Origin of the sequence: Streptomyces sp. NPDC059989 (genome assembly GCF_042736975.1) — a bacterium.
Taxonomy (GTDB): domain Bacteria; phylum Actinomycetota; class Actinomycetes; order Streptomycetales; family Streptomycetaceae; genus Streptomyces.
Genome location: NZ_JBHWUO010000025.1, coordinates 1 through 56,631, shown reverse-complemented (window position 1 = coordinate 56,631; position 56,631 = coordinate 1). Strand labels below are relative to the sequence as shown.

The 56,631-nt window shown below is 74.3% G+C and carries 47 protein-coding genes and 2 pseudogenes (1 of these 49 only partly in view); 30 read left to right on the top strand and 19 right to left on the bottom strand.

Annotated elements, in window-relative coordinates:
• From ACFWBN_RS22920 to ACFWBN_RS22905, 4 genes and pseudogenes are all read left to right on the top strand, one after another.
• Window positions 1-1,153 (top strand): annotated as a pseudogene (locus tag ACFWBN_RS22920) (MMPL family transporter) (its annotated part extends 326 nt beyond the left edge of the window); the annotation flags it as partial.
• Window positions 1,154-1,367: 214 nt separating this feature from the next.
• Complete coding sequence (dhaK, locus tag ACFWBN_RS22915; protein ID WP_385178750.1) at window positions 1,368-2,372, top strand: dihydroxyacetone kinase subunit DhaK; 1,005 nt, start codon at window positions 1,368-1,370, stop codon at window positions 2,370-2,372.
• A 62-nt stretch (window positions 2,373-2,434) separates the two neighbouring features.
• The gene (dhaL, locus tag ACFWBN_RS22910) at window positions 2,435-3,040 is read left to right on the top strand and encodes a dihydroxyacetone kinase subunit DhaL (RefSeq protein WP_385178749.1); all 606 of its coding nucleotides are present in this window, start codon (window positions 2,435-2,437) and stop codon (window positions 3,038-3,040) included.
• Window positions 3,037-3,456, top strand: coding sequence for a PTS-dependent dihydroxyacetone kinase phosphotransferase subunit DhaM (locus tag ACFWBN_RS22905; RefSeq protein ID WP_385178748.1), 420 nt, complete (start codon window positions 3,037-3,039; stop codon window positions 3,454-3,456). Before dhaL ends, ACFWBN_RS22905 begins: the two co-directional genes overlap by 4 nt.
• A gap of 34 nt (window positions 3,457-3,490) precedes the next feature.
• On the opposite strand, the gene ACFWBN_RS22900 is transcribed toward ACFWBN_RS22905, so the two are convergent.
• The gene (locus ACFWBN_RS22900; protein WP_385178747.1) at window positions 3,491-3,880 is read right to left on the bottom strand and encodes an RNA-binding S4 domain-containing protein; all 390 of its coding nucleotides are present in this window, start codon (window positions 3,878-3,880) and stop codon (window positions 3,491-3,493) included.
• 134 nt (window positions 3,881-4,014) lie between these two features.
• Between ACFWBN_RS22900 and ACFWBN_RS22895 the strand changes: the two genes are divergently transcribed.
• The 4 genes from ACFWBN_RS22895 (at window position 4,015) to ACFWBN_RS22880 (ending at window position 8,262) form a co-directional block, all read left to right on the top strand.
• Window positions 4,015-4,410 (top strand): molybdopterin-binding protein, encoded by a 396-nt coding sequence (locus tag ACFWBN_RS22895; protein ID WP_385178746.1) that lies wholly within the window; start codon window positions 4,015-4,017, stop codon window positions 4,408-4,410.
• A gap of 94 nt (window positions 4,411-4,504) precedes the next feature.
• Window positions 4,505-5,326 carry a molybdate ABC transporter substrate-binding protein gene (gene modA / locus ACFWBN_RS22890; protein WP_385178745.1) on the top strand — a complete coding sequence of 274 codons (822 nt, stop codon included), beginning with the start codon at window positions 4,505-4,507 and terminating at the stop codon, window positions 5,324-5,326.
• 276 nt (window positions 5,327-5,602) lie between these two features.
• The gene (locus ACFWBN_RS22885) at window positions 5,603-7,525 is read left to right on the top strand and encodes an ABC transporter permease (protein WP_385178744.1); all 1,923 of its coding nucleotides are present in this window, start codon (window positions 5,603-5,605) and stop codon (window positions 7,523-7,525) included.
• 38 nt (window positions 7,526-7,563) lie between these two features.
• Window positions 7,564-8,262, top strand: coding sequence for an alpha/beta fold hydrolase (locus ACFWBN_RS22880; RefSeq protein WP_385178743.1), 699 nt, complete (start codon window positions 7,564-7,566; stop codon window positions 8,260-8,262).
• A 28-nt stretch (window positions 8,263-8,290) separates the two neighbouring features.
• On the opposite strand, the gene ACFWBN_RS22875 is transcribed toward ACFWBN_RS22880, so the two are convergent.
• On the bottom strand, window positions 8,291-10,381 hold the full coding sequence (locus ACFWBN_RS22875; RefSeq protein WP_385178742.1) for a SpoIIE family protein phosphatase: 2,091 nt from the start codon (window positions 10,379-10,381) through the stop codon (window positions 8,291-8,293).
• Window positions 10,382-10,691: 310 nt separating this feature from the next.
• On the opposite strand from ACFWBN_RS22875, the gene ACFWBN_RS22870 reads away from it, so the two are divergent.
• Window positions 10,692-11,843, top strand: coding sequence for an SPFH domain-containing protein (locus ACFWBN_RS22870; RefSeq protein WP_385178741.1), 1,152 nt, complete (start codon window positions 10,692-10,694; stop codon window positions 11,841-11,843).
• A gap of 42 nt (window positions 11,844-11,885) precedes the next feature.
• Window positions 11,886-12,860, top strand: coding sequence for a C40 family peptidase (locus ACFWBN_RS22865; RefSeq protein ID WP_385178740.1), 975 nt, complete (start codon window positions 11,886-11,888; stop codon window positions 12,858-12,860).
• A gap of 15 nt (window positions 12,861-12,875) precedes the next feature.
• Here the strand turns inward: ACFWBN_RS22865 and ACFWBN_RS22860 are convergent, their stop codons facing one another.
• Window positions 12,876-13,538: a response regulator gene (locus ACFWBN_RS22860; RefSeq protein ID WP_385178739.1), complete on the bottom strand. Its 663-nt coding sequence runs from the start codon at window positions 13,536-13,538 to the stop codon at window positions 12,876-12,878.
• A 14-nt stretch (window positions 13,539-13,552) separates the two neighbouring features.
• Window positions 13,553-14,761, bottom strand: coding sequence for a sensor histidine kinase (locus tag ACFWBN_RS22855; RefSeq protein WP_385178738.1), 1,209 nt, complete (start codon window positions 14,759-14,761; stop codon window positions 13,553-13,555).
• Window positions 14,762-14,887: 126 nt separating this feature from the next.
• Between ACFWBN_RS22855 and ACFWBN_RS22850 the strand changes: the two genes are divergently transcribed.
• Window positions 14,888-15,127 (top strand): hypothetical protein, encoded by a 240-nt coding sequence (locus tag ACFWBN_RS22850; RefSeq protein ID WP_385178737.1) that lies wholly within the window; start codon window positions 14,888-14,890, stop codon window positions 15,125-15,127.
• Window positions 15,128-15,540: 413 nt separating this feature from the next.
• On the opposite strand, the pseudogene ACFWBN_RS22845 reads toward ACFWBN_RS22850, so the two are convergent.
• Window positions 15,541-16,836 (bottom strand): annotated as a pseudogene (locus ACFWBN_RS22845) (DUF6777 domain-containing protein); the annotation flags it as partial.
• Window positions 16,837-16,932: 96 nt separating this feature from the next.
• Between ACFWBN_RS22845 and ACFWBN_RS22840 the strand changes: the two are divergent.
• The gene (locus ACFWBN_RS22840) at window positions 16,933-18,183 is read left to right on the top strand and encodes a streptophobe family protein (RefSeq protein WP_385178736.1); all 1,251 of its coding nucleotides are present in this window, start codon (window positions 16,933-16,935) and stop codon (window positions 18,181-18,183) included.
• 42 nt (window positions 18,184-18,225) lie between these two features.
• Here the strand turns inward: ACFWBN_RS22840 and ACFWBN_RS22835 are convergent, their stop codons facing one another.
• Both ACFWBN_RS22835 and ACFWBN_RS22830 read right to left on the bottom strand, forming a co-directional pair.
• The gene (locus tag ACFWBN_RS22835) at window positions 18,226-18,927 is read right to left on the bottom strand and encodes a hypothetical protein (protein ID WP_385178735.1); all 702 of its coding nucleotides are present in this window, start codon (window positions 18,925-18,927) and stop codon (window positions 18,226-18,228) included.
• The gene (locus tag ACFWBN_RS22830; RefSeq protein WP_385178734.1) at window positions 18,924-21,299 is read right to left on the bottom strand and encodes an FHA domain-containing protein; all 2,376 of its coding nucleotides are present in this window, start codon (window positions 21,297-21,299) and stop codon (window positions 18,924-18,926) included. The genes ACFWBN_RS22835 and ACFWBN_RS22830 overlap by 4 nt, the downstream gene beginning before the upstream one ends.
• Before the next feature lie 151 nt (window positions 21,300-21,450).
• On the opposite strand from ACFWBN_RS22830, the gene ACFWBN_RS22825 reads away from it, so the two are divergent.
• From ACFWBN_RS22825 to ACFWBN_RS22805, 5 genes are all read left to right on the top strand, one after another.
• Window positions 21,451-22,509: a cation diffusion facilitator family transporter gene (locus ACFWBN_RS22825; RefSeq protein ID WP_385178733.1), complete on the top strand. Its 1,059-nt coding sequence runs from the start codon at window positions 21,451-21,453 to the stop codon at window positions 22,507-22,509.
• A 46-nt stretch (window positions 22,510-22,555) separates the two neighbouring features.
• Entirely contained in the window at window positions 22,556-23,035 is a 480-nt protein-coding gene (locus tag ACFWBN_RS22820; RefSeq protein ID WP_385178732.1) for an NUDIX domain-containing protein, read from the top strand.
• A 48-nt stretch (window positions 23,036-23,083) separates the two neighbouring features.
• A complete protein-coding gene (locus ACFWBN_RS22815; RefSeq protein ID WP_385178805.1) occupies window positions 23,084-24,340 on the top strand; it encodes a Tm-1-like ATP-binding domain-containing protein in 1,257 nt (418 codons plus the stop codon).
• Window positions 24,341-24,439: 99 nt separating this feature from the next.
• Entirely contained in the window at window positions 24,440-26,047 is a 1,608-nt protein-coding gene (locus ACFWBN_RS22810) for a protein kinase (RefSeq protein ID WP_385178731.1), read from the top strand.
• On the top strand, window positions 26,044-26,640 hold the full coding sequence (locus ACFWBN_RS22805; protein ID WP_385178730.1) for a hypothetical protein: 597 nt from the start codon (window positions 26,044-26,046) through the stop codon (window positions 26,638-26,640). The genes ACFWBN_RS22810 and ACFWBN_RS22805 overlap by 4 nt, the downstream gene beginning before the upstream one ends.
• A gap of 350 nt (window positions 26,641-26,990) precedes the next feature.
• On the opposite strand, the gene ACFWBN_RS22800 is transcribed toward ACFWBN_RS22805, so the two are convergent.
• Complete coding sequence (locus ACFWBN_RS22800; protein WP_385178729.1) at window positions 26,991-28,280, bottom strand: ATP-binding protein; 1,290 nt, start codon at window positions 28,278-28,280, stop codon at window positions 26,991-26,993.
• 160 nt (window positions 28,281-28,440) lie between these two features.
• On the opposite strand from ACFWBN_RS22800, the gene ACFWBN_RS22795 reads away from it, so the two are divergent.
• Both ACFWBN_RS22795 and ACFWBN_RS22790 read left to right on the top strand, forming a co-directional pair.
• A complete protein-coding gene (locus ACFWBN_RS22795) occupies window positions 28,441-29,904 on the top strand; it encodes a hypothetical protein (protein WP_385178804.1) in 1,464 nt (487 codons plus the stop codon).
• A gap of 115 nt (window positions 29,905-30,019) precedes the next feature.
• Window positions 30,020-30,802, top strand: a complete 783-nt coding sequence (locus ACFWBN_RS22790) for a trypsin-like serine peptidase (protein ID WP_385178728.1) — start codon at window positions 30,020-30,022, stop codon at window positions 30,800-30,802.
• Here the strand turns inward: ACFWBN_RS22790 and ACFWBN_RS22785 are convergent.
• The 6 genes from ACFWBN_RS22785 to ACFWBN_RS22760 form a co-directional block, all read right to left on the bottom strand.
• Entirely contained in the window at window positions 30,792-32,000 is a 1,209-nt protein-coding gene (locus tag ACFWBN_RS22785; RefSeq protein WP_385178727.1) for an acyltransferase family protein, read from the bottom strand. The two genes, ACFWBN_RS22790 and ACFWBN_RS22785, sit on opposite strands and share 11 nt — an antisense overlap.
• Before the next feature lie 93 nt (window positions 32,001-32,093).
• On the bottom strand, window positions 32,094-32,579 hold the full coding sequence (locus tag ACFWBN_RS22780; RefSeq protein WP_385178726.1) for an NUDIX domain-containing protein: 486 nt from the start codon (window positions 32,577-32,579) through the stop codon (window positions 32,094-32,096).
• Between the two features lie 36 nt (window positions 32,580-32,615).
• Complete coding sequence (gene lnt, locus ACFWBN_RS22775; protein ID WP_385178725.1) at window positions 32,616-34,232, bottom strand: apolipoprotein N-acyltransferase; 1,617 nt, start codon at window positions 34,230-34,232, stop codon at window positions 32,616-32,618.
• A 43-nt stretch (window positions 34,233-34,275) separates the two neighbouring features.
• Window positions 34,276-34,791, bottom strand: a complete 516-nt coding sequence (locus ACFWBN_RS22770; protein ID WP_385178724.1) for a hypothetical protein — start codon at window positions 34,789-34,791, stop codon at window positions 34,276-34,278.
• A 104-nt stretch (window positions 34,792-34,895) separates the two neighbouring features.
• Window positions 34,896-35,765: a hypothetical protein gene (locus tag ACFWBN_RS22765; protein WP_385178723.1), complete on the bottom strand. Its 870-nt coding sequence runs from the start codon at window positions 35,763-35,765 to the stop codon at window positions 34,896-34,898.
• Between the two features lie 17 nt (window positions 35,766-35,782).
• Entirely contained in the window at window positions 35,783-36,127 is a 345-nt protein-coding gene (locus ACFWBN_RS22760; protein WP_385178722.1) for a hypothetical protein, read from the bottom strand.
• A gap of 35 nt (window positions 36,128-36,162) precedes the next feature.
• Here ACFWBN_RS22760 and ACFWBN_RS22755 point away from each other — a divergent pair, with 35 nt between their 5' ends.
• Both ACFWBN_RS22755 and ACFWBN_RS22750 read left to right on the top strand, forming a co-directional pair.
• Window positions 36,163-37,173: a tetratricopeptide repeat protein gene (locus tag ACFWBN_RS22755; protein WP_385178721.1), complete on the top strand. Its 1,011-nt coding sequence runs from the start codon at window positions 36,163-36,165 to the stop codon at window positions 37,171-37,173.
• Window positions 37,174-37,180: 7 nt separating this feature from the next.
• A complete protein-coding gene (locus ACFWBN_RS22750) occupies window positions 37,181-39,196 on the top strand; it encodes a CHAT domain-containing protein (RefSeq protein ID WP_385178720.1) in 2,016 nt (671 codons plus the stop codon).
• Window positions 39,197-39,239: 43 nt separating this feature from the next.
• On the opposite strand, the gene ACFWBN_RS22745 is transcribed toward ACFWBN_RS22750, so the two are convergent.
• Complete coding sequence (locus ACFWBN_RS22745) at window positions 39,240-40,319, bottom strand: FAD-dependent oxidoreductase (RefSeq protein ID WP_385178719.1); 1,080 nt, start codon at window positions 40,317-40,319, stop codon at window positions 39,240-39,242.
• Between the two features lie 104 nt (window positions 40,320-40,423).
• Between ACFWBN_RS22745 and ACFWBN_RS22740 the strand changes: the two genes are divergently transcribed.
• Window positions 40,424-41,014, top strand: coding sequence for a TetR/AcrR family transcriptional regulator (locus ACFWBN_RS22740; protein ID WP_385178718.1), 591 nt, complete (start codon window positions 40,424-40,426; stop codon window positions 41,012-41,014).
• Entirely contained in the window at window positions 41,011-41,937 is a 927-nt protein-coding gene (locus tag ACFWBN_RS22735) for an ADP-ribosylglycohydrolase family protein (RefSeq protein WP_385178717.1), read from the top strand. Before ACFWBN_RS22740 ends, ACFWBN_RS22735 begins: the two co-directional genes overlap by 4 nt.
• On the opposite strand, the gene ACFWBN_RS22730 is transcribed toward ACFWBN_RS22735, so the two are convergent.
• Both ACFWBN_RS22730 and ACFWBN_RS22725 read right to left on the bottom strand, forming a co-directional pair.
• Complete coding sequence (locus ACFWBN_RS22730) at window positions 41,907-43,547, bottom strand: ABC-F family ATP-binding cassette domain-containing protein (protein WP_385178716.1); 1,641 nt, start codon at window positions 43,545-43,547, stop codon at window positions 41,907-41,909. The two genes, ACFWBN_RS22735 and ACFWBN_RS22730, sit on opposite strands and share 31 nt — an antisense overlap.
• Window positions 43,548-43,680: 133 nt before the next feature.
• Window positions 43,681-44,472 (bottom strand): glutamate racemase, encoded by a 792-nt coding sequence (locus ACFWBN_RS22725; protein WP_385178715.1) that lies wholly within the window; start codon window positions 44,470-44,472, stop codon window positions 43,681-43,683.
• Window positions 44,473-45,118: 646 nt separating this feature from the next.
• On the opposite strand from ACFWBN_RS22725, the gene ACFWBN_RS22720 reads away from it, so the two are divergent.
• The 5 genes from ACFWBN_RS22720 (at window position 45,119) to ACFWBN_RS22700 (ending at window position 51,320) form a co-directional block, all read left to right on the top strand.
• Window positions 45,119-46,297, top strand: coding sequence for a glycosyltransferase (locus ACFWBN_RS22720; protein WP_385178714.1), 1,179 nt, complete (start codon window positions 45,119-45,121; stop codon window positions 46,295-46,297).
• Between the two features lie 246 nt (window positions 46,298-46,543).
• Entirely contained in the window at window positions 46,544-47,053 is a 510-nt protein-coding gene (locus tag ACFWBN_RS22715) for a DUF6643 family protein (protein WP_385178713.1), read from the top strand.
• A 55-nt stretch (window positions 47,054-47,108) separates the two neighbouring features.
• Complete coding sequence (locus ACFWBN_RS22710; protein ID WP_385178712.1) at window positions 47,109-47,933, top strand: MOSC domain-containing protein; 825 nt, start codon at window positions 47,109-47,111, stop codon at window positions 47,931-47,933.
• A gap of 242 nt (window positions 47,934-48,175) precedes the next feature.
• The gene (locus ACFWBN_RS22705; RefSeq protein WP_385178711.1) at window positions 48,176-48,787 is read left to right on the top strand and encodes a hypothetical protein; all 612 of its coding nucleotides are present in this window, start codon (window positions 48,176-48,178) and stop codon (window positions 48,785-48,787) included.
• A gap of 79 nt (window positions 48,788-48,866) precedes the next feature.
• A complete protein-coding gene (locus ACFWBN_RS22700; RefSeq protein WP_385178710.1) occupies window positions 48,867-51,320 on the top strand; it encodes a right-handed parallel beta-helix repeat-containing protein in 2,454 nt (817 codons plus the stop codon).
• On the opposite strand, the gene ACFWBN_RS22695 is transcribed toward ACFWBN_RS22700, so the two are convergent.
• The gene (locus ACFWBN_RS22695) at window positions 51,271-53,616 is read right to left on the bottom strand and encodes a hypothetical protein (RefSeq protein ID WP_385178709.1); all 2,346 of its coding nucleotides are present in this window, start codon (window positions 53,614-53,616) and stop codon (window positions 51,271-51,273) included. The genes ACFWBN_RS22700 and ACFWBN_RS22695 overlap by 50 nt on opposite strands.
• A 237-nt stretch (window positions 53,617-53,853) precedes the next feature.
• On the opposite strand from ACFWBN_RS22695, the gene ACFWBN_RS22690 reads away from it, so the two are divergent.
• Entirely contained in the window at window positions 53,854-54,342 is a 489-nt protein-coding gene (locus ACFWBN_RS22690; RefSeq protein ID WP_385178708.1) for an SRPBCC family protein, read from the top strand.
• Window positions 54,343-54,588: 246 nt separating this feature from the next.
• Here ACFWBN_RS22690 and ACFWBN_RS22685 read toward each other — a convergent pair whose 3' ends face one another.
• The gene (locus ACFWBN_RS22685) at window positions 54,589-55,725 is read right to left on the bottom strand and encodes a PLP-dependent cysteine synthase family protein (protein ID WP_385178707.1); all 1,137 of its coding nucleotides are present in this window, start codon (window positions 55,723-55,725) and stop codon (window positions 54,589-54,591) included.
• Window positions 55,726-55,923: 198 nt separating this feature from the next.
• On the opposite strand from ACFWBN_RS22685, the gene ACFWBN_RS22680 reads away from it, so the two are divergent.
• Complete coding sequence (locus ACFWBN_RS22680; protein ID WP_385178706.1) at window positions 55,924-56,472, top strand: ATP-binding protein; 549 nt, start codon at window positions 55,924-55,926, stop codon at window positions 56,470-56,472.
• Window positions 56,473-56,631 lie beyond the last annotated feature (159 nt).

Sequence of the window (56,631 nt, the reverse complement as noted above, 5' to 3'; positions counted from 1 at the left end):
GCCCAACCTCGGGACGCGCTGGGCCCGTTACGTGCCGCGCCACCCGGTGGCCGTCCTGCTCGTCGGGGTGCTCGGACTGGGCGCGATGGCACTGCCCGCCGCGAGCCTGGAACTGGGGCTGCCCGGCGAGGGCACGATGGCCGCCGAAACCACCCAGCGCAAGGCGTACGACATGCTGTCGGAGTCCTTCGGCCCCGGCTTCAACGGACCCCTCACCATCACCGTGAGCGCCGGGGACGCCTCGACCGCGGCCGGCGCCGTCGGCAAGGCGCTGGCCGGGCTGGACGGGGTCGCCTCCGTCTCGCCGGCCGTGCCCAACGCGGGCAACGACACCGCGATCCTGAACCTCGTACCGAGCACCGGACCGGCCGACCACGCCACCGAGGAACTGGTGCGCGTCCTGCGCGACGGCGTGGGCGGGATCGAGACCTCCACGGGTGCGGGCGAGATCCTCGTGACCGGCCAGACGGCGATGTTCATCGACTTCTCCAAGACCCTCGACGCCGCCCTGGTGCCGTACCTCGCCCTCGTGGTGGGCCTCGCCTTCCTCCTCCTGGTCCTCGTCGTCCGCTCGATCCTCGTCCCGCTCAAGGCCGCCCTCGGCTTCCTGCTGTCGGTCGGCGCGGCCCTCGGAGCCGTGGTGGCGGTCTTCCAATGGGGCTGGCTCGCCGACGTCTTCGGCGTCAAGGAGGCCGGCCCCGTCATGAGCACGATGCCGATCTTCATGATCGGCGTGGTGTTCGGCCTCGCGATGGACTACGAGGTGTTCCTGGTCAGCCGGATGCGGGAGGCCTACGTCCACGGGGCGCGGCCCGGCGAGGCCGTCGTCACCGGCTTCCGCTACGGCGGACGCGTGGTCGGCGCGGCCGCGATCATCATGGTCAGCGTGTTCTCCGGCTTCATCACCGAACAGAACGACCTCATCAAGATGATCGGCTTCGCCCTGGCCACGGCCGTCCTCTTCGACGCGTTCGTCGTCCGCATGGCCATCGTCCCGGCCCTGTTCGCCCTGCTCGGCCGGTCGGCCTGGTGGCTGCCGGGGTGGCTGGACCGGATCCTGCCCAACGTCGACGTGGCAGGCGCGGAGCTGGACGCCGCGGCACCTGCCGTCCACCGGGAGCGGAAGCCGCACCTCGCGGACTCCTCCCGCTGACGACGCCACCGCCCGACGGGCCGCCCCGGCCGTGACACCGGCCGGGGCGGCCCGTCCGCGCGCCGTGCCACGCCCGGGACCCCGTCTGCCTGTCCCTGCGGGGCGGGCTCCCCTACCGTCGCAGTGGGCGATGTGCGGCAGGCCGGCACGCCGCCGGACGGTTCGCCCGTTGAAGTCGGCAAGAGATCAGCATCAACCTCACCAGGAGACACCCATGAGGATGCTCATCAACAGTCCCGAAACCGTGGTCGCGGACGCCCTGCGGGGGATGGCGGCCGCCCATCCCGAACTGGACGTCGACGTGGAGCGACGGGTGGTCGTACGGCGGGACGCGCGGGAGGGCGGGCGCGTCGGGGTGGTGTCCGGGGGCGGCTCCGGGCACGAGCCGCTGCACGCCGGGTTCGTGGGGTACGGGATGCTGTCGGCCGCGTGCCCCGGGGAGGTGTTCACCTCCCCCGTACCCGACCAGATGCTGCGGGCCGCCTCGGCCGTGGACGCCGGGCAGGGGGTGCTGTTCGTCGTCAAGAACTACACCGGTGACGTGCTGAACTTCGAGATGGCCGCCGAACTCGCCGAGGAGGACGGCCTGCGGATCGAGCGGGTGCTGGTCAACGACGACGTGGCGGTGACCGACAGCCTGTACACCGCCGGGCGGCGCGGCACCGGGGCCACCCTGTTCGTCGAGAAGATCGCCGGGGCGGCGGCCGAGGAGGGCGCGCCGCTGGAGCGGGTCGCGGCGCTCGCCCGGCGGGTCAACGAGTGCTCGCGCAGCTTCGGGGTGGCGCTGAGCGCCTGCACGACGCCCGCGAAGGGCAGCCCGACCTTCGATCTGCCGGACGGGGAGCTGGAGCTGGGGATCGGGATCCACGGCGAGCCGGGCCGGGAGCGGCGCGCGATGATGCCGGCGCGGGAGATCGCGGAGGTCGCGGTGGGCGCCGTACTGGAGGAGCTGGCGCAGGTGGCTCCGGCCGACGGGCCCGTGCTGGCGCTGGTCAACGGGATGGGGGCGACACCGCTGCTGGAGCTGTACGGGTTCCACGCGGAGGTGGCGCGGCTGCTGGGTGCGCGCGGCATGACGGTGGCGCGGACGCTCGTCGGCAACTACGTCACCTCGCTGGACATGGCGGGGTGTTCGGTGACGCTGTGCCGCGTCGACGAGGAGCTGCTGCGGTTGTGGGACGCGCCCGTCCGGACGGCGGCGCTGCGCTGGGGGCGCTGACCGCCGGACACCCCTAAGGTGGCGACGGGACCGGCAAGACGGGCGCGAGGCGAGGAGATCCGGTGCGAGACGCAGACTTCTTCCGGCGGTGGATGGCGGCCGCCGCGGCCGCGGTGGAGCGCGAGGCGGACCGGCTGACGGAGCTCGACTCCCCGATCGGGGACGCCGACCACGGGAGCAACCTGCTGCGGGGCTTCACCGCCGTACGGGCGGCCCTGGACGCGGAGGCCCCGGCGGCGCCGGGGGCTGTGCTCCAGCTCGCCGGGCGGACGCTGATCTCGACGGTCGGCGGCGCCTCGGGGCCGCTGTACGGGACGCTGCTGCGGCGCACGGGCAAGGCGCTCGGGGAGGCCGCCGAGGTGTCCGACGACGAGCTGCGCGAGGCCCTGTACGCGGGGGTCGGCGCGGTGGCGGTGCTGGGCGGGGCGGCGCCGGGCGACAAGACGATGCTGGACGCCCTGGTGCCGGGGGTCGCCGCGCTGAGCACCTCGTACCGGGCGGCCGGGGACGCGGCGGAGAACGGGGCCCTGGCGACGGTGCCGATGCAGGCGCGCAAGGGCCGGGCGAGCTACCTCGGCGAGCGGAGCATCGGCCACCAGGATCCTGGCGCCACCTCGTCGGCGCTCCTGCTGGGGGCCCTGGCGGACGTTGCGGACGGCGTGCTGTGACGGGCGGCCGGGAGGACGACGGCCTGGTCGGCATCGTGCTGGTGTCGCACAGCGCGTCGGTCGCCGCGTCGGTGGCGGAGCTGGCGCGGGGCCTGGCGGCGGGCGGACCGATGGCCCCGGTGGCCGCGGCGGGCGGCACGGCCGAGGGCGGCCTCGGCACGAGCGCGGAGTTGATCGTCGCGGCCGCGCGGGAGGTGGACCGCGGCGCCGGGGTCGCCCTGCTGGCGGACCTGGGCAGCTCGGTGCTCACGGTGAAGGCGCTGCTGCTGGAGGACGAACTGCCGCCGGGCTCCCGGCTGGTGGACGCGCCGTTCGTGGAGGGCGCGGTGGCGGCGGTGGTGGCCGCCTCCGCGGGAGTCGCGCTGCCGGCGGTCGAATCGGCCGCCGGCGAGGCGTACGCGTACCGCAAGGCCTGAGCCCGCGCCGCGACCCGCGGCGCGGGGACCGGGTTCAGCGGCCGCGCAGGGATTCGATCTCGCGGCGTTCGCGCTTGGTCGGGCGGCCCGCTCCGCGGTCGCGGATGCCCACCACCGCGGCCTCGACGGGGGTGGGCGGCGGGGGGCTCTTGTCGATGAGGCATTCGGCGGCGACCGGAGCGCCCACCCGCTTGGACACCGGCCGGCGGACCACGACGATCCGCTCGCGCCCCGCGTGGAAGAGCCGCACCTCGTCGCCCGCGCGGACCGGCTGCGCCGGCTTGGCGCGCTCCCCGTTGACCTTCACGTGACCCGCCCGGCAGGCGGTCGCCGCCGTCGAGCGGGTCTTCGTCAGGCGCACGGACCAGATCCACGCGTCCACCCGCACGGTTCCCGTTTCCGTTCCCGTCACCTCATCAGCCATGACCCGACTCTAGCGAGACGGGCAAGAAGGAGCGGAACTGTATTTGGGGGATGCACCAACGGGCATGGCATCTGCCATGTACCTCACCCCAAGGGAATTGCAAATGCGCCACGCGTGCCCCTACCTTGTCGCACATGCAGTCCTACACCATCGGACAGGCGGCACGCCTGCTGGGCGTCAGCCCGGACACCGCGCGCCGCTGGGCCGACGCCGGCCGGGTCGCGACCCATCGCGACGAGGGCGGCCGTCGCCTGATCAACGGCCGTGACCTGGCCGCTTTCTCCGTCGAGGTCGGCCAGGGCGCCCACCTCGAGGACGGAGAGCCGTACACCTCGGCGCGCAACGCCTTCCCCGGCATCGTCACGGCCGTCCGGCTCGGCGATGTGGCCGCTCAGGTCGAGATCCAGGCAGGTCCCCACCGCCTCGTCTCCCTGCTCACCCGTGAGGCCGTCGAGGAACTCGGGCTGGAGGTCGGCATGCAGGCCATCGCCCGCGTGAAGTCCACCAGCGTGCACATCGACCGCACCTGACGTCCCCACCCGCTCCGCCCGTCACCGGCGCGGGTCACCCACCACGCGGAACCGGCACCCGGCCGGCCGCAGACCCGACCGAGGAGCTCCGCTCATGTCCCCGACCCTGACCCGCCGCCGCGCCGCCGCCGCCGCGCTGACCGCCGCCCTCCTCGTCCCGCTGGCCGCCTGCGGCAACAGCAGCGCCGACGGCGCGAAGAAGAGCGGGGCCGAAGCCTCGGCCTCGGCCTCCGCCTCCGCCGAGCCCAAGGCCGTGAACCTCACCGTCCTGGCCGCCTCCTCCCTCACCGACGTGTTCAAGACGGCGGGCGCCGCGTACGAGAAGGCCCACCCGGGCACGAAGATCACCTTCTCCTTCGCCGGTTCCCAGGAGCTCGCGGCGCAGGTCAAGCAGGGTGCGCCCGCCGACGCCCTGGCCACGGCCGACACGAAGACCATGGACGGCCTGAAGGCCGAGACCGGCGAGGCCAAGGTCATCGCCAAGAACCGCCTGGTCATCGCCGCGGGCAAGGGCAACCCCTTCAAGATCGACGAACTCAAGGACCTGGCCGACAGCAAGCTCAAGGTCGTGCTCGCCGCGCCCGAGGTCCCCGTCGGCCGGTACAGCAAGGAGATCCTGGAGAAGCAGGGCGTCACGGTGAAGCCCGTGTCCCAGGAGCCGAACGTCCGCGCCGTGCTGAGCAAGGTGGAGCTGGGCGAGGCGGACGCGGGGCTCGTCTACAAGACCGACTCCGCCAAGTCCGGTGACAAGGTCGTCTCCGTGGAGATCCCGGACGACCAGAACGCGGTGGCCTCCTACCCGGCCGCCACGATCAAGCAGTCCAAGAACCCCGAGGCCGCGGCCGCGTTCGTGGCCTGGCTGAGCACGCCGGAGGCGCAGAAGATCCTCCAGGACGCGGGCTTCCAGCGGCCGTAGTCCTCGGCCGTGCCCGAACGCCGCGAGGGACTGCCTGTTCCGGGGGGATAGGCAGCCCCTCGCGGCGTTTGCGCGCGGGCCGACCGTCGTACGGGCCGACCCGACCGTCGTACGGGCCGGACGGCGATGCCCCGGCCCCGCACCGCGGCCTGATCCGGCCTGATCCGGCCCGACCTGCGACCGGCAGCCCGTGAGTCAGCGGCCCCAGGGGGCGCCCGCGTACGCTTCCCCCGCAGCCGCCCGCCCCGCCCCTCCCCGCCCTCAGCCAGGAACCCGATGAGCAGACTCCGCACCCGCACCCGGCCCCCCGTGACCCTGGCGCTCCCCGCGCTGCTCGCCGTCGCGTTCCTGCTGCTGCCGCTGATCGGCATCCTCACCCGCACCCAGTGGGGCGAGCTCGGCGCGCACCTCACCAGCCCCGGTGTGGTCCAGGCCCTGAAGCTCTCGCTCGTCGTGTCGCTGTGGGCCCTCGGCTTCTCGCTCCTCCTCGGCGTGCCGCTCGCCTGGCTGCTGGCCCGCGTGGAGTTCAAGGGCAAGGCCCTGGTCCGCTCGCTGGTGCTGCTCCCCATGGTGCTGCCGCCGACCGTCGGCGGTGTGGCCCTGCTGCTCGGCTTCGGGCGGCGCGGGCTGCTCGGGCCCTGGCTGGAGGACAGCTTCGGGATCACCCTGCCCTTCCACACCTCGGGCGCGGTCGTCGCGGCCACCTTCGTGGCCATGCCGTTCCTCGTCATCAGCCTGGAGGGCGCCCTCGGCGGGCTCAAGCGGAGCTACGAGGAGACCGCCGCCTCCCTCGGCGCCTCGCCGGTCCGCGTGTTCTTCACGGTGACGCTGCCCATGGTGGCCCCCGGCCTGGTCGCCGGCGCCGCGCTGACCTGGGCCCGCGCGCTCGGCGAGTTCGGCGCCACCATCACCTTCGCCGGCAACCTGCCCGGTACCACCCAGACCCTGCCGCTCCAGGTGTACCTGCTGCTCCAAGACCAGCCCGAGGCCGCCACCTCCGTCTCGCTGCTGCTCCTCGCCATCGCCATGGCCGTCCTCATCGCCCTGCGCGGCCGCTGGACGGCAACCCCGGTCGCCCGCACGACCGCCGAGGCGCCGCCGGTGGCCGAGGAGAACCACGTAGAGGCGGTTGCCACGCAGGCGGCCGCACCCGGCGAAGCCGGCCACTGGCCCCTGCACGCCACCGTCACCGGCTTCAACCGGCTCACCCTCGACGCCGAGCCCGGCACCACCATCGCCGTCGTCGGCGAGAACGGCGCCGGCAAGACCACCCTGCTGCGCGCCCTGCTCGGCCTGACCCCGCGGGCCCATGCCGAGCTCAGGCTCGGCGACACCGACGTCACCGCGCTGCCCCCGCACAAGCGGCAGGTCGCCTGGGTCCCGCAGGACGGTGCGCTGTTCCCGCACCTGAGCGCCCTGGCCAACACGGCGTACGGGCTGCGCGCCCGCCGGGTGCCGCGCGCCGAGGCCCGCCGCGAGGCGCGGGCCTGGCTGGATCGGCTCGGCGTCGGGCACCTCGCCCAGCGCCGGCCCGCCCAGCTGTCCGGCGGGCAGGCCCAGCGCGTGGCCCTGGCCCGCGCCCTGGCCGCACGCCCCCGGCTGCTGCTGCTCGACGAGCCGCTCGCCGCCCTCGACCAGACGACGAGGGCCCACGTCCGGCACACCCTGCGCACGCATCTGGCGGGCTTCGGCGGGGTCTGCCTGATCGTCACGCACGATCCCGTCGAGGCGGTGTCGCTGGCCGACCGGGTCCTCGTACTGGCCGACGGGCAGACCCTCCAGGACGCGCCGCCCGCCGAGGTGACCCGGCATCCGCGCTCCCCGTGGGTGGCCCGGATGCTGGGGCGCAACGCCTGGCCGGGCACCGCGTCGGCCGACGGGCTGGCCCTCGCCGCCGGGGGCCGGCTGGTGGTCGCCGAGGCGCTGCCCGAGGGGGCGCAGGCGCTGGCGATCATCGCCCCGGAGGCGGTGTCGGTGCACCGGAAGCAGCCGAGCGGCAGCCCCCGCAACGTCTGGCAGGGCACCGTACGGGAGATCACCGCGGTCGGCAGCCGGCTGCGCGTGCTGATCGCCCCGGCCGGGGCCCCCGACCTGGTCGCGGAGATCACCCCGGAGGCGGCGGCCGAACTGGGCATCGTCGACGGCGCCGAGGTGTGGACCAGCGTGAAGGCCACCGAGGTCACGCTCGTACGCCTCTGACGGCCGGATTGTCAGACCCCTCCGCTACTTTGTCGATCATGACGAACTTCGTACTGGTGGCAGGTGCTTGGCTCGGATCGTGGGCGTGGGACGAGGTGACGCCGCAGCTGCGTGCGGCGGGCCACGGCGCCCACGCCCTGACGCTGTCCGGCCTCGCCGAGAGACGGGCCGAACCGGCCGGGCAGCAGACGCACGTGCGGAACGTCGTCGAGGAGGTCGAGCGCCTCGACCTGCGCGATGTCGTCCTGGTCGGGCACAGCTACGCGGGCATCCCGGTCGGCCAGGCCGCCGAGCGGATCGGCGACCGGCTGGCCCGGGTGGTCTTCGTCGACTCCAACGTCCCGGCCGACGGGGAGTCCTTCGTCTCCACGTGGTGGGAGGGCCCGGCGAAGCTGGAGGCCGCGATATCCGGAAACGGCGGCTTCTGGGCGCCGTTGACCGCGTCCGACTGCGAGGGCCAGGGCCTCGGCGCCGATCAGATCGCGCGGATCGTGGACGGCGCCACCCCGCACCCGGGAGCCACACTGTCCGAACCGGCCGTACTGGCCCGCCCGCTCGGCGAGCTGCCGACGACGTACGTCAAGTGCCTGCTGGACGGCCCCGAGCCGAACGAGGACGTGGCCCGGCTGCTGACCGGCGACAACTGGCGGCTGGTCCGGATGGACACCGGCCACTGGCCGATGTTCTCCCGCCCGCGCGAACTGGCGGAGATACTCCTGGCCGCGGCCGCCTCCTGACGCGGGAGACCGTACGCCGCGGTCCGGGTCAGCCGGGCACCGGCGCCGGGGCGGCCGCCACGGCGAATTCGCACCATACGCATTTGCCGCCGCCCCGGGGTTCCACGCCCCAGGCGTCCGAGAGGCGGTCCACCAAGAGGAGGCCACGGCCCGACACCGCCCAGTCCCCGGCTTCGCGCGGCCTCGGCAGGGCGCTGCTGGAATCCTCGACCTCGATGCGGATGCGCCCCTCCGCCGTCAGCCGCATGCCGACCTCGCCGCCGCCCTCCGTGTGGACCAGGGCGTTGGTCATGAGCTCGTCCGCCGCCAGTTCGATCTCGTCGGCCCTGTCCGGCGCCCCCCAGGCGGCCACCGCCGCCCGGATCAGATGGCGGGCCATCGCCGGGGCCTCCGGGTCGCCGGGTTCCAGCCGGTGGCGCAGCGGACCGCCGCCGCGGGCGGCGGGGGTGCCGCGGCGGCGCAGGACCAGCAGGGCCATGTCGTCCCCGCCGCCCGAGTCGCCGACCAGGTCGCACAACACGTCGGCGAGTTCCTGCACGTCGACCGGGCCTCCCTGGACGGCGGTGATCAGCTCCCGCATGCCGGTGTCGGGATCCTGCCCGGGCCGTTCGATCAGACCGTCCGTGCACAGCAGCAGGGTGTCGCCCGGGTGCAGTTCGAGGCTGGTGACCGGGTAGCCGGTGCCCGTCCCCGTACCGGGAGGGTCTCGGGGCGGCAGCCCGAGCGGGAGGCCGCCGGCCACCTGGATCCGGTGGACGCTGCCGTCGCCGCGCCGCACGATCGGGTCCAGGTGGCCGGCGCGGACCATGCGGAGCATGCCGGTGTTGAGGTCCACCTCGGCGTAGGTGCAGGTGGCGAACCGTTCCGTTTCCAGATCGCGCAGGAAGGCCGAGGCCCGCGCCATCGCCGTCCCCGGGGTGTGCCCCTCGGCCGCGTACGCGCGCAGCGCGATGCGCAGCTGCCCCATGACGGCGGCCGCGTCCGTGTCGTGCCCCTCCACGTCGCCGATCATCACCCCGACCCGACCCTCGCCGAGCGGGATCACGTCGTACCAGTCGCCGCCGACGTCCCGCCCCATCCGGGCCGAGCGGTACCGTACGGCGATCCGCACCCCCGGCACCTCCGGGATCCGGCGGGGCAGCATGGCCCGCTGGAGCCCCTCCGCCAGGTCGTGCTCCTGCTCGAAGAGGATGGCGCGCTGCAGGCTCTGCGCGATGCCGCTGCCGAGCGCCATCAGTACGTTCCGCTCCTCGGCGGTGAAGTCCCCGTCGCGGGTGTAGAGCAGCCCGAGCGCGCCGATGGGCCGTCCCTGGGCGATCAGCGGCAGGTAGACCCCGCTGCGGACGGACAGCGGCTCGATGTACGGCCACAAATCCGGGTAGCGGACCTGGAACTCCTCGCGTGCGGCGAGGTAGACCGGCTGCATGGTGCGCACGGCCTCGCTCATCGGGAGCCGCGCATCGATCCGCGTGTATTCGATCTCGGGTACGTACGAACCCAGCTGCCCCTCCGCGACCAGGTGGATGCGGCCGCCGTCGACGACGCCCAGCATCACGCTGACCGCGCCGAGGTGCCCGAGGGCCTGCGGGTCCTTGAGGATGTCGGTGACGTCGTTGACGGTGCGGGCGTGGGCGAGGATGGCCGTGGTCCGCTCGACGACCCCGGTCATCCGACGCCGCCCCTCGGCCTGCTCCCCGGCGGCCCCTTCCGCGCCGGGCTCGCCGGGGTCGTGGGCGGCGTCGCGGAGGATCCCGATGACGCGGTACGGGCGACCCCGCGGGTCCCGCAGGATATGCCCCTGGATGTGGGTCCAGGCCGGTGACCCGTCCCGGCGGCGGCTGCGCACGTAGGCCCCGTAGTGGCTGCGGCCGTCCTTCAGCGCCTGCGCGACCCGGGCGTCGAGCCGGGCCTCCTCGGCGGGCGCGAGGCGCGCGCGCAGCCCCTCGGAGGTACCGGTGAACTCGTCCGGGCGCAGGTCGAGGACCTCGAGGGCGGTCGGGTCCAGGTGCAGCCGCCCGCTGTCGAGGTCCCAGTCGAAGGTGCCCATGCGGTTGAGCGCAAGGCTCGTATCCGGCCGCGCGGGCCAGTCGACCTCGGGGTTCCGTCCCCTCAGGGCCATGCAGCCAGGGTCTCACTCCCGCCCGCCGGTGTCCCCACGGGACGGATCGGATCAGGAAAAGGGACCAAAGTCCCGGCCTGTCAGGACCTTTCCCGAATGTCGGGCTTATACGATTCCGCGAAGATCGACACAATCTTGATCATCTTTTGCGGCGTCAACAGCCTGCCGACACGGGCAGGTTGACGCCCATGGTTGTGTGGGGTGTGGCTTGTCGCAAGCGCCGATACCGACCGGAGAGCCGGCCGAGGACGTGGGAGGAGCGGAGGGGGACGGAGCCGGGGAGGGCACGAGACCCGGGCGGATACGCGCGGTGGCCGGCGCCTCCCGTGGTGTGGTGGTCCGCCCCTACCGGGACCCCCTGGTCCTCGGCCCGCTCTTCCGCGACGAGGAACCGGGCCCCTCCGGCGGCGACCGGGACGGCCCGCAGACGCTGCGGCAGCAGCCCGTGGCCGGCGGGGCGATACCGCGGCCGGCGGCCCCGGCTCCGGCCCCGCCGCCTGCACGGGGCGCCTCCCGGGCGGCCCCGGCGCCTCCCGCGCCCGCCCGGCGCACCCTGCCGCCCGTTCTCGACCCGAAGCTCGCCGAGCACCCCGCCCGGGCTCTTTCCGGCTGGTGGGCCCTGCTCGCCGTGGTGCTCGCCGGGGCCGGCGCCGCCCTGCTCGCACGGCACGAGGACCTCCGCCTCCACGGCCCCCTCCCCCGCACCGCCGCCGAGGCCTGGCCCCTCGCCGCGCTCGCCACCTGCGCCGTCCTCGCCCTCACCGCGCCGGCCGGGCTGCGCCGCGGCCGCACCGGCCACGCCTGGGCACTGACCCTCTTCGGCCGCTACCGCGGCACGATCCGCCGTACCGGACTCATCTGGTCCAGCCCGCTGCCCCGGCACGCCCGGGTCGACGTGAGGCTGCGGCACTGGCGCAGCGAACCGCTGCCCGTCGTCGACTCCGAGGGCACCGCCCTGCGGGCCGTGGTCCTGGTGGTGTGGCGGGTCAGGGACACCGCCCGGGCCCTGCTGTCCGTCGAGGACCACGCCGCCTACCTGCGCGGACAGGTGGAATCCGCGACGGCCCGGGTGCTCTCCCGGATGCCGGCCGACTCCTTCCGGCCGCCGGGCGGGGCCGAGCCGGAGACCCTGCGCGACACCGAGGCCGTCGGTGACGAGCTGACCGCGCTGCTCGCGGCCGAATGCCGGGCCGTCGGCATCGAGGTGTTCTCCGCCCGGCCGCTGCACGTCGAGTACGCCCCGGAGGTCGCCGCCGCGATGCAGCGCCGCCGGATCGCGGCCATCGACGCCCGGTACCGCGACTCCGTCCTCACCTCCGTCATCGACGCCGTCGACGACACCGTCCACCGGATGTCCGACCGCGGACTCGTGAGCCTGGACGACTACGAACGGAAGGCCCTGGTCAAGGACTTGACCGTGGCCTTCTACACGGCGCGCGGCCCCGCCGCCGACGCCCGCTGAACCACCCCCGAGGAAACACCCCCGATGGAAGAGGAACCACGCATGCGCACACCCGAGTTCACCGAGGACATACCCGACAGCTGCGACTGCACCGGCTGCGCCCGCGGCACCACGGCCCTCACCGCCGCGGCCGCACGCCGCCGCTGCACCGTGCGCGGAGCCGTGGTCGCGGCCGTCGGCGCCACCCTGCTGATCGGCGCCGGAGCGGGCACCGCCGCGGCCGAGCCCGCGCCCTCGAAGGCCGGCTGGGACGGGTCGAAGTACTGGTACAAGGACGAGACCGGCTGGTGGCGCTGGACCTCCCACTACGACAAGTACGCGGCGAAGACCGGCCAGTCGGGCCGCGGCGCCACGCCGGCGCAGGGGACGGGGTCCGCCGTACGCAGCTCCGAGCCGACCTTCCGCGGCCGCGCGGGCTGGGACGCCACGGACCGCGTCTACTGGTACAAGGACGCGACGGGCTGGTGGCGCTGGACCGGCCACAAGGAGAAGTACGAGCGCTTCGCGGGCCGTTCGGGCGGCTCGGGCTCGGCCGGCTCGGGTTCGTCCGGCTCGGGTTCGTCCGGCTCGGGTTCGTCCGGCTCGGGTTCGTCCGGCTCGGGTTCGTCGGACTCGTCGGGATCGGGCTCCTCGGGCTCGGGAACCCCCCTGCGCCAGGGCACCGAAGGCGCCGTCGCCTTCGCCAACGGCCACCTCGGCGACCCGTACGTCTGGGGCGGCAACGGCCCGCACGGCTGGGACTGCTCCGGCCTGGTCCAGGCCGCCTACCGCAGCGCCGGGATCTCCCTCCCCCGGGTCGCCGACGACCAGTACCGGGCCGCCACCCCGATCTCCCGCTCCGAACTGCGCCGCGGGGACCTGGTCTTCTGGAGCTCGAACGGCTCGGTGTCGGGCATCCACCACGTGGCGATCCACCTCGGCGACGGCAAGTACCTGGAGGCCCCGCGCCCCGGCAAGAACGTCCGGATCTCCAGCTTCAGCGCGTACGACCCGAACATGTACGGCCGGGTCCGCTAGTGCGGTGACCTCCGGTCAGGACGGGCCGGTCGCGCTCGCGTCGTGGACCAACAGGGCGATCTGGACCCGGTTGTTGAGGTCCAGCCGGGTCAGGATCCGCGACACGTGCGTCTTCACCGTGGGCAGCGCGAGGTGCAGTTCCCGCGCGATCTCCGCATTGGAGAGGCCGCGCCCGACCGCCAGGGCCACCTCCCGCTCGCGCTCGGCCAGCCGTTCCAGCCGGGCGCGGGCGGCGGCCGCCCGGGTGTCCTGCCCGGAGCCGCCCGCCACCTGGTCCATCAGGCGGCGGGTGACCGCCGGGGACAGCACCGGGTCCCCGGCGGCCACCGTCCGGATCGCCGTCACGATCTCGTGCGGCGGGGTGTCCTTCAGGAGGAACCCGGCCGCGCCGGCGCGCAGCGCCCGCAGGACGTGTCCGTCGGTGTGGAAGGTGGTGAGGACCAGCACCTCCGGGGCGCCGGGCCGGGTCCGGAGCTCCTCGGTGGCCGCCAGCCCGTCGACGCCCGGCATGCGGATGTCCATCAGGACCAGGTCGGGCCGCAGCGCGGCGACCAGCGCGGGCACCTCCGCACCGTCGGCGGCCTGCCCGACGAGCTCGATGTCCGGGGCGCCGCCCAGCATCAGGCTCAGCCCGGCGCGGACGATCGCGTCGTCGTCGACCAGCAGTACCCGGATCACCGGCGCTCCTTTCCTCAGCCCTGCCAGGGTAGCCAGGCGTGGACCCGGAACCCGCCGTCCGCCGGGCCGGCCGTCAGCTCGCCGCCCGCCAGCCTGGCGCGCTCGGCCAGGCCGATGAGCCCCTGTCCGCCGCCCTCGCCGATCCCCGGATCCGATCGGGGCGGCAGCGGCGGGCGGGCGTTGCGGACCTCCACGGTCAGCCCGTCGCCCGGCTGCCCGGCCACCGTCACCTCGACGGTCGCCCCGGGCGCGTGCCTGCGTACGTTGGTCAGCGCCTCCTGCACGATCCGGTACGCGGTCCGCCCGGCCAGCGGCGGCGGCGCGGGCCCGTCGGCCGGCCCCGTCAGCCCCCTCAGCCCCGTCAGCTCCGCCGGTCCGATCAGCGCGATCCGGCCGCCCGCGGCCCGGGCCTCCGCCACCAGCCGTTCCAGGTCCGCCAGTTCCGGCTGCGGGCGGTCGCCGTCTACTGCTTCCCGTCCCGATCCGGTCCGCAGTACGCCGATCACCTCGCGCAGATCGTGCAGGGCCAGGTGGGCGCTCTCCCGGATGACCCCGGCGGCCCGCGCGATCTCCGCCGGCGGGGCGCCGGGGTGGTACTCCAGGGCGCCCGCGTGCACGCTCAGCAGCGACAGCCGGTGCCCGAGCACGTCGTGCATCTCGCGGGCGATCTCCTCGCGCGCCTCCATACGGGCCCGCTCGGCGCGCGACTCGGCGTCCGCCTCGGCCAGTTCGGCGCGCTCCCGCAGCGAGTCGATCAGCTGCTGCCTGGACCGCCGGAACAGCCCCCAGCCGATGGACCCGGCGATCAGGGCGAAGTACGTCACCGCCGACCCCGCCCGGTCCTCGGCCATGTCCGGCAGCTGCCACAGGAAGACGGGCAGCGGGGCGAAGGCCAGCGCCGCCACCCACGCCGTGGCCCGCCACGGCCGGGTCGCGGCGACGGTGAACACCGCCACCATCGCGGGGCCGGTCAGATAGTGCGCCACGCTGCCCGCGAGGAGCAGCACCACCGCGAGCTGTACCGGCCAACGCCTGCGCAGCAGGAGCGCCGCGCACCCGAGCCCGCCGACGGCCTGGTCGGCGGCCCGCCACGCCGGACTGAGGGTCTCCGACACCGGAATGGACTGCGAGCTGACAGCGGCGAAGCAGGCGGCGAAGAGGAAGAGTCCCAGGTCGGCGGCCCAGTCCCGGCGGGTGCGGTGGATGCGGTGGAAGTGGCGCATGTCCCGGAAATCTACGCGGGACCGGGCCCGCGCCGGGGATCCGCACGGCCATCGAATACTTAAGTACGACACCCGGACATCCAACGGACGATCCGCCGCCCGGCGCGGCCCGCCTACCGTCGGAGCATGACCTCCACCACCCCGAAGTCCCCCGTGGCCGCCGTGTCGGGCGTGCTCAGCTTCGTCCTCGTCGTCGGCGGCGCGAGCGGGCTGCTGCACGAGTGGTTCGGCTGGATCCACTTCATGGGATTCGTCCGCTTCCTCGTCCCCGACGGCTACGAGATCTACAGCTACGTCGTCATGGTCGTCCTCGGCCTCGCGGTGGGCGCGGCCGGTGACGCGCTGACCCGGCGCGGCCGCGCCTGATCCGCGTCTCCGTGCCCCCTCCCCGGCGTTGGGGAGGGGGCACGGAAGCCGTACTACGCTCCGGGCCTGGGCTCGGGCTGCGCCGTGAGCAGCGGTTCGGGCTGCGGCACGACCGGGGGCGCCGGGGTCCGCTCGGGCGGCGGGGTCCTGTCGACCGGCGGGGGCGGCGGAGGCGGCGGAGGCGGCGGAGGCTCCGGAGTCCGTTCAGGCGGCGGCGTCCGGTCGACCGGCGGCGGCGCCGGGGGCCGTTCGGCCGGCCCGGTCCTGTCGACCGGCGGCGACGACTTGGTCTCCGTGGGCGTCGCTGACTCTGATCGGGTCTCGGTCTTCGAAGGCGACTCCGACGGCGTACCCGTCTCCGTCTTCGACGGCGACTCGGACGGCGTAGTGGTCTCGGTCTTCGAGGGAGACTCCGACGGCGAACCCGTCTCCGTCTTCGAGGGAGACTCCGACGGCGTACCGGTCTCGGTCTTCGACGGCGACTCCGACGGCGTACCGGTCTCCGTCTTCGACGGCGACTCCGACGGCGTACCGGTCTCCGTCTTCGAGGGCGACTCCGACGGCGTACCCGTCTCCGTCTTCGACGGCGACTCCGACGGCGTACCCGTCTCCGTCTTGGACGGCGACTTGGACGGCGACGTATGCGTCCCCGTCGGGGTCGGGAACGTCGCCGTGGCGGTCGGGGTGATGTACGAGGGCGTCGGGATGACCGGCGGCGGCACCGGCCTGTCGTGCCGGCCGCGGTGGTCGCCGCGGGGCCGCTCGTACCAGTGCCGGTTCTGGTGGTCGTAGATCACGAAAACGTTCACGATGGTCACCGATGGCGTGATGACGACCACGCGCGTCGGCTGGTACGAGTTCCACGTCTGGCCGAAGCGCTTCGGGTTGGCCTTGAGCGCCACCGGGGGACCCAGCGGGTTCCCGCAGGCGCAGCGCACCCGCGGTACACCTCGGTCGTCCACGAGCACGGCCGTCCCTGCCTGGAGCACGGCCTGGTAGGCGGTGAGCCGGCCGTTCTGGAAGCCGTGGTTCGTGACCCGGGTGTCCATCCGCAGCTGCACCGGGGTGAGCGAGCGCAGGTAGCCGGGGACGGATCCCGGCTGGATGCCGAGGGCCGAGGCAAAGGCGCTGTTCTTGGCGGGCTGCGCGGACAGCGCCCTGATCTGCTTCTCGACATCGCAGGCGGGGACGTTCCTCGTGCCCGCGTAGACGCCCGGCGAGGCCCCGCTGACGCTCCGGGTGCCCGTCGGGGTGCCGGTCGTCGCCTTGGGGCCTGTCGTCGCCTTGGGGCCGGTCGTCGCCGTGGTGCCCTTGGTGGCGCTGGGGGACGACGGTTCCGGGGTCTCCGGCAGCGGTTTGGCCTGCTCCGCCGCGGTGGACTCGGTGAACGGGTCCGGGCCGGATGCGGCCACCGGCTGCAGGAAGACCTCGCCGCCGGCCTGGTCGGTGCCGCTGGGCCGGGTGAGCACCACGGCCAGGGCCACGGCCGCCGCCACCGCGACGAGCGCGGTGGCGAGCCGGGGTACGGATCGCCACCACGGGCCGCCGGACTTCCCGCCGGATCCGCCGGGACCACCCGGCGGCCCGGTCGGTGGCGGCGGTATCGGCGGACCCTGCCGCCCGCCCGAGAGCGGGCCTGAGGGCGGCCCCGTGGGGCGCTCCGACGACGGCGGCTGCTGGGGCCGCGGGCGGTCCGGTTGAGTGCTCATGGGCTCTTCTTCCCAGGCGCAGAAAGTCCCCCTTGCGGACCATTGTGTGCGCCGTCCGGGTGGTGCCCGCAAGCCGAGGCTGCCTACGGTGAACGGGTGAGCCCAACGCCCAAGGCTTGGCGGGACGCCCTCGCAGCGGTCGTGGCGGGGTTCGCGGTGATGGCCGCCGTCGCCGCGGCCGGACTGGCGTGCGCCGGTGCCGGCGATCTGCCCGGCGGCGCCTTCCCGCACGTGGTCGCGGCCGTCGTCGTGATGGCGGCCGGCGGCTGGGTCGAGCTGTCGGGCGGAGCCGGCTTCCTCGCGGGGGCCGACGCGAGCCTGTCCGTGCTCCCGCTGTCGGTGAGCCTGGCCGGCGCCCTCACCGCCGGGTACTGCTTCCTGCGCCCGCTGCACAACCGGGCGGTCGCCCGGCCCCGCGAACTGCTGGCCCGCGCCGCCCCGTTGGTCCTTCTCTGGCTCGTCGCGCTCACCGGCGCCGCGTTCCTCGCCCGCCGGACCTTCGGCATCTCCACCGACGACTCCCCTCTCGGGCGCCTCGGCGAACTCATCGACTCCGCACCGACGGTGGGCTTCCGGGCCGACCTGCCGGCCACCCTGCTCTACGGACTGCTGTGGATCCTGGGCCTGTTGCTCATCTCCCTGCTCGTCTCCCGCCGCGCACCGCTCCCCGCCGGACTGGTCCGCTTCCACGCGGCCGTGCGCCCGGCGGCCTTCGCGACGACCCTGCTGCTCCTCGCGTACGTCGTCCTCGGCCTCGGCGTCGGCCTGGTGGCGGCCGCGACGCAGGGCCACGGCGCCCGCACCCTGGCGGTGCTCCTGCTGGGCCTGCCGAACCTCGCCTGGCCCGCGTTCACCCTCGGCTTCGGCGGCGCCTGGGAGGGCAGGGTCGAGGGCCCCTTCGGACTGCCGATGCCGCAGCTGCTGGACCGGGTCCTGCGCGGCCCCGACCTGTCCACGGTCGATGTGGCCTCGCTCGCGCGGCAGGACTCCCGGGCGTGGTGGCTGGTGGCCGTGGCCGCCGTCCTGCTGCTCGGCGCGGGCGTAGTGGCCGCCGTACGCTCCCCCGCCCACGTCCGCCCCTGGCAGCACGCGCTGCACCTCGGCGTGGCACTGGCCCTGGCGACCCTGACGGTGTGCCTGCTCGCGAGGGTCCAGGCCCAGTTCGGCCTCTCCCTGCTGGGCATCGGCGACGTGGACGGCCTCGGCGGCACGGTCCGGCTCACGCCCGTGCTGTGGCGCACGGTCGGCCTCGCCCTCCTCTGGGGTGCGGTGGCCGGCTTCCTGGGCGCCCTCCTGGCCCGCCCGCTCCACCGCCGCGGCCGTGTCGACGAGTCCGCCCCGGTCTGAATCCCCAGGTCAGCCGCTCGGGTCCGGCCCCAGGGCCCCAGGTCAGCTGCCCTCGGACCCGGCCCCCGTCCCCGGCGAATCCACGATCCGGGTCGGGTCGTGCCCCGCCTGCCCCGCCCCCCGCTCGGGCGGTACGTCGAGCTGGGCCGCGACCGGGTCGGCCGGGGGTGTCGGACTTTCCTTTACGTCGGCCACCCCGCCCTTGTCCGCCCGCGCCGGCGGGGGCTCCGGCGGGCGCGGGGCCCCCGGTCCCGCGGCGACCGCGTAGGTGGCCAGGCGGGTCCCGTCGCCGTACATCCACCGTCCCGCCGCTTCGTCGTAGAGCCACACGGACTCCCCGTCGATCACGATCCCGGCGCGCAGGTCCCGTAGGGAGCGGCCGAACTGCTCGCTGTCGACCCTCCCCGCGGCAAGGTCGCCGACGGCCTGCCGGTAGAGCTCCAGGGCGGCGGCGGTCCGGTCGAGGTGCGGGCGCGGATCCTCGGCACGGGCCGGCGCCGGCCCCCCGGTGGTGGGCGGCGGCTGCGGCACGGCGACCAGCAGCCGTCCGTCCACCCAGGCGGACCACCCGTTGGCGCACAGGATCTCCCCCCACTCCCCGCTGCGGGACAGCAGTTGGACGGGCAGGAAGGGGTCCAGGGGGGCGGTCGGCCGGGTCACGTCGGGGGCCTCCCAGGCGGACATGCCCTCCTGGGGGACGATGTGGGTGGGGTGGAAGTCGGCGACCCCGTCCGGGAAGCTCATCGCCGCGGCTGCTTCCGCATGACGGCAGGCTCGTACCGGCGCAGCAGCCGGGCCACCAGCACGCCGTAGAGCGCGGCCAGGGCCACCAGCTTGGCGACGTTGGCCAGCCACACGCCGGCCTCGTGGTCGAACAGCGGATCCTGGGTGAGCTTGCCGGGCACGATCGCACCCAGGTCGATGGTGCCGGCCATGGCGCCCATGGCCCAGCGGGACGGCACGAACCAGGCCAGTTGTTCGATGACGGGGACACCGGAGAGCTTCAGCAGGGTGCCGCAGAAGACGATGTTCACCATGACGAGGAGGACCAGCAGCGGCATGGTGACCTCCTCCTTGCGGACCAGGGCGGAGATCAGCAGGCCGAGCATCATCGCGGCGAAGGACAGCAGGGCCACGACGAGGGTGATCTCGATCAGCGGTGGCATCAGGACGCCCTTGCCGTCCGGCGCGTTGAGTTTCACTCCCGCGAGACCGACCAGGGTGAGGACCACGGCCTGGACGACGGTGATCGTGCCCAGCACCACCACCTTGGACATCAGGTAGGCGGAGCGGGACAGGCCGACGGCGCGTTCGCGCTGGTAGATGACGCGTTCCTTGACGAGTTCGCGCACCGCGTTGGCGGCGCCGGTCAGCACGCCGCCGTTGCACAGGATGAACAGGGCGTTCAGTGCCGTCTCGGGGGTGAGTTCGCTGCCGGCCAGCGCGCGGGCCATGGCTCCCATGACGAACGGCAGCACGACCATGATGACGAGGAAGGTCCGGTCGGTGCTGAGCACGGCGGCGTAGCGCCGGATCAGGGTGGAGAGCTGGGAGCCCCAGCTCTGGGCCTTGGGCGGCGGCTGCGCCACGGCTCCGGCCACCCGGTCGGCGTCCCCCGCGACCCGGGGCATACGGCCGGTGACATCGACGTAGCGGCGGTGGACCGGCGAGCCGCGGTACTCCCCCGCCCAGTCGCGGTCCTGCTGGTTCTCGAACGCCTCGAACGCCTCCGGCCACTCCTCGAAACCGAAGAAGGCCAGGGCCTCGTCGGGCGGGCCGAAATAGGCCACGCGCCCGCCGGGGGCGAGGAACAGCAGCCGGTCGCAGACGTCGAGGCTGAGCACGCTGTGGGTGACCACGATGACGGTGCGGCCGTCGTCGGCGAGGCCGCGCAGCATGTGCATGACGGAGCGGTCCATGCCGGGGTCGAGGCCGGAGGTGGGTTCGTCGAGGAAGAGCAGGGACGGCTTGGTGAGCAGTTCGAGGGCGACGGAGACCCGTTTGCGCTGGCCGCCGGAGAGGCTGTGGATGGGCTGGTCGGCCCGTTGGACGAGCCCGAGTTCGCGGATCACCTCATCCACCCTGGCCTCGCGTTCGGCCTTGGCGGTGTCCTGCGGGAAGCGCAGTTCGGCGGCGTAGACGAGGGCGCGGCGGACGGTGAGCTGGGCGTGCAGGATGTCGTCCTGGGGCACGAGGCCGATGCGGCTGCGCAGTTCCGCGTAGTCCCGGTAGAGGTCGCGGCCGTCGTAGAGGACGGTGCCGCTGTCGGCGGGGCGCAGGCCCGTGAGCGCGCCGAGCAGGGTGGACTTGCCGGCGCCGCTGGGGCCGACGACGGCGAGCAGGCAGTTGGCGCCCACGGGGAAGGAGACGCCGTCCATGAGGACCTTGCGGCCTCGGTCGACGGCGACGGTGAGGTCCTGGACGTCGAGCGAGACCGAGCCCGTGTCCACGTACTCCTGGAGCTGGTCCCCGACGAGGCAGAAGGCCGAGTGGCCGACGCCGACGATGTCGCCCTCGGCGACGCGGGCCGCCCGGTCGACGCGGGCGCCGTTGAGGTAGGTGCCGTTGTGGCTGCCGAGGTCGGCGATCTCGTAGGTGCCGTCGGCGAGGGCCCGCAGTTCGGCGTGCAGGCGCGAGACGATGAGCTCGTCGATGACGAGGTCGTTCTCGGGGGCGCGGCCGATGCGGACGGCGGTGCGGGCGGCCAGCGGGCGGATGTTGGTCGGCTGCCGGAAGGTGCCCGTCAGGGACGGTCTCCACACGCCCGAAGGCCTGGGCTCGGCGGCTCGGGCCGCCGCACGGCCGACGAGTACGGCGCGCGGGCCGTCCTCGGCGCTGCCGAAGCGCAGCTCGCTGCCGGGGCCGACGCTCCACTCCTGGACGCGGTGGCCGTCCGCCCACGTGCCGTTCGTGCTGTGCTCGTCCTCGACGGTCCAGTGGTCGCCCTCGGGGCGCAGGATCGCGTGGTGCCAGGAGACGCGGGGGTCGTCGAGGCAGATCTCGCAGAGTGGGTCCCGGCCGACGTGGTAGGTCCGGCCCGGGCTCATCTCGGTGGAGCCCCTGGCGGTCTCCAGGACGAGTTCGGGCGCGGTCGGCACACCGGGGCGCTGGACCATGCACAGATTTTCCCACGATCCGATCGGACCGGCATAACCGCAGGTCAGGCGGTGCTTATAGGTAATGACAACGGTCCCCGTTGCAGCCTTTGCCGATCGCGGCGAGGTGCGCTTCACTTCACGCGTCAGAACCGAACAAACGGGGGATGCCATGAGCGGGCACGACCATGCGCACGACGGGCACGACGCCGGGCAGGACGCGCACGGGCACGACGCGCACGGCCACGGCCACGGCGGCCACAGCCACGGCGTGGCCGCCGACGCCGACCGGCGCTGGCTGGCGATCGCCCTCGGTCTGATCGGCGCGTTCATGGCGGTCGAGGTCGTCATCGGCGTCGTGGCCCACTCGCTGGCCCTGATCTCCGACGCCGCCCACATGCTGACCGACGCCGTGTCGATCGTCCTCGCGCTGATCGCGATGCGGCTGGCCGCCCGGCCGGCGCGCGGCGGGTTCACGTACGGCCTCAAGCGGGCGGAGATACTCTCCGCCCAGGCCAACGGCCTGACCCTGCTCCTCCTCGCGGTCTGGCTGGCGTACGAGGCGGTGCGGCGGCTGATGGACCCGCCGCCGGTGGAGGGCGGGCTGGTCCTGGTGACGGCGCTCGCGGGCATCGTCGTCAATGTGGCCGCGGCCTGGTGCATCTCCAGGGCGAACCGGTCCTCGCTGGCCGTCGAGGGCGCCTACCAGCACATCCTGAACGACCTCTTCGCCTTCATCGGGACGGCCGTCGCCGGCCTGATCGTGCTCACCACGGGATTCCGGCAGGCCGACGCGATCGCCACCCTCGTGGTGGTGGTGCTGATGGTCAAGGCGGGCTACGGACTGGTGCGCGAGTCCGGCCGGATCTTCCTGGAGGCCGCCCCGGCCCATGTGGACCCGGACGCGGTCGGCGACCGGCTGGTCGGGCACCCGCCGGTGACCGAGGTGCACGACCTGCACATCTGGACCATCACCTCCGGGCAGGCGGCGCTCTCCGCGCACGTGCTCGTGGAGCCGGCGGGTGACTGCCACGCCGTACGCCGGGACCTGGAGCGGCTGCTGGCCAAGGAGTACGGGATCACGCACACCACCCTCCAGGTGGACCACCAGCAGGAGTCCCTCCTCACGGTCGGCCGCGCGGGCGAGTCGGCCGCCTTCGACGCGGGCGCCGACCCGCACTGCGCGGACGCGCACGGGCCGGTCCACCGCGAGGGACCCCACGCACACTGACCCGCAGACCCGCTGACCCGCCTTCGTACGGGGCATACATGCACCCATGACGAACAAGCGCAGTGCCGGACTGCTCCTGTTCCGCCGGACCGGCCAGGGGTCCGACGGCGGGGTCGAGGTCCTGCTCGGGCACATGGGCGGCCCCCTGTGGGCCGGGCGGGACGCGGGCGGCTGGGCCATCCCGAAGGGCGAGTACGAACCGGACGAGACCCCGCGGAACGCGGCCCGCCGGGAGTTCACCGAGGAGCTGGGGCTGCCGCCGCCGGAGGGCGAGTACCTGTCGCTCGGCGAGGTGCGGCTGAGCAGCGGCAAGCTGGTGACCATCTGGGCGGTGGAGGCGGATCTCGATCCTGCGCTGATGGCGCCGGGGACCTTCACGATGGAGTGGCCGCCGCACTCCGGGACCGTGCAGGAGTTCCCCGAGCTGGACCGGGTGGCCTGGTTCGCTCCCCCGCTGGCCGAAAAGAAGCTGATGCCCTCTCAAATGCCCTTTCTGACCCGGCTGTTGGGGTTACTGGAGGGTTGACTACACCTTTACTTGCCAACAATCCCCATCTGCATGGACATTGCACATATGACGAACGTCGTGCTGGTGGGAACCCTGGACACCAAGGGTGTGGAGTACGGCTGGCTGCGCGAGAGGCTGCTGCGCGCCGGCGTCGAAGTGGTACTGGTCGACACGGGAGTAATGGGCGAACCCCGGGTGCCCGCGGACGTGCCGCGTGACGCGGTGGCCCGGGCGGCGGGAGCGGAACTCTCGGAACTGCGCGCGGCCGCCGACCGGGGCGCGGCCGTGACCACGATGGCCCGGGGCGCCGAGGCGACCCTCTTACGCCTGCACGCCGAAGGCAGGCTGGACGGCGTGCTCGCGATCGGCGGCAGCGGCGGCACCTCCATCGCCACGCGGGCGATGCGCGCCCTGCCGCTGGGCGTACCGAAACTGATGGTCTCGTCGATGGCGTCCGGGGACGTGGCCCCGTACGTCGGCTCCTCGGACATCACGATGATGTACAGCGTGGTGGACATCGCGGGGATCAACAGCATCTCCGCGCCCGTCCTGGCCAACGCGGTGGAGGCGGTCGCCGGGATGGCGAAGGCCTTCGCCCGCGCCTCGCTGGAGCTGCGCCGGCCGGCCCCGCTGGGAGCGGGCGGCCGCCCGCTGATCGCGGCGAGCATGGCGGGCGTGACCACGATCGGCGTGGACGCGGCCCGCGAGCGGCTGACCGAACTGGGCTACGAGGTGCTCGTCTTCCACGTCAGCGGCACCGGCGGCCGCACCCTGGAGACCCTGGCCGGGCAGGGCATCTTCGCGGGCGTCCTCGACCTCACGCTCAGCGAGCTCGCCGACGACCTGTGCGGGGGCATCCTCACGGCGGGCCCCGACCGGCTCAGCGCGGCGGGGCGGGCCGGGATTCCGCAGGTGGTGAGCCTGGGGGCACTGGACATGGTCAAGTTCGGCCCGCTGGAGACCCTGCCCGAGCAGGCCCGTTACCGGCGGGTCCGCGTCCACAACCCGTCCATCACGGTGATCCGTACGACCGAGGCCGAGTGCGCTGAGCTGGGTCGCCGGGTCGCCGCCAAACTCCGTACGGCGACCGGTCCCACGGCCGTCTGCGTCCCCCTGCGCGGACTGTCCACGCTCGGCGCGCCGGGCGGGCCCTACCACGACCCCGCCGCGGACCTGGCGCTGTTCTCGGCCCTGCGCGAGGGCTTGCGGGGCAGCGCCGCACGGCTCTACGACTACGACACCCACATCAACGACCCCGATTTCGGCCGGGCGGCGGCCGACCGGCTCCACGCCATGATCGGCGCGATCTCGGCCGCGGCCTGAGCCACCCCGGTCGCCCCCGCACGGTTGGGAACCGGCCGTGGCGGAAACCACGTCCCCAGGGGCGCAGTGCCGCCACGGCAGTCAGGGGGGACGGGAACGATGACGAACGCGTGGGCGGTCCCCGGTTACACGGAGGTCCGCGAGCTCGGCTCGGGCGGCAGCGGCCGCGTGGTGCTCGCCGTCCACGACGGTACGGGTACGGCGGTCGCCGTGAAGTACCTGAGCGACCGGATGCGCCAGGACCCGGCCTTCGTACGGGAATTCCGGGCCGAGGCCCGCCTGCTGGGCGGGCTCCGGTCCCCGTACGTGGTGGGGCTGTACGAGTACGTGGAGGCGCCCGGCGGCGCGGCCATCGTGATGGAGCTGGTGGACGGCATCTCCCTGCGCGCGCTGCTGAAGCGGGCCGGGCGGGCGGACGCCGAGGCCGCGCTGGTGGTGCTGAAGGGCTCGCTGCTGGGGCTGGCGGCGGCGCACCGTGCGGGCGTCGTCCACCGTGACTACAAGCCGGAGAACGTGCTGGTCGCGGCGGACGGCGCCTCGAAGCTGGTGGACTTCGGGATCGCGGCGGGCCGCGGGACCACGCCCGGCGTGGCCGGGACCCCCGCCTACATGGCGCCCGAGCAGTGGCAGGGCCGGCCGGCGTCGCCCGCGGCCGACGTGTACGCGGCGACGGCCACCTTCTTCGAGTGCCTCACCGGGCGCAAGCCCTTCGACGGGGAGAACTTCGCGGAGCTCGCGGTCCAGCACATCGAGGCGCCGGTGCCGGAGACCGAGGCCCCGGAGCCGGTACGCCCGCTGATCCGGCGGGGCCTGGCCAAGGTGCCCGAGCAGCGGCCGGAGAACGCCGAGGCGTTCGTGGCGGAGCTGGAGCAGGTGGCGCTCGCCGCGTACGGGCCCGCGTGGGAGGAGCGCGGCCAGCGCAAGCTGGCGGCGCTGGCCGCGCTGCTGCCGCTGATGTTCCCCTCCGCGAGCCCGCCCGCGGAGGGCACCACGGCGTTGGCGACGACCACGCTGAACAGCGGCTCGGGCTGGGCCCCGGACCGGCGCGGGTGGCTCGCGACGGGGGTGGCACTGGTGCTGGGGGCGGTGCTGGTGCTCACGACGGACGCGATCGGCGGCACCCCGGGCGGGGCCTCGGCGCTGAGCGCGTTCGCCACGACGAGCGCGGCCCCGCCGGGCTCCACGGCCCCGGCCACCCCGACGGCATCACCGTCGCCCCGTGCTTCGGCCTCCCCGTCGCCGACTCCGAGCCCCTCGGCGTCCGCGAGCCCGTCCCCCTCCCCCTCCGCGTCGTACAGCCCGACGCCGACGGCGAAGCCGACGGTGAGCGCCTCGACGTCGCCGACTCCCCGCCCCACGCCCACCCCTTCGCCCACGCCGAAGGTCACGAAGCTCGGCGTGTCGCTGCGGCCCGGCGTCTACCGGGGCGAGGCGACCGTCTCCCTCGCCGCCGAGGGCACCGGTCCCGTCACCGTCGTGTTCGAGTGGTTCCTCGGCAACGAGCAGGGCGCCTACTCCGTGCCCGACGGGACGGACACCGTCGTGGTGCAGGCCGGCTCCCTCGCGCCGGTGGTCCAGACCCACACGTTCACCCGCGGGCGGGGCTGCTACGGCGGGGTCCGGGTCACCACCAAGCCCGCCGCCGCGAACGGGTCCGCGTCCGACTCGCAGTACCTGCCGCGCTGCCAGGAGGCGCCGACCCGATGAGCGATCCCCACGCCCCGCAGGGCGACGACTACAGCGCCACCGTCCTCGGCAGCCACTGGTTCAGCGGGCCCCCGCCGCCGCAGGACGCCGCCCCCGACCGGGTCGAGGGATCGGTGCTCCGGTTCGGGCCGGGGGTCACGGCGGCCCTGCCCGCGCCGTTCCCCGTGGCCGTCACCGCCCCGCCCGCGCGGCGGCGGGGCGCCGGCCTGCGGCGGTACGCACTCGCCGCGCTCGTGCTGGCCGCGGTGCTCGCGTACCTGGGGTGGCAGCGGTTCGGGCCCGCCCTGGAGGTCCGCGACGTGGCCGTCGCCACCGATCCGAAGGGCCCGGCCTGCGACGCGGCCGCCGACGTGGTCGCCGTCGTACGGACCAACGGGCGCCCGGGGACCCTCACGTACCGCTGGCTCCGCAGCGACGGCACGCACTCCGAGCAGCTGACGGAGCGGGTGCCGAGCGGGCAGCGGGAGGCCCGGCTGCACCTGCTGTGGACCTTCCAGGGCGCGGGGACCTACCCCGCGAAGGCGGAGCTCGAACTGCTCTCGCCCGCGCGGCACACTGCCGCAACGGATTTCACGTACCGCTGTTCCCGCTAGCCGGAACGGCTCGTGAAGGTGACAAAGCCCGTGGTCGGAGGCTGTCCGATCGGCCGTTCGGGCGAATGATGGGTCCCGAACGGTCGTCCTTCCGGCCGGGGAGGGTGTGGCCGCGCGGCCGAAGCCCGGCCACCGTGCCCCCTGGTTGACTCGGCTGTGTGTTGACGAGGGCTTCCCTGAAGACCTCCGGCACCCTTGCGCGCCACGTTCCAGCCGGCGATACACCCCTGACGGAACGTGGCCGTCCCGCGCCCGGGCCACAAGTCCGCGCGGGAGGCCCGCAGCCGCTTTGGGGAGTGGCTGCGGGCCGTTTCGCCATCCCGTCCCCCGCCGCAACCGGGGGACGGAGTTCAGAAGCGGGCGTGGGCGGTGATGTCCGCCTCGAACTCGCCCGTCATCGCCGGGGTCACCGTCGGCCGGCACTGCCGGACCGCCGCCAGGTAGTCCTCCGTGGTCGCGCCGAGCTGCGCGGCCGCCGCTCCCCGCGCGCCCACCGCCTCCAGGTCCCGCTCGAAGGACACCTGCGCCGCGATCCGCGCCGCGTGCTCGATGTCGGCCGGCGTGAACAGCTCGGTCGCCGACACCAGCGCCGCCACGTCCACGTCCGCGCGCCCGGCGGTGTAGCGGGACCAGATCGCGGCGCGCGCGCCCGCGTCGGGGGTGCCGATCGGAATCAGGTAGTCGAAGCGGCCGGGCCGCAGGAAGGCCGGGTCGAGGGAGCGGATGGAGTTGGTCGCGCAGACCAGCAGCCGCTCGTCGCCCTCCCGGAAGCCGGGTATCAGCTTGAGCAGCTCGTTCGTCACCCCGTGGATCCCGCCCGGCTGCGCGGGCTCGGTGCGTACGGGTGCGATCTCCTCGACCTCGTCGATGAAGACGAGCACCCGCTCCAGTTCGGCGATCCGGGCGAAGGCGTCGCGCAGGGCCGCCGCCAGGTTGCCCTCGTCGGCGAGGCGGGAGGGCAGCAGCTCCACGAAGGGCCAGCCGAGGCGCGAGGCGATGGCGCGGGCGAAGGTGGTCTTGCCCGTGCCGGGCGGGCCGAAGAGGGTGATGGCGCGCGGGGGCCGCACCCCGTGCGAGGCGGCCCGCTCGGGCTCGGCGAGCGGCAGCACCACGCGCCGCTCGATGAGGTCCTTCTCCGTTTCCATGCCGGCGACCTTGGTCCACAGGTCGTTGGGCAGGAACCGGCCGCCGAGGTCGGCGAGGAGCCCGGCCGCCGGTCCGTGCAGGGGCTCGGTCTTCTCGAAGTAGGCCACGGCCGGCTGGCGCGTGTAGCCGGCGTTGAGGAGGCCCTCGCCGAGGAGGTCCTCCTCGGGCAGCACGTACGCGATACGCCCGACGCGGGCGGCGATGAGCCGCCGCTCCAGCTCGACGAGCAGGGCGCTGGCGAGTCCCCGGCCGCGCCAGCCGGAGGCGATCGCGATGCGCATCACCCAGGCCCGCTCGCCGGTGACGCAGGCGAGGGCCGCGCCGATCGGGACGCCCTGGTGGACGGCGACCACGCAGGGCTGCCGGTCGGTGAGGGCGCTGATGCACTCGGCGAGCGAGAAGACGGACTCCTGGCCGAGCTCGGCCGTCGTGTCGATCAGGTGGACCACTGCGGCGAGATCGCTCTCGCGGTAGTCGTGGATGAGCCAGTTCACCGGGTACCGCCCCTCGTTCGTGCTCCTGCGGCGAGGCTAGGGGCGGCAGGGCCCGGCGATCACGCACCGTCGTGCACAACAGGCGGTCCGGAAACCGTCCGTGTCGTCCATAGACTGGTGCCTTCCGCCCGAACGCCAGACCGAGGACCCGAACTCCTTCATGCTTTGCCACATATCCGCGTCCCGACGCGGGCACCTCCTCTGGCTCGTCCCGTTCCTGTGGACCCTGGCGCTCGGCCTGTGGGGGCTCTCCCGGCAGGACAGCGTGTGGCGGGACGAGGCGGCGACCTGGCAGGTGGCCGGGCGCCCGGCGGGCGAGATCTGGCGGATGCTCGGGAACGTCGACGCCGTGCACGGGCTGTACTACCTGCTGATGCACGGCCTCTTCGAGGTGTTCGGCGCGAGTACGACGACCCTGCGGCTGCCGTCCGTGCTGGCGGTCGCCGCCGCCGCGGCGTGCGTGGCGGTGATCGGGCGGCGGCTGGCCGGGTTCTGGGCGGGGCTCGGCGGCGGGCTGGCCCTCGGGCTGCTGCCGGCCGTGCAGTTCCACCTCCAGGAGGGCCGGCCGTACGCGCTGGTCGCGGCCGGGGCCGGGCTGTCGACGCTGCTGCTGGTGTCGCTGCTCGGGGAGGTCCGGCCCGGCCGGCGGGCCTGGCCGCGCTGGACGGCGTACGGGCTCACCGTGCTGGTGTGCGCCCTGCTGAACTGGCTGTCGCTGCTGATCCTGCCCGCCCACGCGGCGACCCTGTGGTGGGTGCGGGCCGGGCGGCCGGTGTGGCTGCGCTGGACGGCGTACGGCGCGGGCGCGGTGGCGGGGGCGCTGCCGCTGATCCTCTTCAGCCGGAGCCAGTCCGACCAGGTGTCCTGGATACCGCCGCTGACCTGGCACATGCTGATCGGGCCGGGGATCCTGCTGGCCGTCGGCGGCCTCGGCGCGTGGGCGGACCGGCCCGGGCGGGCCCGGCTCTCGGCGGCCGCCGTCGGGCTGCCGCTACTGGCGGTTCCCCAGCTCGGGCTGATCGGGCTGTCGCTCGTGCAGCCGCTGTTCCTGGACCGGTACGTGCTGTTCAGCATGGTGGGTCTGGCACTGCTGGTCGGCGCGGGACTGGGCGCTGCCGTACGGGCCCTCGCGCCCCGGTTCCCGAGGGCGTCGGGCCTGCTCGTGCCGGGCGTGGTCGGGGTGTCGGTGCTGGCGCTGCTGCCGGTGGAGCTGGGCAAGCGGGCGCCGGCGAGCCGGGTCGACGACGTCCTGGCGGTGGCCGGTGAGGTGGCCCGGCTGAAGCGGGACGGGGACGCGGTGCTGTTCGTCCCGGCCGCGCGGCGGGACACCGCGCTGGTCTCACCGGGCGCCTTCACGGGCCTGGCGGACGTGGCGCTGGCCGAGACCCCGGTGGCTTCGGCCACCCTCAAGGGCGAGGAGGCGGACCCGGCACGGATACGGCAGGCGCTGCTCGCACAGCGGCGGGTGCTGCTGGTGACGGACTCGGCGAAGGTGGCGAAGGCGCCGTCGGCGGAGCGGGACAAGGCGAAGGCGGCGGTCCTGCGGGAGCGGTTCACGGTGGTGGAGGACCGGCAGGTCCGGGGCCGCCGGGTGACGGTCTACGAACGGCGCGGGCCGCAGTAGCACCGGCCGGTGAGCGCCGGCGGCGCCCGGATTTCACACCGGGTCCATCGGATTCACAGCGGATTCATACGGAATTCCGGGCTCCGGACATAGGTTCGCCGGGCAGGCTCGCCTCATGATCCACCGCACCCACCCCCTGACAGGCCGCCGCTCCCGCGCTCGCGCCCGGCGGGCGTCACGGATCCTCCTGGCACTGGCCGCCATGGCCGCGCTGCTCAGCGTGGACGTGCCCGACGCCCTGGCCGAGCCGCCGCTCGGCGTCACCGCGCAGGCCCTGCCGGACGCCGAGACGGGCCGGGTGGGCGCCCTGTTCGCGGGCGGGCTGGACGGCGGGCACTTCTGCACCGCCGCCGTGGTGCGCAGCGACGGCGGCGATGTGATCGCCACCGCCGCACACTGCCTGGACCGCCCGGACACCACGGTCTTCGCGCCGGGCTACCGGGACGGCAAGGCCCCGTACGGCGTCTGGAAGCTCACCGGCGTGTACGTCGCCCCGGGCTGGAGGGACGGCCAGGCCCCGGACGCCGACATCGCCTTCGCGACGGTGGTCCCTGCGGACGGCGGGCGGACCGGGGCGGTCGAGGAGCTCGTGGGCGGCTTCCCGGTCGCCGCGGAGCAGCCCGCCGACGCCATGGTGAGCGTGATCGGCTACCCGCGCGGCCTGGAGGCCCCGCTGCGCTGCGCGAACACCACCGCGCTGTTCTCCGATACCCAGCGCCGGATCGACTGCCCGGACCTCAGCGGCGGCACCAGCGGGAGCCCCTGGCTGGTCGACGGAGCCCTGGCGGGGGTGCTCGGCGGCTACGAGGGCGGCGGCACGGTTCCGGAGGTCTCGTACAGCGCGGTGATGGGCGACCAGGCGGTGGAGCTCTACCGCGAGGCGTCCGTCACCGACTGACGGCGGGGATGCGCTCCGCCTCGGGTGCGGCGGGCTGCGAGGGCATCCGGTCGAGGGAGGGCCCGCCGGGGCTCCCCACCCGGATGTCCCGCAGCCCGCGGCGCAGGCTGCCGCTCAGTACGCGGCCCAGCGGACGCTCGACGAGCCGGTGGATGCCCCAGGCGAGGACCAGCATGCAGGCGGTCACGCCGAGGGCCAGGGGGACGGGCGCGACCTCCTCGCGGAAGTGGTGGATGATCGTCAGCCCGGCCATCATGTGGATCAGGTAGAGCGGGTAGGTGACCGCTCCGGCGTGCGGGAGCCAGCGCCAGCGGATGCCGTCGAGGGCACCGAGCGCGAGGGCCGCCATCAGGGCGAAGCCGAGCAGGATGATCACGTGGGCGGGCCAGGAGGGCGTCTGCTCGGTGGCGGCCCTGCCCAGGCTGGAGACCATGCGGTCGTGCACGTAGTGCTGCGCGAGGAGGAACTGGACGCCGACGAGGGCCCACAGGACGGCGTTCGGCCGGAAACGGCGCATCAGGTAGAAGGCTATTCCGGCGGTGAAGTACGGGGCGGACGACGGTATCGCGAAGAAGGACAGAACGCCGTTGTCGGCGGTCGGGGCCACCACTCCGGCGAGGGTCCAGAGCCCGCAGAAGAGGACGCAGTTGCGGTAGGTCACGCCGCGCATGACGACGACCGCGAACAGGACGTAGAACTTGAGCTCGACGAAGAGGGTCCAGTACGCGTCGTCGATGTGCGGGACCCCGATGCCGCCTTGGAGCATCGACAGGTTCACGACGACGTCGCTGTACTTCTTGATGTCCCTCACCTCGGGCCAGAGGAACAGCACGAGCGAGGTGAAGACCACGGCCGCCCAGTAGGCGGGGAAGAGCCGGGAGACCCGGGATACCGCGAAGTCGCCCAGGCCTCGGCCCCAGGCGCTCATGCATATGACGAACCCGCTGACCAGGAAGAAGATCTCGACGCCGAGCCAGCCGTAGACGGCGAACCGGTGGGCGGTCGGGAAGAGGCCCGCGGGCGGTTCGCCCCAGGCGCTCGCGAGCACCACGTAGTGGTAGAAGAGCACGGCGAACGCGGCCAGGACCCGGACGCCGTCCAGAACGGCCAGGCGCCCGGCACGGCCCGCGCCGCCCGGTGGGCCGCCCGGCTGCGGCTCCGGGCGTGAGGATCCTCCGCCTGCACTGCCCGTGCCCATCCCTCGACCGCCTCCCGTTGACGTACTGCTGTCCGAATACCGCCGTCAGATCTGCGGAACTGTACAGCGCGCCCACAGGCGGCCCACAGCGCCCTACTCCGTGATCTCCGCGGGGACCTCGAACCAGGTCGGCTCGTCGCGCAGGGCCTGGTGGATGCGGTGCAGGGCGAACTGGTCCAGCGGCGGCAGCGCGTCCACCTCGAACCAGGCCACCTCCAGCGACTCGCTGTCGTTGGCCCGGGCCTCGCCGCCGGTCGCCCGGCAGCGGAAGGTGATGTCCTGGAACTGGCAGACGTCGCCGTTGGGATAGGTGATCGGCTCCAGCATCTGGACGAGGACCACCCGCTCGGGGACGCACCGCACCGCCGTCTCCTCGTAGACCTCGCGGACCGCCGTCTCGGCGGGCTGCTCCCCCGGCTCGGCGATGCCTCCGACGACGGACCACCGTCCGGTGTCGGAGCGGCGGCCGAGCAGCACCCGGCCGTGGTCGTCGACGACGATGGCCGTGACGCCGGGCAGGAGGAGCAGCCGGTGCCCGGCGGTGACGCGGATCTCGCGGATGAAATCGGGTGTGGTCATCCCCCGACCCTACGAGGCGCCGGCGTCGGCTCCGTGTCAGGCGGATCGGCGGGCGCGGATCCGGCGGGTCAGGAGCCCGCCGAGGCCGCCGGCGGCGATCAGCAGCAGCACGTACTCGGGCAGCGGGCCCAGACGGGTGGCCGGGGTCTCGGTGGAGCGCAGCGGGATCTCCGTGACCAGGGCGTCCGCGGTGAACATCTTCGTCTGCCGCACGATCCGCCCGTCGGGCCGGATGACGGCGCTGACCCCGCTGGTGACGGGGACGAGGACGGTGCGGCTGTGCTCGACGGCGCGGATCCGGTCCATGGCGAGCTGCTGGTAGGTCATCTGCGTCCGGCCGAAGGTGGCGTTGTTGCTGGGTACGGCGATCACCTGGGCGCCGTCGCGGACGGTGGAGCGGACGGCGTCGTCGAAGGCGGCCTCGAAGCAGGTGACCATGCCCACGCCGCTGCCGGCCATGTCGAAGACGCCGGGGTCCTTGCCGGGGCCGAAGTCGCGGCGCACGCGGTCCACGTCGGAGCTGAAGAGCCGGACGAAGGAGCGCATCGGGATGCGCTCGCCGAAGGGCTGGATCTTGCGCTTGTCGTAGGTGGCGGTGGGGCCGCCCACCGGGTCCCAGAGGATCATCGTGTTGCGCAGCGGGCCGGTCTCCGGGGACACGACGGCGCCGATGGCCACGGGCACGCCGATGGCTTTGACGGCCTTGTCGATGACGGCGTAGGCGTCGGGTTCGGAGTACGGGTCGAGGTCGGAGGAGTTCTCCGGCCAGACGACGAAGTCGGGCTTCGGGGCGCGGCCGGCCTTGACGTCCTCGGCGAGCTGGATGGTGCGTTTGGCGTGGTTGTCCAGGACCTGGCGGCGCTGGGAGTTGAAGTCGAGGCCGAGGCGCGGCACGTTGCCCTGGATGACGGCGGCCACGACGGTGCCGTCTTCGGCGGTGTCGGAGACGAGCGGCCGGGCGGCGAGGCCCGCGCCGATCGGGGCGGCGACGGTGAGGGCGGCCAGGGCGGCGGTGGCGCGGCGGGGGTGGGCGCGGCCGATGCGCAGGGCTTCGTAGAGGCCGAATCCGCAGAGGGCCACGGCGAAGGAGAGCAGCGGGGTGCCGCCGAGCGCGGCGAGCGGGGTGAAGACGCCGTCGGCCTGTCCGAAGGCGAGCTTGCCCCAGGGGAATCCGCCGAAGGGCGCCCGGGCGCGCAGGCCCTCGCCCGCGACCCAGACGGCCGCGGCGAACAGCGGCCAGGCGGGGAGGCGGCTGACGAGGGCGATGCCGAGGCCGGCGAGGCCGATGAAGAGGGCTTCGACGGCGGCCAGCGCCAGCCACGGCACCGGGCCGACCTCCTCGCCGGTCCACACGAGCAGCGGCAGCAGGAAGCCGAGGCCGGCGAGGAACCCGAGGCCGAAGCCGGCCCGGGCGCGGCGGCCGTGGAGGCAGCCGGCGAGCAGGGCGAGGGCGAGGGGGGCCAGCCACCACAGGGGGCGGGGCGGGAAACTGAGGTGGAGCAGCACTCCGGCGAGGGCGGCCGCCAGGGCGCGGACCGCCCCGGCGCCCTTCCGCTTGAGGCCGGCGGCGGGCGGCGACCCGGCTTCGGTGCGGGCTCCGCAGGCGGGCTTCGAGGGCTCGTTCCGGGCCGCGCTGGTGACACTGCTGCTCATCTGGCGGAGTGTACGTCCCCTGGGCCGAAGGGGCGGTAAGGCCCTAGCGGGCGAGGGCCCTGAGGTGGGTGCGGATGACCCGGACGGCGTTCTCGGCGTCGTCCACGGTCACGGTGAAGATCTTCCCGTCGCCGAGCCTCAGTTCCAGTCCCTCGCCGCGGCGGACGATGACCGCGGTGCCCTTTTCGGGGCGCCAGCGGTAGCCCCAGCCGCCCCACTGCTGCGGGGTGATCCGGGGGATGAACTCGGCGGACGTCACCTCGGTGAGCCGGATCTTGCGGCGCGGCAGCCCGATGTGGCCGCAGCGGACTTCCAGGGCCTCGGAGTCCACGGTGACGGCGACGTGTACGAAGGCGAGGGTGCCGTAGAGGATGAGCAGTCCCACGGCGAGGCAGCCGATCACGGACATGAGCAGGGGGACGATACCGGCGGTCCAGGCGTTGTCGACGGCGAGCTCGATGCCGAGCGCGAGACAGGCCGCACCGGCCGCTGCGAGCAGCCACTGCGCGCGGTTGGAGGCCCGGCCCGTCCAGAGCGGGCCCGGCGGGTGAACCGTCATGTGTAGCAGCGTACTCACGTTCCGCATGCGCGCCACTGCCCTCGCCCACTCGGTTCATCGCGGTGGCGTGCGGGGCGGGCAGGGGGGTGGGGCGGCAGGGGCAGTCAGGTGCCTTTGCGCAGCAGGGCGGTGATCCGCAGGCCCGTGTCGCGGGTGAGGGCCGCCTCGGGGGCCAGGGCGCCGAGCTGCTGGGCGAGGGCCCGGATGTGCAGGTCCACGGTGGCCTCGGCGAGGTCGGCGAAGGTGGCGGCGGCGGTACGGCCCCGGCGCCAGCCGGTGAGCGCGGCGACGGCCCCGGCGGGTGCGGCGGGCCACCACACGAGGCCGACCGCGAGGTAGAGGAGGCCCCAGCCGGTGAGGGCGGCGGCCCGGTCGTAGGCGGTCCGGGCGGCGGTGATGTCGGCCCGGGTGGAGTCGTCGGCGAGGATCCACAAGCGGGGCCACGCCGAGCCCAGGTCGAGACCGTAGGCGTGCCAGACCCGGACGTCGACGCCGTGGGTGCGGTCCCCGATCCAGGTGGGCCGGGCGGGCCGGGACAGGGCCATCCGGTTGCGGCGCCCGGTCAGCGTGTCCACCTCCTCGGAGCGCCCTTCGGCCAGGGCGGCGGCCACCTCCTCGTCGGCGTCCGACCACCGGTCCCGGCGCCACCGGATCAGGCGGCCGGCCGCGGCCTCGGGCCAGCGGCCCAGCCAGAACCGGCCGACGAGGGAGCCCAGCGCCTGGACGAGGAGGGCCGCTCCGGTGGCGGCCAGCGCCGCGGTCACGACGGCCACGAGCACGTACGCACCGTCCTTGCGCAGCCGGGTCGCCGCCGCCGAGGCCTGATCGCCCAGCTCGCGCAGGTCGAGGGCTCCGGCGTCGCGGAGCGCGATCCCGCTCAGCACGCACAGTACGAACAGCAGCCCCGGCAGGACCAGGACGGTCAGCCACTTCTCGGCGAGCTTGCTGCCGAGCCCGGAGAGGAAGGAGTCCATGTCTCGGCCGCGTCGTCTCAGCCGCGCCGCATCGGGACGCCGTCGAGGGCGCACACCGGCGGATCGCCCTTGCCCGGCACGTTCAGCCAGGTGCGCGGGCACCGGCCGGCCGGGCAGACGAAGACATCGGGGACGCTGTGCCCCGCCCCCGCGCCGAGTACTTCGGTGTAGACGCGCCGACGGCGGCGGCTGAGGCCGAGCCGCCGGGCCAGGGCCTGGCGCCGTTCCCCCAGGTCCGTTCCGGCCAGGGCCGCGGCCGTCAGGGCCTCGATCTCGGCGAGGTCCGCGGGTTCGGCCGCCTTCGCCCGGAGTTCGTCAAGTTGCTGGCACAGGAGCCGAATTGAGGCTTCAATATCAGCCATGGCATCAGGGTAGTCGCGATCCGCGGGGGCCGCCGATGGATTCCACCGATGCACGAGACCGGGCCCGTACGCTCATCGCGTCCGGCGCCGCGCCCGCCGAGCTGCTGCCCCGGCTGGACCGGGTGCTGGCCGACGCCGACTGGGACGACGAACTCTTCGCCTACGTAGGCGTGTACGCCAGCAACCACGACGAACTCGACCGCGCGGTCGGGTACTTCGAGAACGCCATCGACCTCGATCCCTCGTACCCCCGCTACCACTACGACCTGGGCGTCGCCCACGCCCGCGCGGAACGGTACGCAGCGGCCCGGCCGGCCTTCGAGCAGGCGCTGGTGCTGCTCCCGCACATGACGTACGGGCTGTTCAACCTGGCCTGGTGCTACGTGATGTCGGACGACCTGGTCGCCGCCGCCTTCGCCATGGACCGGGTCCACTCCCTCTACGCCGGCGGGGACATGCCGGAGAACATGCGGTACGTCCTGAGCGAGATCTACGACTGGCTCGTGTCGGACCTGAAGAACCCCTCACCGCCGACCCTGCTCAACCGCGGCCTCGGCCACTGGGGGCACGACGACTTCGCCGGGGCCGACCGCCACCTCACCCGCCTCGCCCGGCTGCTCCCGGCCGGTACGGCGGGCTGGGCCGTGGCGGAGGAGTCCGCGGTCACCGCCCGCTACCACCTCGACCTGCACGCCGAGTTCGTCAGCGGCAGGCACCGCCGCCGGGCGGCGGTGCCGTGCGTCAGCGCGCTCGTCCCCGACGTCGTCATGCCCAATCTGGCCGTGGCGAGCGTCGACACCGACGTCGTAGCCGCCGCCAACCGGCTGGTGGCGGGCCTCGACCCCGACCACGACCCGGATCAGCCGATCCTGGTGGAATTCGGCCCCGAGCTGCGCGGCGGGCGCGGATCCCGGGCCCGCACGGTACTGGTCGGCTCCTACCGCGTCGTCACGATCGGCAACATCATCCGGATCACCGGCGATGACGGCTCCACGACCGAACATCACGACTGGACGGGCACGTACACGGCCCTGTGCACGGTGTGAGGGGACGATGAACGCCTTCGAGGAAGCCCTGCGCGCGGGAAACGTCGAGCGGGCCCTGGAGATCGCCGGGGCGTGGGTGGACGAAGCGCGCGAGGACGAGGCGGCCGGGTCACTGGCCGAGGCGCTCAGCCTGCTGGCCCGCGCCCTGGTGCAGGCCAACCAACTGGACGAGGCGGTCGGGGCCGTGCAGGCGGGCCTGGCCGTCGATCGGGAGACCGACGCGAACTGCGAAGCCGACCTGCGGATCGTCCTGGCCGACGCCTACTCCCGGATGGGCGAGCTGGAACGCGCCGAGGAACAGTGCACGCTGACCACCCTCTACCTGCGGCGGATCGCCCCCACCACCCCCGTCCACCCGGTCGTCTACGCCAACACCATGCGGCACCTGGTCGTGGCGGCCCGGGTGAGCGAGCTGCGCGGCCGGCCGCTGGCCGCCGTCCGGCTCCTGGACAGCGCACTGGGCCTGATCGCCGCGTCCAACGATGCCGAGTACATCGGTTCTGCCGAGGCGGCCGCCGCACACGAACTGCTCGGCCGCGACCACCTGCACCTGGTCCGGCTGCACCGCGGCCGACTGGCCCGCACACTCCACGATCCCGACACCGCGCGGGAGATGCTGGGTGCCGCGCTGTCCGCGGCCGAGGAAGCCGGCGACACCGAATCCGCGATGTACGCGCATCTGGAGCTGGCGGAGGCGGCACGGGACGAGGACCGGCCCGAGGAGGCGATGAGGGAGCTCTGGCGAGCCGTCTACCTGCACGAATCCCAGAGTTCCAGGATCCGCGACGACGAGCTGCGCGTGGCGGTCCGGATGGCCAGGGAGGAGCTGTTCGTCCACGGGGTCGACCTGGCGATCGCCTGCGGGGACTTCCGGACGGCCTGGCTGCTCGCCGAACACTCGCGGGCCAGGCAGTTCCGGGCCCGGATGTTCGGCGACCTGCCCCCTCCCCTCCCCGACGAGGAGGAAGAAGGGGTCCTGCTCGGAGATTCCGAGCTCCTGCACGCCGGTCCGCGCACGGCCACGCTCCAGTTCTTCGTCGGCGAGGGCTCCGTGTACGGGTTCCTGATCGGCGAGGACGACACCTGGATCCAAGTGACCGACGTCGCCGCCGACGTACTGAACCGCCGCGTCGCCCGGCTTCGCCGGCTGATCGAGGAACCCGACGCCGGGGAGGGGGAACTGGCCGCGCAGGCCGACCAGTTGTACCGGTGGCTGATCGCGGCGCACAGCGAGGTCATCGACACCCTGGACCGGCTGGTCGTCATCCCGCACGGCATCCTGACCTACCTGCCGTTCGCGATGCTCGGTGGCGACCGCCCGCTGCTGGAGCGGGTGGAGGTGGTGCAGGTGCCCAGCGCGTCCATCCTCAACCGGATCCTGGAGCGCGAGCCGGCCACCGTCCGGACGGTCACCGTACTGGCCGACCCCCACCCCCACGACGACGAGCTCGGCCTGCCGGACGCCGCCGAGGAGGCCGCGCGCATCGCCGAAATCTTCCCCGGGACGGTCAGCGCGCTCGGCTCCGAGGCGACGCCCGACCGCCTGCGTGCGGCGCTGACCGGGTACGACGTCCTGCATCTGGCCTGTCACGCCACCTTCGACGCCCACGAGCCGAGGTCCTCCGCCCTCGTCCTCGCCGACCCCGAGGACCCGCGCCGGCCCGTGCACCTCACCCTGGAGGAGCTCATCCACACCAGGACCGACGCCCGGCTCGCGGTCCTCAGCGGCTGCCGGACCGGCCTCGCCGACCTGGCCCCCGGCGGCGAGCTCGACGGCATGGTCCGCGCGTTCCTGACCGCCGGCGCGCACACCGTCATCGCGTCCCAATGGCGGGTCGACGACGAGGCCACCACCGCGCTCATGGCCCGCATGTACCGGGAGCTCGCGGGCGGAGCCCCGGTGGGCAGCGCCCTGCGCACCGCCCAGCGGGCCATCCGCGCCACGCCCGGCCTCGATCACCCGTATTTCTGGTCGGGTTTCGTCCAGACGGGCGACTGGCGGCTGACCTCCGAACCGAACTGACCCGTCCCGCCGTCCCCCTGCCCGCGCCCCCCATCCCTGCTGCTCAGCCGGGCAGCAGGCCCACCAGGGCGTCGCGCAGGGCGGGGCGGCGGAGGGTCACGAAGCGGTGCAGGTTCCGGGAGCCGAAGGCGACGCGCTGGGCGCTGCGGCGGCGCTCGGCGTCGTACGCGCGCAGGGCGGCGGGCAGCCCGGCCGGTCCGCGGGCCGCGACGGCGCGGGTCAGCGCCTCGGCGTCGAGCAGGGCGGTGCAGGCTCCCTGGCCGAGGTTGGGGGTCATGGCGTGGGCGGCGTCGCCGACGAGGGCGACCCGGTCGTCGGCGACGAAGGCGGGCAGCGCGGGGTGGAGATGGCGCATCTCGTACCGGATCCAGGTCGCGGGGTCGGTCTCGGCCAGGACCCGGGGGACGGGGTCGTGCCACCCCGCGAAGGTGTCGCGCACGTCCTGGGCCGTGGTGGCCTCGGGGACGGCGGCGTACCAGTTGGTGCGCCCGGGCTCGACGGGGGTCATCCCGAAGAAACGGCCCTCGCCCCAGGTCTCGCCGTACACCCCGGTCTCGAAACCGGCGATGCCGATCCAGGCGACCGTGCCGATGGGGCGCGGGCCGCTGTGGTGGCCGAAGTACGCGGTGCGGACCGTGCTGTTGATGCCGTCGGCGCCGACGAGGAGGTCGGCCCCGATCCCGGCCGGATCGGTGAGGCGTTGCCCGTAGCCGATCTCCACGCCGCCGAGCCGGTCCAGTTCGGCGAGCAGCGCGTCGATCAAGTAGGGCCGGGATATGAGCAGTTCGGGCCGGCCCGCCTTGCGCTCGATCCGTTCGAGCGGGAGGGCGGCCAGCACCTTGCCGTCGGGTCGCCGGATCCGGGCGTCGCGGTACGGGACCGCCCGCGCGCGCAGCGCGTCGCCGAGGCCCAGCCGGTCGAGCGCGGCCTGGGCGGTGGGGTGGATCCCGAAGGCGGTTCCGTAGCGTTCGAGTGCGGTGCGGCGCTCCAGGACCCGCACCGTCCAGCCGGCGCGGCGCAGCCCGATGGCGGTCGCGAGCCCCCCGACTCCCGCACCGACCACGACGGCGTCTCCTGCGCCCACCACGTCCGTGCGCTCTCGCGCATCCGTCCGGCTCCGCATGGCGAACCCCCTTGTTCTCGCCCCCAGCCCGAGAGCGACCCGTGACCACCACCACACCCGTGGTACTACACCTGTGGTACCACGGGTGTGGTTAAGCTGGCAACGTGAATCAGGACCGGAGGGACCGGCTGCGGGACGCGGCCATCGCCGTGCTGGCGGAGGCGGGCGGGCGCGGGCTGACGCACCGCGCCGTCGACGCGGCGGCCGATGTGCCGACGGGCACGGCCAAGAACTACTTCCCCACCCGCGACGCGCTGCTGCGGGCGGTGGCCGAGCGCTGCCTGGAGCAGTACCGGGCGCTGGCCGAGGACCTGGCGGGGGCCGGCCCCGGGCCCGCCGACGCACGGGGCGCGGCGGCGCTGCTCGCGGGGCTGCTGCGGAACGTGGCCGGGCCGGGACGGCCGCGCGTCCTCGCCTATCTGGAACTCCAGACCGAGGCGACGCGGCGGCCGTGGCTGGCTTCGCTCCTGGACCCCATCGCGGCATCGGACTTCGCGGCGCACGGGCACCTGCTGCGCGCGGCAGGCCTGCCGGCGGGCCCGGCGCAGGCCCGCGCCCTCACCCTCGCCCTGCACGGCGCGATCCCCCACCTCCTGGCCGGCGCCCCGGCCACCCTGGCCGCCGCCGGCCTCAATGACCTCGACCGCTTCACCCGCGACCTGCTGGCCTCCGTACACCCCCGGGAGGCGCCGTGACCACCCGTCTCGACCGGGCCGTGGGAACCGTTCTCGGCTCGGCGGCGGGTGACGCACTGGGCGCGCCCTACGAGTTCGGCCCGGCGGGCCGGTTGACCGCGCGCGGCGAGGAGATGCGGGGAGGCGGCGGCTGGGATCCGGGCGAGGCGACGGACGACACGCAGATGGCCGTCCTGGTCGGAGAGTCCCTGTTGGAGCGGGGCGGTCTCGAACTCCCGGACGTCTTCGGCCGGTTCCAGCGGTGGGCGGGCGGGCAGCCCAAGGACATCGGACTCCAGACCGAGGACGTACTGACGAACGGCGAGCCGTGGGACCTGGCCGCCGCCCTGCACTTCCAGGTCAACGTCCGGGCGGCGGGCAATGGTTCGCTGATGCGGGCGGCCACCTCGGCCGTCTACTTCGCGTCCGCGGGCCGGGAGGGAACCATGGACGCGGCCCGGCGGATCGCGGCGCTGACGCACGGGGACCGGGCGGCCTGGGAGGGCACGGCCGTCCTGCACGAGCTGGTGAGGGTGGCCCTCGACGGGGGCGATCCGCTGACCGCCCTCCCCGCGACGCTCGCCGCGGTCCACCCGGATCACCGTGAGCGGTACGGCCGCGTACTGGCCCCGGACTGGCATCCCGATCTGGCCACCGAGTTCAACGGGGCGGTGTGGCCCTGCCTGGGCTCGGCGGTCTGGGCGCTGCGGACGACCGGCGGGTTCGCGGAGGCGGTTCGGGCCGCCGTGGACCTGGGCGGGGACACCGACACCGTCGGCGCGGTGACCGGCGCCCTGGCGGGGGCTCGGTACGGGGCCCTGGCGATCCCCGGCCACTGGACGGCGGGGCTGCACGTCCCGTTGCCGGGGTTCGGGGACCGTGTCCTGGACGCGGAGGACCTGCGGGACCTGGCTCAGCGGCTCGTGGCGGCCGGCACCCGCTGATCCTCCGGGGCGAGTTCGAGGCGGCGGCCGCGGAAGGCCGCGCGCAGCCGCCGGTCGTGGGTGACCAGCACCAGGGTGCCGGCGAAGTGCGCCAGGGCCGCCTCCAGCTCCTCCACCACGGCCGGGGCCAGATGGTTCGTCGGCTCGTCCAGCAACAGCAGGTCGAGCGGCCGCCCGACCAGCCCGGCCAGCTCCAGCTTGCGACGCCCGCCGGCCGAGAGGGCGCGGACCGGCCGGGTCAGCTCCTCCGGAGCCAGCAGGCCATGTTGGGCGGCCCGTTCGGCGCGCTCCTGCCCGAACACCTCCACCACCGAACGCGGTTCGCGATACCACGGGTCGTCCTGCCGGAGCAGGCCCACACGCGGGGGTGTGCGTACGAGGCCTCGCTCGGGCTTCAGTTCACCGGCCAGCAGCCGCAACAGGGTTGACTTCCCGACCCCGTTGGGCCCGGTCACCAGGATCCGCTCCCCTGGCGCGAGCCGCAGCGACACGGGCGCGAGCCGTCCCGGCAGGGCCGCGTCGGCCACCCGTACCTCCGCGGCCTCACCAGCGGCGGTGGCGTCGCCCGTCGTGAAACGGCCGGTGAAGACGAGCGGCCGCGGGGGCGGCGGAACCGGGTTCTCGGTCAGCCGCCGGAGCCGTTCGCGGGCGGTGCGGATCCGGCTCGCCGCGCCGTGGGTGCGGGAGCGGGCCCGGAAGGCGCCGGCTCCACTGAACCCGCGGGGCAGCTTCCGCGGGATCCCGTCGAACCGCCCGATGTTGGTGTCGGCGAGCCGCTCGGCACTGCGGACCTCCTCGCGCCACTCCTCGTACTCCCGCTCCCAGCGGGCCCGTTCGGCGGCGCGGGCGGTCCGGAAGCCGGCGTAGCCGTTGCCGTAGCGGCGTACCGTACGGCGCGATGCGTCCACTTCCAGGACCGTGGTCGTGACGCGGTCGAGGAAGAGCCGGTCGTGGGTGACGGCGACGACGGTGCCGCGGTGGGCGCGCAGGCGTTCCTCGAGCCAGGCGACGGCTTCGTCGTCGAGGTCGTTGGTGGGTTCGTCGAGCAGCAGCAGTTCCGGCTCGGAGGCGAGGGCGGCCGCGAGCGCGAGCCGGGAGCGCTGTCCACCGGACAGGGTCGCGAGCCCGCGGTCCGGGTCGAGGGCGGTGCGTTCGCCGAGCCTGCGCAGGATGGCCGCGACCCGCCGGTCGGCATCGCGGCCGCCGCGCGCCTCGTACGCGTTGAGGAGGTCCCCGTACGCGGCGAGCTCCTCGGGACCGGCCCGGTGCAGCATGGCTTCGGCGCGGCGGATCCGGCGCTCCAGGGTGCGCAGGTCGGCGAGGGCCAGGTCGATCGCGTCGCCGACCCGGGCGGTGGGCGGGAGGTCGAGGGTCTGCGCGAGATATCCGGTTCCGCCGGGCGCGGTGACGGCGACCTCGCCGCGGTCGGGCCGCTCGCGCCCGGCGAGGAGCCGGAGCAGGGTGGACTTGCCGGAGCCGTTGTCGCCGACGACACCGACCCGCTCGCCGGGCCGGACCGTGCAGCTGACGCGGTCCAGGACGACGTGGGTGTCGTAGCTCTTGGCGATGTCGGACAGGACGATCTGGGTGGAGGCGAGTGGAGCGCGCAAGGGCGATTCCTTCGGGATCGAGACGAACCGTATCGTCTCGTAATGCGCCCACAATAAACAACCACCTCGGCAGGATGCAAGACGTTCCGTCTCGTTGGCGGGATCCGTGCTGGTCGGCCGGTCGCGCCGGAGATCAGCCGACGGGCGCGCCCTGGCCCGCGAGCAGCCGGCCTTCGGCGTACGCGAAGGCGGCGGCGGGGAGGGCTCCCGGGCGGCCGCTGCGCAGGATGGTCAGGCGGCCGGTGGGGGGCAGCGCGGGCTCGGGCAGGGCGCCGAGACGGCGCAGCGCCTGGATGGCGACGGCGTCGGCGGAGCCGTGGTAGACGGGCTCGGCTCCCTGGCTCCGCGCGGCAAGGGCGGCCCGGATGGAGCCCTCGACCAGCTCGTAGTGCGTGCAGCCGAGCACCACGTCGGTGACGTCGGCCGGGGTCAGGGCGGCGGCCACGGCGACGGCGGCGGCCACGGCGGCGTCATCGGCCGCCTCCACCGCGTCCGCCAGGCCGGGGCAGGGCACCTCGGTGACGCGGGCCCCGGCGGCGAACTCGTCGATCAGGCCGCGCTGGTAGGGGCTGCCGGTGGTGGCGGGCGTGGCCCAGATCGCCACGCGGCCACCGGCGGCCGCGGCGGGCTTGATCGCCGGCACGGTCCCGATGACCGGGATCTCGGGCTCCAGCTCGGCACGGAGGGCCGGCAGGGCGTGCACGGTGGCGGTGTTGCAGGCCACGATCAGCGCGTCGGGCCGGTGCGCGGCGGCGGCCCGGGCGACCCCGAGCGCCCGCTCGGTGAGGTCGGCGGGAGTCCGCGGCCCCCAGGGCATGCCGTCGGGGTCGGAGGAGATGACGAGATCGGCGTCGGGCCGCAGCCGCCGCATCGCGGCGGCCGCCGCAAGCAGGCCGATTCCGGAGTCCATGAGCGCGATCTTCACCCGGCCACCTTAGTCGACACCCCCGCCCGCCCCCACAGGCTCCACCCGTCCCCCACCGGAATCCCCCACCCGCCACGGGGACCCCGCCACGAGGGAGACCGCCCGGCGGGGTCGCGTTTCCCGGGGCCGGGGGTGTGGGTCGGTGCCGCTCCGGAGTGTCTCCTCGTCCTCGCGCACGAAGGCCCGGCTGCGAATCGCCGATCGTGGTTGCGCGCTCGTCCTGCGGGGACCCTCCTGCGCGTCCCCGCCCCACGGCCGGCTTCGACGTGTGTGCACAGCCCCCGGCGGCGTTCCCGGGAGGGGAGCGGGGCCGCGTAGGGGGGTCCCCGCAGGACGAGCGCGCAACCACGGCTGCACGCCGTGACGAGCCTTGGTGCGCGAGGACGAGGAGACACCCCGGAGGGGCGCCGCGGACCGGCCCTCACACCAAGGACCGGCGCACCGGGTGTCCCCGATCGGCGATCCGACCCCCGGGAACGGGCACGCCCTCCCAGCCCCGCCGGCGTTTGAGGCGCGGAGGTCCGGGCCCGGCCCCGCACTCCCGGGTCCGCACAGCCGCGCGCACCGGGCAGGGCGTCCGCCGGGCGACGAGGCCCGGCCGGCCGGGATGCGCGACATGCCCCGCAGGGCCCGGCACACTGCCGCCATGGGCCTCCTCACCGCCGCCGCCGCGGCCTACGCCTCCCTCGCCGCCTGGCTCTGGCTCACGCTCGCCCAGGGCATGTTCTGGCGCACCGACGTCCGCCTCCCCCCGCGCACCGCCCCCACCCGCTGGCCGTCCGTCGCGATCGTCGTCCCGGCCCGCGACGAGGCCGAGGTGCTGCCCCGCAGCCTGCCCTCCCTCCTCGCCCAGGACTATCCCGGCGAAGCCGAGGTCATCCTGGTCGACGACGGCAGTACGGACGGCACCGGCGCCCTCGCCCTGCGCCTCGCCCACGAGCAGCCCGGGCTCCCGCTCACCGTCTCCTCCCCCGGCGACCCCGCCCCCGGCTGGACCGGCAAGCTCTGGGCCCTGCGCCACGGCATCGCGCTCGCCCGCACCGCGCACGCCACCGAGCCCGACTACCTCCTGCTCACCGACGCCGACATCGCGCACGAACCCGACAGCCTGCGCGAACTGGTCGCCGCCGCCACCTCCGCCGACCTCGACCTCGTCTCCCAGATGGCCCGCCTGCGCGTGGTCAGCCTCTCGGAGCGGCTCGTCGTTCCCGCCTTCGTGTACTTCTTCGCCCAGCTCTACCCGTTCCGCCGGGTCAACCGCCCCGCCTCCCGCACCGCGGCCGCCGCCGGCGGCTGCGTCCTGCTGCGCACCGAGACCGCCGTGCGGGCGGGGGTCCCCGACTCCATCCGCCAGGCCGTCATCGACGACGTCTCCCTGGCCCGCGCGGTCCAGCGCTCAGGCGGCCGGATCTGGCTCGGGCTGGCGGAGCGGGTGGACAGCGTGCGCCCGTACCCCTCGCTCGGCGACCTGTGGCGGATGATCTCGCGCAGCGCCTACGCCCAACTGCGCCACCAGCCCCTCCTGCTCGCCGGGACGGTCGCGGGCCTGGTGCTCGTCTACCTCGTGCCCCCGGCCGCCCTCCTGGCGGGGCTCGCGACCGGGCGCCCCGCCCTCGCGTGGGCCGGCGGCCTGGCCTGGCTGCTGATGGCCGCCACCTACCTCCCGATGCTGCGCTACTACCGACAGCCCGCAGCGCTCGCCGTGCTGCTTCCGCTCACGGCCCTGCTGTACCTCCTGATGACCGTCGACTCGGCCGTCCAGCACTACCGGGGCCGCGGCGCGGCGTGGAAGGGCCGTACCTATGCCCGTCCCAGCGACGCCTGAAACGGCGAACTGCCGCTCGAAGCAGCGTCATCCGAGGTCACCGACGTGTGACGCTGCGTCAGCACTAAATCGGTGCACGACACAACCGGTGAGTACGAGTAGGAACAAGGTGGGGTGGAAGTGGCGAATCGTGCACGTGAACGCCAAGTGAAAGCTGTGGCCCTGACCTGCGAAGATGCAGGTCAGGAGGGGGTTCGGGGCACCTCGCTATGGACCCGGTGAAGTCGTGGGCTTAACTTAGGTCCCATGACCTCCCCCCGCTCCACTTATGGCGGCGGTTACTACTCCGCGCCCTCCTTCCCGGACACCCCCATCTACGACTCCCTCGTCGCCGAACGCGGCACCCCGCAGATCGCCCCGATCCGCGTCCCGGCCGCCTACGACTCCCCGAGCGCCGGTTATTCGAGCGGTGGGTACCTGCCGGCCCTCGCCTCGGCGCTCCCCGCGCTGCCCGCGGCGGTTCCGCAGCAGCAGAACGCCCCGGCGTACGGATACCCGTACCAGCAGCAGGCCGCTCCGCAGCCGATGCCGCTGCAGCACGCACCCGCCCCCTACATCCCGCAGCAGCAGCCGATGGCGGCCCGCGTGGGATACGTACCGCAGCCCCAGCCGCAGCAGCCCCGCCCGGTCGCCGCGGCCACCGGGTACGAGGCCATGCGGCCGGCCGCGCCGCGCCCGATGTCGGCTCCCGCGCCGGTACCGGCCGCCTCGTACGAGGACCCGTACGGCCGCCCCTACCAAGGACGCGGCTACTGATCCGAACGCGGATATCCGCTGGGGCGGAGGAGGGGGCGGCTGACAGGATGCCCCCATGTCGAATTTGTATGTCCAGGAGCTCCACGTCCATCCCGTCAAATCGCTGTCGGGGACCGCGCCGGAAGAGGCGGCCGTGGAGCCCTGGGGTTTGTCCGGGGACCGGCGGTGGGCACTGGTGGACTCCGGCGGCACGGTCATCACCCAACGCCAGCAGCCGCGGCTGGCCTTGGCGGCGGCCCGTCCGCTGAGCGACGGCCGGATCGCGCTGTCGGCTCCGGGTATGGCGGAGCTGGTCGTGGAGGTGCCCGAGCCGGGTCCGCTGGAGCCGATCGTCCTGTTCGGGAAGAAGGTCGAGACCGTGGCCGCGGCGCGCGCCGCGGCCGACTGGTTCGGCGCGTACCTGGGCGTGCCGGCCCGGCTGGTGCACCTGGACGATCCGGCCGTACGCCGGCCCGTGGATCCGGCTTACGCGCTGCCGGGTGAGACGGTGAGCCTGGCCGACGGGTATCCGCTGCTGATCACCACCCTCGCCTCGCTGGACGCGCTCAACTCGCTGATCGCGCAGGGGGACCATCCGCACGAGGGTCCGCTGCCGATGAACCGCTTCCGCCCCAATGTGGTGGTCTCCGGCGCCGAGCCCTGGGCGGAGGACGGCTGGCGGCGCGTCGCGATCGGCGACGCCGTCTTCCGCGGGGTCCGGGAATGCGGGCGGTGCATCGTCACCACCACCGACCAGCGGACGGCGGAGCGGGGCAAGGAGCCGCTGCTGAGCCTGGCCAGGCACCGGCGGATCGGCAAGTCGCTGGCCTTCGGGCGGCTGCTGGTGCCGGTGCGGCTGGGCACGGTGCGCGTCGGCGACGAGGTCCGCGTCCTGGAATGAGCGCGATGCGCGGTGTGACCGCGATCGGCCGACCGGAATGACACCTTCGAGGGGCTCCGCGCCCAGGCTGGAACCAACCGCCCCGACCAGGCCGTTGGATCAGTCAGGACACGTGACCGCCCTGCCGGGAAACCGGAGCCGGCTCGGGTGACACATGTCTCGTGCGTCCCGGAATGCGCGTCCTCGGGGCATGCGGAAGGCTTGGGCGCGCAGGCAGACGGAGGCAGAGGGGGTGCCGGACCGTGCGGACAGCAATGGGTGTGTGGCGTTGGCGGCGCAATCCGCTGCGCCGGCCGACCGATCTTTTCGAGGCGTGGGTGGCGTTCGCCGCGCTGGTATGTCTCCTGCTGGTCGCTCCGGCCATCGGCTGGGTGGCGGGCCTGCGGGTGGACGGGCAGCTCCAGCGGGCCGCGGTGGAGCAGCGGCAGGAGCGGCATCTCGTGCCGGCGGTGGTGGTCCGCGAGGCCACCGAGTCGGCCGCGAGGGCGTCCGCCGATCCCTCGGCGCAGCAGAGCGCCCCGTACCGGACCCGGATCGTGGCCGAGTGGACCGCGCCCGACGGCAGCAGCCACCAGGGCACGGTGCCGGCCGCGGAGGAACCGCCGCGCCCCGGCGACCGGTTCCGGATATGGACCGACGCGCACGGCCGGCTGGTGGGGCAGCCGCTCGACCCGTCCGCCGCCGCGTTCCACGCGGGGGTGGCGGGCCTGGCCTCGGCCATCGGCGCGGCCGCACTGGTGGAAACGGTCCGCCGGCTGGTCGTACGGAGGCTCATGCATCGGCGGTACATACGGCTGGACCGCGCGTGGGCGGCGGCCGGGCCGGACTGGGGCCGGGCAGGCGCGGGCAGTTGACCTGGCAGCTCGTCGGCGTCCCGCGCGCTACGGTGGGGCATCGGCAGCGCGAGTACGAGGGTGGGGGCACGACAGCACCATGGCTCAGGGCACGGTCCAGGTGACGCACGGCGGGGCCTCGCGGTGGCGCCGCCGCTCCGGTGAGTATCCGACGCTGACCGCCGCACTGGCCGTCGCGGGCGACGGGGACGTGCTGTCCATCTCTCCCGGCACCTACCGGGAGAACCTGGTGCTGCACCACGCCGTCACCCTGCGCGGGCCCGAGGGCGGGCTGGGGTCGGTGCGGATCGCCCCGCTCGACGGGGTGGCGCTGACGGTGCGTGCCTCCGCCGTGGTCCAGGACCTGCACCTGGAGGGCCAGGACCGGGCGGCTCCCGCGCTGCTCGTCGAGGACGGCTCCCCCGAGCTCACCGATCTGCGGGTGAGCACCCGGTCGGCGGCCGGCATCGAGGTGCGCGGCAGCGGGGCCCGGCCGCTGGTGCGCCGCTGCACGGTGGAGAACCCGACGGGTGTCGGGATCGCCGTGCTGGACGGCGGCGGCGGGGTGTTCGAGGAGTGCGAGGTCGTGGCCGCCGGGCAGACCGGGATCTCGGTGCGCGGCGGCGGCCGTCCCCGGCTGGAGCGCTGCCGGATCCACCACTCCGCGGGCGCGGGCATCGGGGTCACCGGCGAGGGCTCGGGCCTGGAGGCGCTGGGCTGCGAGGTGTACGAGATCAAGGGCACCGGGGTGCAGGTCGCCGCGCGCGCCACGGCCCGGCTCACGGACTGCGCGGTGCACCGCACCACGGCCGACGGGGTCACCCTGGACACCGACGCGGTGCTCACCCTGGTCGGCTGCGACATCCACGACATCCCGGAGAACGCGGTCGACCTGCGGTCCCGTTCGGTGCTCACGCTCAGCCGCACCACGGTGCGCCGCTTCGGCCGCAACGGCCTGTCGGTGTGGGACCCGGGGACGAGGGTCGACGCCGAGTCCTGCGAGATCCACGACAGCACGGGCGACTATCCGGCGGTGTGGATCAGCGACGGGGCCGCGGCCTCGCTGGCGAACTGCCGGGTGCACGACGTGCCGGACGCACTGTTCGTCCTGGACCGCGGTTCGCGCGTCGACGTGGTCGACAGCGACCTCTCCCAGGTCCGGAACACGGCGGTCTCGGTGAGCGACGGGGCCACCGCGCAGCTCGACGACTGCCGGATCCGGGAGGCGGCGACCGGGGCCTGGTTCCGCGACCACGGCAGCGGCGGCACCCTCGCCAACTGCACCATCGACGCCGTGCAGACCGGTGTGATCGTCACCAAGGGCGCCGACCCGACCCTGGAGCGGTGCACGGTCACCTCCCCCGCCGAGGCCGGCTTCTACGTGTCGGCGGGCGGCCGCGGCACCTTCACGGCCTGCCGGGTCACGGGCAGTTCCGGCTTCGGCTTCCACGTCATCGACGGCTGCCGCACCGCCCTGTCCCGCTGTCACACCGAGCGCTGTGCGCGCGGGGGGTACGAGTTCGCCGAGGACGGGCCGGTCGCCGAGGACTGCACCGGCGACGCATCCGGCTCGCGGGCCGCGGCCCAGGCGACCCCGGGCGGCGAGTTCGCCGGGGCTCGGGCGGGGATCCGTACGGTCACCGCCGCCCAGGGCCCCGCGGCGCAACAGGCCTCCCCGGTGCCGGCGGCCCGGCCCGCGGACCTGCCCGAGGCAGCCGGCGCGGCCGCCGACGCACGCGGGTCGGGCGAGGTGCTGGGCCAGCTCGACGCGCTGGTCGGCCTGGACAGCGTCAAGCGCGAGGTGCGCGCGCTCACCGACATGATCGAGGTGGGCCGGCGGCGGCAGCAGGCGGGCCTCAAGGCGGCCTCGGTGCGCCGGCACCTGGTCTTCACCGGCTCCCCCGGCACCGGCAAGACCACGGTCGCCCGGCTGTACGGGGAGATCCTCGCCTCCCTCGGCGTGCTGGAGCGCGGGCACCTGGTCGAGGTGTCCCGTGTGGACCTGGTCGGCGAGCACATCGGGTCCACGGCGATCCGCACGCAGGAGGCCTTCGAGCGGGCGCGCGGCGGGGTGCTGTTCATCGACGAGGCGTACGCGCTGGCTCCGGAGGACTCGGGCCGGGACTTCGGGCGCGAGGCCATCGACACCCTGGTGAAGCTGATGGAGGACCACCGGGACGCGGTGGTGGTGATCGTCGCCGGGTACACCGCGGAGATGGACCGCTTCCTGACCGTCAACCCGGGCGTGGCCTCCCGGTTCTCCCGGACCATCACCTTCCGCGACTACGGTCCCGAAGAGCTGCTGCGGATCGTGGAACAGCAGGCGGAGGAGCACGAGTACCGGCTCGGCGAGGGGACGTCCGAGGCCCTGCTGGCGTACTTCACGGAGCTGCCCAAGGGGCCCGCCTTCGGCAACGGCCGCACCGCGCGCCAGACCTTCGAGTCGATGGTCGAGCGGCACGCGGGGCGGGTGGCGCAGTTGTCGGAGCCGAGTACGGACGAGCTCACCCTGCTGTTCCCGGCGGATCTGCCGGCGCTGCCGGCTCCTTGCTGAGCCGCTGCGGCGGCACGCGCGACGGATCGGCGGCGCCCAACCGGGTGAGCAGGGCGTCGCGTTCGGCGGCGAAGGCCGGATCGGCCTGGTAGTCGGAGTGGCCGAGGATCGGCGCGGGCAGCGGGTGGCGGGCGCTGCGCCCGTAGGCGATCGGGTCGGCGAGCGGACCGCGGTCCACGCCCTCGGCGGTGCCGGGCAGGACCGGGCCGCCGATGGGGTCGGTGGCCCGCCACAGGTTGCGCCAGCAGTCGACCTCCCCGTGCAGGGCGGTGAGCGGGCCGGGGCCGAAGTAAGCGGGGAACCAGCGCCCGTAGAGGCGCCCGAGCGGCGAGCCGTAGGTGAGCAGGGCGACCCGGCGGCGGGCGGGCGGCGGCAGCTGCCAGACGGCCGCGGCGGCGAGCACGCTGCCCTGGGAGTGGCCGGAGATCACCAGGCGGCCGCCGGTACGGGCGGTCCAGCCGGTCATCCGCCAGGTCAGGTCGGGGACGGCGCGCTCGGCGTAGCAGGGCGGCGCGAAGGGGTGGGCGGCGCGCGGCCAGAAGGTGCCGACGTCCCACAGGATGCCGATGGTGCGGCGGGCGGCGGGATCCCGGTAGGCGCGGCGGCCCCAGGTGACGAAGAGGACGAAGCCGAAGCCGATGAGCCAGGACCCGGTGTCCTGGGCGGCGCGGGCGGCGGCCTCCAGCGGCGGGCGGCTCCCGCGGGCCGCCTCGCCCGGAACCTGCCCGCTGAGCCAGGCTCCGGCGAGCGCGCCCGCGCCGAGCAGCAGGGTGATCCCGGAGACGGCCGCCACGAACCACGGCGCGGAGTCGGTGAGCGCGGCGGCGGCCCGCGCCCCGGCGATCCGGCGGCTGCGCGCCCGGTCGGGGGCCTCCCCCGGGTACTCGGCGGCGATCCCGGCGGCCAGCCGGCGCCTGGCCCGGGCTCCGCGCACGGCGAACCAGGCGGCGAGCACGGCCAGTACGAGCAGCAGCGGGGGCAGTACGGCGGCCTGCCAGGACAGCAGCACGGGCGGCCCGGGCAGCGGTGTGCCGGCCATCCCCGGGGTGCCTCCCCCGTCCAGCCAGTCGGCGACGCGCTGGGCCACCCCGCCCGACATCACCCCGCCGAGCGCGCAGCCGAGCATGGCGACGGCGGGCCCGCCGAGGCCGCGCAGGGCGGCGGCGGGATCGGGCGCCCGGCGGTGCAGGTACCGGGCGACGGCCGCGAGGGCGAGCACGCACACCCCCTGGCCCAGCATGAGCACACCGAAGGCGAAGTCGCCGGGGAGCCGCCCGGCGGAGGTCCAGCCGGGGCGCGACCAGCAGGCGTGGACGAGGACGGCGGCCAGCAGGGCGAGGGCCGCGCCGGGCAGCAGGGTGACGGCGGCGCGGTCCAGCCGGTGGTCGGCCCGGGCCTCGGTGCGGCCGCGCCGGCAGACGACCCAGGCCACGGTCAGCGCCCCGGCGCCGAGCAGGACCTGCACGACCCAGCCGAGCGCTTCGAGTGCGGGGGCTCCGGCCCGGCGGTCGTAGCGGAGGGTGGGGGCGGCCACCGCCGCGGCCACCGTGAGCAGCCCGGCGGCGGTGTGGGCGGCGCGCAGCCGGGCCACGAGCCTGCGCCCGTACCAGAATCCGGGGCGGCCGAGCGCGGGCGCGGTGTCCGAGGCGGTGTCCGGGTCGGGGGCGCCCGCGGGCGGCGGCTGGGATTCGTAGGCGCTCCAGGTGCGGTTGGACAGGAACCAGAGCAGCCCCGTCAACGCGGCCGGGACCAAGGCTCCGAGGGCGAGCCGGCGCCCCGGCTGGGCCCACCAGCCGCCGTCCGCGAGGAATCCCATCCAGGAGCGGTCGGCGGTGCAGGTGCCGGATCCCGCGCACTGCCAGGCGAACAGGTCGAGCGCGACCTCGCAGGCGGCCGCGATCAGCAGCACGGTCAGGCTGAGCGCGAGGATCCGTACGAGGACGCCGTACGTGCGCACCGCGCGCGGCGCGGGATCGGCGGCGGGCGAGGCCGGCCGGGCCCAGTGGGCGAGGTTGGCCACCATGAAGGGCAGGAGCAGCAGCCACAGGGCGCGGGCTCCGTTGCCGGAGGTGAGCCGGGACCAGCAGTACGCCTCGGGGACGGGACTCGCGGCGTACCGCTCGGGGTGGGCTTCGGCGTCGGCGTCCTCGGTGCGGCGGAAGACGGCGGCGGTGGAGTCCCCGGTGACGCGCACGGTCCGCGGATCGCCGAGCAGTTCGGCGGGGGCGGCGCCGGCGACTCCGTGGACCAGGAGTTCGAGGGCGAGGGGCGTGTTCCCTTTCGGGCTGTCCGTCACAGCGGCCTCCGCGGACGTCCCGGATGCGACGGCCCCAGCATCCCGCACCCCGGGACGCCTGCCCAGTCCCCGCGCCGGCCCGGTGCCGATGCGGCTGACGCTCCGTCACGCGTCGAAGCCGCACCGGTGGAGATGCTCGCAGACCTCCAGCAGGGCTCGTACGTACGGACATCTTCCGGGCGCCCGGCTATGGTGGCGCGCACGCACGTCCGGAATCCGATCCCAGGGGGTACCGCCATGGCTCGCCGACTCCGACCGGTGGGGCTGGACTTCATCGAGGACGCGCCGGTCCGGCTGGCCTTCACGGCCGTGGCCTCGGCGCCGCCGGAGGCGGTGTACCAGGCGCTGGCCGAGGAAGTCGAGGGCTGGCCGCGCTGGTTCAGGGCGGTCACGCTGGCCCGCCCCACGCACGGCGGTGCGGGCCGGGAGGTCCGGCTGATGGGCGGGGTGCGCTTCCAGGAGACCATCATGGCGGCGGATCCTGAGCAGCGTTACGCCTACCGGGTCGACGAGACCAACGCCCCCGGGGTGCGGGCCCTGTTGGAGGAGTGGCGGCTGACGCCCGCCGGTTCGGGCACGCACGTCCGGTGGACCTTCGCCGCGGACGGCCCGACCCCCTTCCGGCTGGCCCTGACCGCCTTCCGCCCGGGCCTGGGCCACTCCTTCCGCACGGCGGTCCGTACGCTCGACGGCCGCCTCACCGCCCGGCGCGGGGCGGAGCAGTAGTCGGGGGCGGACCGCCGGTCCACGAGCCCGTCAGGTCACCGGGTGGACCGGGTACGCCGAGGCCAGGTCTCCGTAGCCTCCCGCCGCCCGCGAAGTGCACCACCGCGCACCGCCCGCAGTACCAGCCGCCGGACACTCGATGCCCGCCATGGCTTCCCCGAAGCTCCGCCGTCGTCAAGTCGGCACAGCGTAGCCAGCCGACTCGGGCCCGGCCAGCGGCATTTCCCCCGCGGGGCGCAGGACCGGTCAGGCCGCCGGCTCGCGCCAGACCCCCGTCGACAGCAGCGTTTCGAGGGTCTTCGTGTACGGGGCGATGTCGAGGCCCTGCGCCTGCAGCCACGCGTCGGAGTAGTACTTGTCGAGGTAGCGGTCGCCCGGGTCGCAGAGCAGGGTGACGACGCTGCCCGTACGGCCCTCCTCCACCATCTCCGAGATGATCTTCAGGGCGCTCCACAGGCCGGTGCCGGTCGAGCCGCCCGCCTTGCGCCCTATGGCCGTCTCCAGCGCGCGGCAGGCGGCGACGCTCGCCGCGTCCGGGACCTTCATCATCCGGTCGATCGCACCGGGCACGAAGCTCGGTTCCATCCGCGGCCGGCCGATGCCCTCGATGCGCGAGCCGCAATCGCTGCTCGCATTAGGGTCGTTGTTGGTCCAGCCGTCGAAGAAGCAGGAGTTCTCCGGGTCCGGGACGCAGATGCGGGTGTCGTGCTGCATGTAGTGCACGTAGCGCGCGATGGTCGCGGAGGTGCCGCCGGTACCGGCGGTCGCGACGATCCAGGCGGGCTCGGGGAAACGTTCCAGCTTCAGCTGCTGGTACATCGATTCCGCGATGTTGTTGTTGCCGCGCCAGTCGGTGGCCCGCTCCGCGTACGTGAACTGGTCCATGTAGTGGCCGCCGGTGCGCGCGGCGAGCTGCGCCGACTCCTCGTACATCTTCATCGAGTCGTCCACGAAGTGGCATTCGCCGCCGTGGAATTCGATGAGGCGGCACTTCTCCGGGCTGGTCGTGCGCGGCATGACGGCGATGAACGGGACGCCGATCAGCTTGGCGAAGTACGCCTCGGAGACGGCGGTGGAACCGGAGGAGGCCTCGATGACGGGACGGCCGGGGCGGATCCAGCCGTTGCAGAGGGCGTAGAGGAAGAGCGAGCGCGCGAGGCGGTGCTTGAGGGAGCCCGTCGGGTGCGTGGACTCGTCCTTGAGGTAGAGGTCGATGCCCCAGGCCTCGGGGAGCGGGAAGCGCAGCAGATGCGTGTCCGCGGAGCGGTTGGCGTCGGCCTGGACCTTGCGGACGGCCTCCTTCAGCCAGGCGCGGTAGTCCGCGTCGCTGCGGTCGACGTCGATCGTCGTGGCCGTCGTACCGCTGGTGCCGGTGGTGCTCATGCGCCGTGCTCCTTCGTGCGTGTATTCGCCCCCTGCTTTCGCAATGTACCTCCCCCACCTGCGCAAACAGTCGCTTTGGGTTTCCATGCGAATCGCTTTCGATCGCGTTCGGTTGCACTGTGGCGCACCGTGGGTGACCCTGGTGGAGCATTACCGAGGGTGCAGCACCCGTAACACTCATGTCGGGGAGTCGCAGCCGTGATCAGTCATTCCCGCAGGCACTGCGTCGTCGAACTGCAGGCCTTGCCGTGCCGGATCGGTCAGATCCGTAGAATCGTTTCCGCGCAATTGCGCCACTGGCAGCTGGATCCGCTCATAGACCGGGCTGCGCTCGGCGTGACGGAACTCCTCAGCAACGTCCACCGCCACGCGCAGCCGGACAAGACCTGCACCGTCGAGATCGAACTCCGCCTCGGGCGGCTCACGGTCTCGGTCATCGACAGCGATCCGCGGCTGCCGGTGCTGCGGGTGCCGCAGGGGGACTCGCTGGAGACCAGCGGGCGCGGACTCGCGCTCGTGGAGGCGGTCAGCGAGGCCTGGGGCGCGCGCCACCAGGCCGACGGACCGGGCAAGGTGGTGTGGTTCTCGCTCACCGCGGCCCCCGCGCCGGCGGCTCCGCAAGGTCCGGTACGGATCGGTTCGAAGCCCGTACGAGAACCCGCCCGGTCGGCGCTCGTCGCCGTGGACCCCGGCGCCGTCGCGACAGGCCTGTCGGTGGCCGCGTCGGTCGGCGTCAGGCCCGGCTGACCCCCGCCGGCCGCACTCCTGGGCCGCCCGGAGCCCGACCGGCCGGGACCCCGCAGCCCGCCCTCTAGGGCCTGTGTGATGTCGTGATCAGTTCCTGGCTTCTGGCCTCTTCGCGAGGTGGAACCCAGTAGGACTGTGGTCGTGACGCGTAGGCAACTC

Excerpts from the sequence above, each read along its gene's own strand:
- ACFWBN_RS22755 (WP_385178721.1), top strand. The coding sequence starts at position 36,163 with ATGGATTCCACCGATGCACGAGACCGGGCCCGTACGCTCATCGCGTCC.
- ACFWBN_RS22830 (WP_385178734.1), bottom strand. The coding sequence starts at position 21,299 with ATGGTCCAGCGCCCCGGTGTGCCGACCGCGCCCGAACTCGTCCTGGAG.
- ACFWBN_RS22820 (WP_385178732.1), top strand. The coding sequence starts at position 22,556 with ATGACGAACAAGCGCAGTGCCGGACTGCTCCTGTTCCGCCGGACCGGC.
- ACFWBN_RS22805 (WP_385178730.1), top strand. The coding sequence starts at position 26,044 with ATGAGCGATCCCCACGCCCCGCAGGGCGACGACTACAGCGCCACCGTC.
- ACFWBN_RS22855 (WP_385178738.1), bottom strand. The coding sequence starts at position 14,761 with ATGCGCCACTTCCACCGCATCCACCGCACCCGCCGGGACTGGGCCGCC.
- ACFWBN_RS22790 (WP_385178728.1), top strand. The coding sequence starts at position 30,020 with ATGATCCACCGCACCCACCCCCTGACAGGCCGCCGCTCCCGCGCTCGC.
- ACFWBN_RS22835 (WP_385178735.1), bottom strand. The coding sequence starts at position 18,927 with ATGAGCTTCCCGGACGGGGTCGCCGACTTCCACCCCACCCACATCGTC.
- ACFWBN_RS22875 (WP_385178742.1), bottom strand. The coding sequence starts at position 10,381 with ATGGCCCTGAGGGGACGGAACCCCGAGGTCGACTGGCCCGCGCGGCCG.
- lnt (WP_385178725.1), bottom strand. The coding sequence starts at position 34,232 with ATGAGCAGCAGTGTCACCAGCGCGGCCCGGAACGAGCCCTCGAAGCCC.
- ACFWBN_RS22815 (WP_385178805.1), top strand. The coding sequence starts at position 23,084 with ATGACGAACGTCGTGCTGGTGGGAACCCTGGACACCAAGGGTGTGGAG.
- ACFWBN_RS22685 (WP_385178707.1), bottom strand. The coding sequence starts at position 55,725 with ATGAGCACCACCGGCACCAGCGGTACGACGGCCACGACGATCGACGTC.
- ACFWBN_RS22765 (WP_385178723.1), bottom strand. The coding sequence starts at position 35,765 with ATGGACTCCTTCCTCTCCGGGCTCGGCAGCAAGCTCGCCGAGAAGTGG.
- ACFWBN_RS22825 (WP_385178733.1), top strand. The coding sequence starts at position 21,451 with ATGAGCGGGCACGACCATGCGCACGACGGGCACGACGCCGGGCAGGAC.
- ACFWBN_RS22745 (WP_385178719.1), bottom strand. The coding sequence starts at position 40,319 with ATGCGGAGCCGGACGGATGCGCGAGAGCGCACGGACGTGGTGGGCGCA.
- ACFWBN_RS22770 (WP_385178724.1), bottom strand. The coding sequence starts at position 34,791 with ATGACGGTTCACCCGCCGGGCCCGCTCTGGACGGGCCGGGCCTCCAAC.
- modA (WP_385178745.1), top strand. The coding sequence starts at position 4,505 with ATGTCCCCGACCCTGACCCGCCGCCGCGCCGCCGCCGCCGCGCTGACC.
- ACFWBN_RS22880 (WP_385178743.1), top strand. The coding sequence starts at position 7,564 with ATGACGAACTTCGTACTGGTGGCAGGTGCTTGGCTCGGATCGTGGGCG.
- ACFWBN_RS22700 (WP_385178710.1), top strand. The coding sequence starts at position 48,867 with ATGGCTCAGGGCACGGTCCAGGTGACGCACGGCGGGGCCTCGCGGTGG.
- ACFWBN_RS22710 (WP_385178712.1), top strand. The coding sequence starts at position 47,109 with ATGTCGAATTTGTATGTCCAGGAGCTCCACGTCCATCCCGTCAAATCG.
- ACFWBN_RS22715 (WP_385178713.1), top strand. The coding sequence starts at position 46,544 with ATGACCTCCCCCCGCTCCACTTATGGCGGCGGTTACTACTCCGCGCCC.
- ACFWBN_RS22885 (WP_385178744.1), top strand. The coding sequence starts at position 5,603 with ATGAGCAGACTCCGCACCCGCACCCGGCCCCCCGTGACCCTGGCGCTC.
- ACFWBN_RS22865 (WP_385178740.1), top strand. The coding sequence starts at position 11,886 with ATGCGCACACCCGAGTTCACCGAGGACATACCCGACAGCTGCGACTGC.
- ACFWBN_RS22785 (WP_385178727.1), bottom strand. The coding sequence starts at position 32,000 with ATGGGCACGGGCAGTGCAGGCGGAGGATCCTCACGCCCGGAGCCGCAG.
- ACFWBN_RS22760 (WP_385178722.1), bottom strand. The coding sequence starts at position 36,127 with ATGGCTGATATTGAAGCCTCAATTCGGCTCCTGTGCCAGCAACTTGAC.
- ACFWBN_RS22795 (WP_385178804.1), top strand. The coding sequence starts at position 28,441 with ATGCTTTGCCACATATCCGCGTCCCGACGCGGGCACCTCCTCTGGCTC.
- ACFWBN_RS22895 (WP_385178746.1), top strand. The coding sequence starts at position 4,015 with ATGCAGTCCTACACCATCGGACAGGCGGCACGCCTGCTGGGCGTCAGC.
- ACFWBN_RS22720 (WP_385178714.1), top strand. The coding sequence starts at position 45,119 with ATGGGCCTCCTCACCGCCGCCGCCGCGGCCTACGCCTCCCTCGCCGCC.
- ACFWBN_RS22750 (WP_385178720.1), top strand. The coding sequence starts at position 37,181 with ATGAACGCCTTCGAGGAAGCCCTGCGCGCGGGAAACGTCGAGCGGGCC.
- dhaK (WP_385178750.1), top strand. The coding sequence starts at position 1,368 with ATGAGGATGCTCATCAACAGTCCCGAAACCGTGGTCGCGGACGCCCTG.
- ACFWBN_RS22780 (WP_385178726.1), bottom strand. The coding sequence starts at position 32,579 with ATGACCACACCCGATTTCATCCGCGAGATCCGCGTCACCGCCGGGCAC.
- ACFWBN_RS22900 (WP_385178747.1), bottom strand. The coding sequence starts at position 3,880 with ATGGCTGATGAGGTGACGGGAACGGAAACGGGAACCGTGCGGGTGGAC.
- ACFWBN_RS22850 (WP_385178737.1), top strand. The coding sequence starts at position 14,888 with ATGACCTCCACCACCCCGAAGTCCCCCGTGGCCGCCGTGTCGGGCGTG.
- ACFWBN_RS22690 (WP_385178708.1), top strand. The coding sequence starts at position 53,854 with ATGGCTCGCCGACTCCGACCGGTGGGGCTGGACTTCATCGAGGACGCG.
- ACFWBN_RS22810 (WP_385178731.1), top strand. The coding sequence starts at position 24,440 with ATGACGAACGCGTGGGCGGTCCCCGGTTACACGGAGGTCCGCGAGCTC.